Here is a 55,961-nt window from a genome sequence, read left to right on the forward strand (position 1 = left end):
TTTCGCCAGCCCAAACAGTTTCAATACTTCTTACAATAGTGGCGCCTACTAGTACCATCGCCATTGGACCAAGTTCAGTATCAAACATTGCTACTACACGTTCGTTACGAGCAAACAAGTTAGGTACGTTTTGAGCCGTTAATGGATTAACAGAGAATGCATCGCCCGGTACATAAATCATATCAGTTAACGTGCCAGCTACAGGCATATGCAAACGGTGGTAGTCGCTAGGAGCAAGGTAGATACAGGCAAAGTCTCCGTCATCAAATTTCTCTGCTAAATCTTCATATCCACCTAGTAATTCTAATGCGGTGTAGTAGTGATTTTTGGCTTGTACTAAACGACCATCGTCAATTTTACCTAATTGACTTACTGCGCCGTCTACTGGATGTGCAATTTCGTTTTCGCCATCAACAATAGTACGCACATCTTCAGCCAACTCACGGGTGAAAAACTCGTTAAAGGTTTTGTAGTGTTTTGGATCTGGATATTTAGCTTCATCCATATTGATGTCGTAAGCTTTGATAAAACTTTTAACAAAAAACGTGGTAACAAAACCTAATTTAGCTTTTGCTAAGTAACCGACAAGCTTGGAAATACCATGTTTAGGCAAGGCATATTGAAAGGCTAATTTTAAATTGTCGTATTTCACTGTATTTTCCTACTGTTTTTTGTGAGCCGGTAATTGTAACCGACCCATCTTAAATTGAGAATTATTTTGCGTCTTTTGACTGGTGACGAAGGGTGATTTCATCAACGGTTTGTAATATTCGGATATAACTTTTATAGCGTTGTTCACTCACTTTACCGTCTTTTATCGCCTGCTTTAATGCACAACCAGGGTCATTTTTATGACTGCAGTCTCTAAACTTACATTGCGTTATAAAGTCTGAAAACTCTACAAAACCAGCCAATATTTCTTCTTGGCTTAAATGCCACATGGCAAATTCACGAATTCCTGGCGAGTCAATAACAGCACCGCCATTCTCTAAACGATAAAGCCTAGAAGCGGTTGTTGTGTGCTGACCCAAACGGCTGTTCGTTGATACAATTTTTGTTTCTATATTTACGTCAGGCAATATTGCATTAGTAAGTGATGATTTGCCCACACCAGACTGGCCAACAAACACGCTAGTGTGACCTTCAATGAGTTGTCTAACTTGGTCAATGCCTTCTTCTTCAATGGCAGACAAAGTAACCACTTCGTATCCAATAGAACGATACAAGGCAACGGTATTTTCAACTACATCGCGATTACTGTCGTCTAACAAATCCATTTTATTGATTAAAATGATTGGTGTGATGCTCAATTGCTCTACGGCCACTAAGTAACGGTCAATAATGTTAGGTGTTAAATCTGGTAGCAAGGCAGAAACAATTAATATTCTATCAATATTGGCTGCCACAGGTTTTAAACCATCATAAAAGTCCGGTCGTACAAACTCACTGGTTCGTGGTTCAACGGCTTCTATTACACCTTGGAAGTCTTCATTGTTAACTGTGTATGGTCGCCAAACAACGGAATCACCGCATACTAAAGAGGCTACGTTACGACGAATGTTGCATCGGATCATACTTTCGTCTTCTAACTCTACGTCGGCGTGTTGTCCATAACGCGTAATAATTCGGCCAAAGGTTTGAGGGCCTAATAAAGCGTCATCAACAATAACTTCTGGCTCATTGTTTTCAGCGTTCTTGGCCTTAGCCAGGCGCTTACTTTGGTTAGCCTTTATGCGACGTGTCTGTGATTTGGATAATTTCTTTTGTTTTGCCACTTTTGCTCTATGATTTAGTTATTAAAACTTGTGAAAGTCATTAAAAAGAATAACAATGCCTTTATAGTATACGTAACCGACCTTGATAAAAAGGAATCAGTAGGACCTTATATGTCTTTTAGTGAAAATAATCTAGTTTGGGTAGATTTAGAAATGACTGGACTAGAACCAAGACATTGCAAAGTTTTGGAAATAGCCACCATAGTAACCGACAGTGAATTAAATATCATTGCTGAAGGCCCAGAGCTAGCTATCCATCAGTCGGACGAAGTTTTAGATAACATGGATGAGTGGTGCATTCGCCAACACGGCAAAACTGGCCTTACTGACCGCTGTAAAAAAAGCACAGTAACAGAAGCGCAAGCCTGTGAAATGACTATCGATTTTCTAAAGGATTATGTGCCAGCTGGTGTTTCTCCAATGTGCGGGAATAGCATAGGTCAAGACCGTCGTTTTATGCACATTCACATGCTTTCTTTAGAAGAGTTTTTCCACTATAGAAATATAGATGTCAGCACAATTAAAGAATTAGGCAGAAGATGGCGCCCTGAAGTTCTAGACGGCGTTCAGAAAAAAGGTGTCCATTTAGCGTTAGACGATATTCGCGAGAGTATTGCTGAGCTTAAACATTATAAAGACACCTTCTTTAAGCTTTAATTTAAAAAGAAAAGCGAAAACCAAAAACCGCAATGTTAGATGTAAATATCATGCGGTTTTTTTGTATTAGTCTTGCATTGACTCAAGTTCAATTTCAATCGCTCTGCAACTTATCCACACTTCATATAATGACATTAATAACGACAGTACTAACGTTAACAAGCTGCCGCCAAACATTAACGACCCCATTTGAGGCTGCTCTAAAAATAACGCCAACATGGCTAATACACATAACAAAAAACTCAATACACCACAGGTCTGCATGGATCTGATTAAATGCAATCGACTCTTTAAGTTAGTGATTTGCCTTTTGACGACCACTTCTAAACCTTTGTTATTTCTTTGATTTAGCTCTCTAATTAACTGAGCAAGCACTAAAAATCGATTTGTGTAGGCTAAAAGCAATAAGGAAATGGCAGGAAATAAAAGGGCGGGGGTCGTTAGGGTCATTAGATAGATCCACAAAAAATAGGGTTTAAAAAGCATACAGATTGTATCAGCGAATTTACAATAGTTTTTGGCTCAAAAAGTAGTTATTTTTAAACACAAAAGTTGCTATTCTGTTTTGAATAGAGTCTAGCCTTTCATGGAGAGCGACCATTGGCTGTAAATAAAGTGGAAGAAAAAGAACTACTTAAGGTAAAAGACGAACTGGCAAAACTGCAAAAGTCTTTAGCTGTAGTAGAAAGTGATAAACAAGAAGCGGAGGATGCGCTTCTAGAATTATCGCAGCACCTGACTGCCCAAGAAGAATCACTGGAGTTATTACACACCAACTCAAACTCCACTATGGCAAGGTCCACGTCCTCTGATAGTGAGCTAGACAGCCTTTATGCTCGACTTAAAAAATCTGAATTGGAAGCTGAAAGTTTATCTGAACAGTTATTAGCAAAAGACTTATCCATGAGTCAGTTATTTACTGAAATCGGCGACTTAAAAGATTTACTAGAACACTATCAATCAATCGAATCTAATAAAAACCAAGAGTCATCACGCCAGTCAGAAGAGTTTCAAAGCCAACTTAGCCAACTCCAAAAACAATTATTAGCCATGGAACAACAAGGCGAAGAATATCAAAAGCTGTCTAACTCTGATAAAGCTGCGATAGCCAAACTTCTTGCTGAAAAGAGCCAAACGGATGAACTCGTTGAACAGTATAAAAATGATTTAGAAAGGGCAACGGAGTCTTTATCTAAGCAACAGAAACAATTAGATGAGCATATTGAGCTTACTAATAATCAAGTGCTCACTACGGCAGAAATCAATAAGCAACTTGCCTCGCTAAAACAAGAAAATGAACATAAAACTTTTGAGTTAGACACCTTACAGGCTGAACTTGACGGTTACAAAAGTGATATTGAAAAACAAGCGGATGTAATAACCGATGCACAAATGGTGAATGCGTCTCTGACAGAGCGGGTCGAACATTTAGAAGAGAGCCTTGAAACTGAGATTCAAGCTGCTACAGGATATAAGCTGCAGTTTCAAAATGCAGAATTATTAAATACAGATTTAACGAGCAAGCTAGAAACATTCAATACACTTCAAACTGAGTTGGAATCAGCCCAACTTAAAGTATCGCAGCTAGAAAGGCGCAATGCTGAGCTAATTCAAGCTCAAGTAAAGCAAGAACAGTCGGTAGACCAATCGGTCGTTGAACTTGAAAACAAAGTTACTGCGTTAAACGACTTACTTGACGATGAAAGTAGCAAGCATAAAAGCGAAATAGCGGTATTGCGTGAGCAGTTAGATAATGAAAGTTTGGCACTGAAAGCAACACGTGAAGAGAAAGAAAAATCAGAGGACCTGTTTACAACTAGCCAAGCCGAATTAAGGTTAAGTCAAGCGAGTGCCTCCAAGCTTGATAGTAAAGTCAGTCAGCTTGAAGATACCCATCAGACAACAATAGAAGCACTGAACAAGGCTGAATCTGAATTAACACAGGTAAAAGCTGAGTCAGCAAAAGTTGAATCTGAATTAGCACAGGTAAAAGCTGAGTCAGCAAAAACTGAATCTGAATTAACACAGACAAAAGCTGAGTTAGTCACAACGTTGGAGCAATTGCACCAGGCAACATCCGGTTTGGATGTTAGCCAGTCAGAAATGGCGTCGCTAAGACACTCACACGCTGAGAATGAAAAGGTCATTGCAGATCTAAAATCTAGCATAGCTAACTCAGAAGAGAGAGCCGCAAAAGCAGAAGAAAGCGCCGAACGAAAACGAACAGAACTTGAAGCTAAGGTTACCGCTTCGGAGGGCAAGTTAAGTGAAACTGAGTCTGAACTAAGTAAGGTGGAGCGTGCACTTAATGAGCTCGAACGTGAGCTTGGTAAAGCAAAAGATAATGCCGCTGAATTAGCCGTTAAGCTTGAAGAAACTGAGAAAAAATCACTAGAATTTGACGCTAAGGTTACCGCATCGGAGGCTAAGTTAAGTGAAACTGAGTCTGAACTAAGCAAGGTGGAGCGTGCACTTAATGAGCTCGAACGTGAACTTGGTAAAGCAAAAGATAATGCCGCTGAATTAGCCCTTAAGCTTGAAGAGACTGAGAAAAAATCAGTAGAGCTGAGTAGCAAAGAAACGACGCTGAAAGAACAACTTAAGTTGGCAAGTGAGTCGGAATCAGAACAAATTTCTATGCTCAAAGGTGAAGTGGCCGAACAGCAACAAAAAGTGGATGCTGCGGAATTACGAATTAGTGAGCTAACGGCCAAGCTAGAGCAGGTAGAAAGTCACCAACAAACACATACTAGCCAACTACAGAGTGATATTGAATCCACTCGAGCGCAACTAGCTTTGGCTAATGATCTTGTGGTACAGGGACAGCAAAAAGTAAGTGGCTTAGAGTCTGAACTACATCATTATAAAAATTCAGTAGATGAAAAAGAGCAGATAATATCAACGTTGTCGCGAACTGATGAAGCAATGTTGTTATTGGAAAAAAATAACCTAACGCTAACAAATGAACTGCAAAACATTGGTGAAGCGAAGCAAGAGCTTCAACGCCAATTAGATTATGCGGAACAAAAAGCAGCATCGTTGCAAGCCCAATTGTCGACATCTCAAAGTGTTAGCACAGAGCAAAGTGACCAATTACTAGAAACGAATATTGAGTTTAATGACTTAATTGAGCGGCTAAAAGTAGAGAATGCGCAATACAGAAATGACTATGAAAAACTTAAAGTAAGGTTAGATGACTCGCTTGAACAATTAGCGCAAGTTGATGATGACTTAATTAAAGATCAGCATAGGATGTTAGAACTTGCTGACGAGTTAAGAAAAGAGAAAGAGCAACGTCATCAATTTGAACATGAGCTAAACTTAGTTAATGAGCTTGAGCAACAGCATAGAGAAGAGCTTGAGTCTTATAAGCAAGGTCATATTGAAGAAAGTGAATTAGTGGCAGAAGCTGAAGTGAACCATGCAAGAACGGTTATTCAGCAGTTGCGAGCTGAAAACAATCGTTTAAAATTAGACTTAGATGAAAAAATTTCAGATTTAGAAAGCCAGGTTACCGAGTATCGGTTAAAATTCAATTTTGCTCAGCAACAATTAGTTGAGCAACAACAGTTATCAGACTAGCATACGTAAAGTAATTGCTTATGATTTAACAAATTGAGACATTATTTATGAGCCAAAACAAGGCGAACAACTTTGCACAAATCCGTGCACTTCCGCGTAAGCAGCAAGGTATTCTTTCTCTTATATTGCTACAACGCATGTTACCAAATTATCAGTTATTTACGGCCGTTACCGAATTCCCTCAGCCTCATCAAATAGAAAATGTAATGAACAGCTTATGGGAGCGTTTGTTAGTTCATGGCAGTAAGCTTAACTTCGTTGCCCTAGAAGAAAAAGTAGAGATACTGACACCAGACGAAGCTGACTTCGAAATGTATGGCGTTTACCCAGCTATTTATTTTTGCACAGGGCTATTAAATTATATAGCCGGTCAGCAAACAGAAGACGATTATGACGCAGTAGCCATTGCGAAGATATCGCAAGGTTGTATTGTCCACCTAATTGAATACCAATCTGGTGATGTAGAGTTAGATAATAGTGCTATCAGAGAGCACGAGTTAATGGTTAATGAAGTTGAGTTATTAACTGAGTTAATTAGTTGGCTAGAAAGCTTTGACATGAAAAAGCTGTCAGCAAACGACATTAAAAAGCAGTGTATTGCTAAGGCTTATGCAGACGGCGTGACGAACATTGGCATCGCGGTTGAAGAGTAGGTTTTAGATTTAGAAGCAGTGTCACTACGGCACTGCTTTTTTCGTTTTGGTTGTCTGTTAATTTTCCTTGACCAAGACCAAATTCACTAGTTTATGCACTAACGGCGAAACAATAAAAATAGTGGGAAAGGCCACTGAGAATGCAAACCCCCAGGCTTTTAGCCACATCAAAACAATCCCCGGAATTAATCCAACATTAAAAATACTGATCACCAAAGACATAATGCAAGACATAATCAGTGCCATAAAAAACGAAAATACAAAACGATGATACTTTTGACTAATCACAGGAGCCCCAAATAGGATAATTTGTTAGATTACAGATTACAGATTACAGATTACAGATTACAGATTACAGATTACAGATTACAGATTACAGATTACAGATTACAGATTACTTGTGCTTTCGCCAGCGATTGTATTTTGCGTGCACGCCCTTTGTTAGGCTGGTGGAATAACCTTCCACAGCATCTATACCAGACAATATACCAACAACCAGTATTGATAGTTTTACAGCAACAAGAGAGTCAACAACGGCAACACAGACACCTAACGCGGCTAATGCCCAAATAGTGGCGGCGGACGTTACACCCGTTACAACACCTTCACGTGTCATCATGACCCCAGCACCCAAAAAGCCAACACCGGTGACCACTTGACCAATAATACGAGATGGGTCGGAAGCGTCATTGATAACAAAAGTAGCAATAGCCACAAACATATAAGTGCCTAGCACTACTAATGATGACGTTCTAATGCCAACGGGTTTTCCGCGGAGTTGCCTTTCAAGTCCAATAATTGTGCCGCAAAGCAAAGCCGCGCCAATTGATTTCCAGCTAAAAGGGTGAATGGATAGTATTTCTGTTAATGTCATAATAGTGCTCTGAAAAAAGGCGTTATACACGTTAAACTAATTTTAGCCCAATACTTTCTAGTAAGTTTACAGCTTCAAATCTTGAGAAGGTTGCGCCTTCAATGTCATTTTCAAATAAGTTAATTGAATAATCTACGGCTTCGGTAAAGTTAGCGTTGGTTAAAATGGTTTTATTAAATTGGCTATTGGTAAAGTCAGTAAAACTAAAGTCTGCGTTTTTAAAAACACCTTCACGAAAGTCAACATCGTAGGCTTTGCATTCTTCTAATACCAAACTAGGTAACTCTAAGCCAAAAAATGAACTGTCATTGAGCACGCACTTTTCAAATTTTATTTGTGCTGACAAGGTAATATTTGGCCAATAAGCTCGCGTCCAATCTATACCTAGCATTTTACAATCGGCAAATAAAACATCTGAAAACTGGCAACCACCTACTTTTGATAAGCTTAGGTTGCATCGGACAAAATGACACTCAATAAATTTACAGTCTTCTAAGTTTACGTCACTAAAATTACAGTCGGTGAATGTACAACCTTCAAATTCACCTTCCACTATAGGGCTGTCAGACATGTCTAAGTGGGTAAAATACTCATCTAAATAATGGGCGTTGCTGTCTATGTATTTGGTCAAAATATACCTTTGTAATTAAAGCGGTTTATTTAATAAATATTGAATTAAGGCAAAGTACTCTTTTTTTGATTTGAAACCAGTACTCAGTGTTTGGTAACGGCCGTTAATTATTAACGTAGGCACACTATTGATACCCTGTTGACGAATGAATTGAGTTTTTTTACTACGGCTCGCATATTCACCTTTAATAACAAAACTATTGATGAGCTTTGATACTTTTTTTGTTTCAACACCTAAACGATTAAAAATGGAGTTTACTTGGCGAATAGAGCTGAGCTTTTGCTTTTTTACGTGAATAAGGTTAAAGACTGAATCAGTAAAGCGAGCTTTTAATTTTAAACGTTCAGCCACAATTAGCGCTTTGCTTAGGTATTTTTCTACTTCAACATTCTGGCCAGGCATATTCTCGACATGGTTATTTATAAACGCAGTACCTGGCGGCAATGTAGATTTAATTTCTCTCATGAAGCTCTCTTGCTTAAAACAGTGAGGGCAGTAAAATGAAAAGAACTCACGAACTTCAGGTTTTTTAACGTCATAAGGTTTTAACTCTTGATAATGCACGCCTTCTTCAAATTCTGCTGCGTTTGATTGGAATGCAAAAATCGTAATTAAAAGTACAAATAAACTTGTGAGTAGTTGAATGTTTTTTGACATGTATTTGACTTTATAACGGTCCATGTAGATTCCTTTGTATCGAGTTATCAATAATATAAAATGATTGTTGCAGTAACGCGATGATTATTCAATCAGTAGCTTTCATAATATTAAAATAGGACGCCGCAGGTGAGACTTAGCAATCGTTTAAGCACAATTCAATCAATTGCAGAGCATGCCCATAAACAATATAACTACGACTATATTTGGGATACCTGTTGTGACCATGGGCAGCTAGGGGCAGGTCTGTTAAAAAACGGCATAAGCAGCAAACTCTTTTTTGTTGATATTGTTCCTGAGTTAATGGCTAGTTTAGAGCAAAATCTTAATCAGTTTTTCCCCAATCAGAAGCATCAATGGCGAGTATTGTGTGAAGACGTTTCCTGCTTGCCCTTAAACGGCGTAGAAAACCCAAGTGGCAAACATTTAATCATTATAGCGGGCGTTGGTGGTGACTTAATGCTTGAGTTTATTACCCAACTAAACCAACAATTTCCAGACTTGTCGTTAGACTTCCTATTGTGCCCTGTGCACCACCAATTTTCATTACGCAGTCAACTAAGGAAAATGGAATTTAGCTTGCGCCATGAAGAGGTGCTGGAAGATAACCAGCGTTTTTATGAAGTACTTTTAGTGACATCAGATAGTACAAATCAGTTACCGCTGATTAGCGTTGCAGGTGAGACTTTTTGGCAATATAAAACGGTGAGTGAGCAAAAGGTGCTTGAACGCTATTTATCAAAAACAATAGAGCATTATAAACGAATGCAAAAGGGAAACAGTAAGCTTGCCGACAGCGCGCTTGTTGCTTATGAAAGTGTAAAAATAGAAAAGGCGTCACTTCAATTTACTTCAAAATAGACGCCTTTGTTTAGGACTAATGTTTAGGGCTAAGGTTAGAAACGGTAGCTGACGTTACCGTAAACAAAACGGCCATCTAAGCTGTAAGGTGTAAATGGACTGTAGGTAAATATCTGATTAAAGTTACTAAAACCGATGTTGTTTACCGTGTCTTGAGGGTATTGATCAAATAGGTTATTTGCACCTACAGATACCGTCCAGTTCTCATTAGCTTGATACGAAACTTCAACGTCAGTAATCCACTTCGCCGCTAACACTTCATCATTCTCTGGGTTACTTGAAACATCAACTACTTCGCCATATCGCGTTGCTCTAAGCGTGGTTGACCAATCGTTATAATCCCAAGTTGCCGATAAATTAACTTTGTTTTTTGGTGTGCCTTGTTCAAATCGAGCCACTTCTCTGCGCGCAAAGTATTGGTAACTATCACCAAGTGCCGCTAATTCAGCTGGATTGTCCTTAATGTGTGTTACTTCTGTATCGTTTATATTTGCTGCCGCATTTAACGTTAAAGAACCAAAGCCTGCTTCACCCAAACCGTTTAAATCAAAGCGGTAAGTAGCAACAATATCAACACCTTTAGTTGTAGAGTCGATTGCATTGGTAAAATAGCGAACGCTTTGTGCGTTGGTTTCACCTGCTTGTTGCAGAATATCCACAACTGCAGCACCGCTTAAGTTTTCAGATAGCACTATGCGGTCATCAATTTTTATCTGATACGCATCAACGGTGAAGGTAAAATCGTCATAAGTATAAATAAAGCCTGCCGTTGCGTTTACTGACTCTTCAGCTTCTAACTCTTGTGCTCCTAGCGCTACTGCTGCGTCGTCAGTCACTGGGAACAAACCCACCTCTTTAGGAATACCGTCTTCAAAAACAGTACTAATAGACTTGTATGAGGTTTGCGCTAGTGACGGCGCTCTAAATCCAGTGCTAATTGCACCACGAATCGAAAAGTCATCGGTTACGCTATAACGTGTGGCTAATTTAGACGTGAAGGTGCTACCAAAATCGCTGTAGTTTTCAAAACGGCCCGCTAGGACCACATTTAAACTGTCTGTTAAATACGTATCTAGCTCTGCAAAAACAGCAACATTGTGACGGCTTTCGTCGGTTGCGCTATCAGGAGAAAAACCCGATAGAACTTGCGCGCCACCAGAGGCAATTGGATCTCCGTTTGCGTCAGTAGCTGTAATGTAAGATGCTTCTTCGCCCACTTCAATTTGGTAATTTTCGTGTCGGTACTCTGCGCCAACCGTTAAATACACAACGTCAGGCAAACCTAAATCTACCGAGGTATTAGCATCGGCATTTAATACAATCTGTTGATATTTTAGAGCGCCATTGTCAAATGATGTTGGGCTATTTTCACCAAGGGATGTATTTAAACTATTTGTGACACCTAACCCAAAGTCATTAAGTCCGTAATTCGCACTTACGTCCCAAGTCCAATCGTTTGTATCGCCATTTACCCCAATGGCAAATGCGTAATCTTTAACATCAGAGACTATCTGTGGCAAAAAACCATCGGCATAGATTGACTCAACATTTCTAGAGTCTTTAGCACGGCGATAGAAACCGCCTGAGTTGCCTTCACGATCTGAATAGCTACCAAATGAATATAAATCAACAGAGTCAGATAAGGCGTAACCTAAGTTGTAAAATAAAGCCATATCTTCAATGTCGGCTTTACCAAAGCGATGGTTATAACGATCAATTGTTAATTCACGAGGGTCTAAACTACCATCCGCTAAACGATCGTATTGCTCTCTTTCGTCTATGCCAGAGCGATTAGTCGGTTCGTTGTTACGTAGCTCTAAAGACACATTCACAAAACCTTTTTCGCCTAGTGCAAAGCCACTATTTGCGCTAAAGGTGCGAGTTGCACCGTCATTGATTTTTTTGTCAGAGCCTTTAGTAAAATCAAGGTTACCATTTGCATCAATACCCGTTTCAAGTAACTGAGGAGAACCAGCCATTTGTGAGTCGTATTCACCATAGGTTAAGCTTACGCTGCCACCCTCTGAAGCATCTTTCAAAACAATATTGATAACGCCGGCAATGGCATCAGAACCATATTGTGCAGCCGCGCCGTCGCGTAAAACTTCTACACGTTTAATTGCTGAGGTTGGGATCATGTTTAAGTCAACCGCTGAACTACCACGACCAACCGTGCCACCTAAGTTAAGTAACGCACCTGAATGACGGCGCTTACCATTAATAAGAACTAGAGTATGATCGGGAGCTAGGCCACGAAGGACAGCTGGTCGAGCGTGATCTGTGCCATCAGCAAGAGTTGCACTAGGATAGTTAAAGCTTGGGATTTGACCGCTTAAAACTTGGCTCATCTCTAACAAGCCTGAACGCTGTAAGTCTTCACCAGTAATAATGTCTACCGGTACCGTGCTTTCGGCTACGCTGCGAAGACTGCGACGAGTACCTGTTACCGAGATAACTTCAACATTTTCTAACAGCGCGTCTTGCGTTTCATTTTCGTTAGCTAAAGCAAATGGTGATGTTCCTAAAGCGCTTGCAACAGCAAGACTCAGAGCCATCATTTTAGTGGAGGAATTCGTCGAGCTCATATTTTGGTCCTTGGATATTCTGCGTATTCAAAAATAAGGACGGCATAATATCCAAGGCGATAATCGCTGACAAAGACCATTCAGCGATAACATATTACTAACTGGTTTTAAGCTAAAACCTTGATTTTCGAGTAACAGGCACTAATCGGCATAACCGCTACCAATAGCTCGAAAGGGCATGTCTAGCTCCAGTTCAGGCACTTGTATGCCTATCCACGCTGGAAATGTATTGCTATTTGGACCTGGAAATAAAGTGTATTCATTTTTCCAAGGATATTGCATTACCGCTGCTTCTATTTCTGGAATCAGCTTTGATGCTTTAGCACCGCTAATGGTTAAAAATGCCTCTGGTTTGGCGCCATACCAGTAACGATCTGGCGTTTTAGTAGTATAGGTTCTAATAGCTGGGCGGCCTTCTTTTACGCCCCAACCAACCACTTCGTATACAGTATATTCATCAGCGCCTTGTTTTTTTAACGCAAACCAAGAGTGAACCGCAAACCAGCCACGCCAGCTAAAAGCGTCAGCTGCATAAAATTGAATAACTGCATCTTGAGTCAGTTCCGGGTTTGGCGCTAAACCTGCTGGCTCACGACTTGTTTCTCGCCAGTTTTTAGAACTACAGGCGCTTAAAAGCACCACAGTAAGAATAAAAACAATGAGCTTTACGTTCATTTTTATAACCTTTATTTATTAAATATCTAATTGGTTTACGGCAATATCAGACTTTCGATCGCTAGGACTCCACAAGTCCTTTATTAATAACTTATTCTGCTTAGAGGCTAAGGTAGTGAACAGTGTAACCGACGCTTTTTCATCATTGGTGCTCAACAGTTCTTTTTCTAGCAACCGACGTTGTAATTGAGCTGCAACAGGGGCTGCGGTATTTATTATACTTGCCTTGCCCGCGACGGCTTTTTTTATAAGCGGAGCTAAAAAAACATAATGAGTGCAGCCTAAAGCTATTTGATCAACGCCTTGGTTAATTAATGGTGTTACATATTCATTAACTATTTGCTGAGCATATTCGCTAGTAAGATCATTATTTTCAACTAAATCTACAAGCTTAGGGCTGGCTTGAACTCGCACATCTACATGGTCGACAAAGCGGTTTACAAGAGCTTTAAATGTGTCGCTATTAATGGTTTGTTCTGTTGCTAGTACACCAACAATGCCCGATTTACTGTTTAATGCAGCGGGCTTAATGCCAGGCTCAACACCTACAATTGGAATATCGAAGTTGGCCCTTAATAACTCAATGGCGTTAACCGTCGCTGTATTGCATGCAACAACAATCGCCTTACACTGTTGTGCAAGAAAAAACTGAGCTATAGCTAAACAACGTTCTTCAATGTTTTCTTTACTCTTATTACCGTAAGGTGAATAGGCTTGATCGGCCACATAAATCAAATGTTCATGTGGCAAAAGCTCGCTAATGTCTTTGGCAATGGAGAGGCCCCCAACGCCAGAGTCAAATATGCCAATGGGAGCGGCTTTTTTTTTAGACATAAAACGTGATTAATCCACCAAAATAGAGTTGATTTTGCTTTGATCAGTGAAATGGCTATAACTTGTAATGGCCGTCATCACTTTGTCGTTGCTCATTAATTCTTGCATTGCCACTTGACCTACAAGTTCAAAACCCTGCTCAATAGCTTGTGGATTAGTTTTATATGCGGCCTTCATTTCTGCAGAGCAGTTTTCTGTAAGCAAGCGTGTTATTAATGAGCCAATTGCTTTGTCGCTATTGGTATAGTTGTTTGCCGTAATATTTGAAAAAGACTCAATTTCAGGGTGCGCAGCCATGGCAAAGAAAACCCATTTTGCTAACTTCTTTCGCTCTTTGCCATTTAAGTTGTCTACTAAACAAGAGGCAAATTGTTGTGTGGAATTATCGGCTAGGGATGCAGGAGCAACGCTTAAAAGGCCAACAAAGAGTAGTGATTTTAAAATTGTATTCATTATTTTCTCGTTATTATTTTTTTAGTGAACAAACAACCGCTTTTGTTATAGAGATTAAGTCTAAAGCAGATAGCTCAATTTCTAAACCTCGTTTTCCACCACTGACGTATATTTTTTCAAACTCGAGCGTGTAAGCTAAAACTGAATGTTTAACTTTTGTTGTAATAAGCTGTTTAATAGCCGGTGTCATTTTAACGATTAATTAGGATTCATTGACTAGCTTTATAATGCGTTTGTTTCTTTCCGACAGAGGCATTGCCTTAAAAGGGCTCACATTTGCACCACCTGTATTACCAGATGGAACAAGACCCACAAAGGTTTTGGTTGCTGCGCCAACAATTCTGAAAATTTGCCCTAGCGCTTCTTTCAGGTCATTTTGAGATATGGCCCACTGAAGCATTTTTAGATGGGACTTAACATGCAATACTGTTGAGTGTTGACCCAATACGTGAGCATTCTCAAGTGCATTAAATGCCTGGCGGCTATCACCTTCAGCGGCAAATTTTTTTGCCGAGATAAACTCTTGCTGTACAAAAGGCTTCATTTTTTGGTACATGTTATTTCTCACAATTAATACCGCATTTATTCAACTTATTAGATTATGGCGAGGGTGGATTTCTGTCAATGTTCTATTTATTTCTAATTTGACCATTTGAAAAGTAAGGTTTTTAAGTCCGTCGAATAAACATTAATATACGCTGAACACCTTTAATTTAGCTATCATCTGATCTAAAAGTTAAGTAACATCATTAGTCATGAAATATTTCCTTACAAAATTTGTAACGTATTAAAAGTAATAGCAATTTACCAACCGGTTGCGCTATCCCAATGGAATTTCAAAAATATTATGCTCAATTGGCTAACAACGCTTTTCTCAATTCCCCCAGATAACATGTTGATGTTTGGTACCTACAGCAATTGGATGGTAGTGCTGTCGATCTTTATCGCGATTTTTGCTTCATTTATGGGCTTACAAGTATCAGCTGAAGCGGCTAGAGCTGTTTCTTTTAAACGCAAACAAATAATGTTGTTGATAGGAAGTATTGCCTTAGGTGGTGGTATTTGGAGCATGCACTTTATTGGCATGTTAGCGTTTAACCTTTGCACAGACGTAGAGTATGGCTGGCAACTAACCTTGTTGTCTTTACTGCCGGGAATAGGTGCTTCTTGGGTGGCCTTAAATCATATTTATAGTAATAAAAATGGGCCTGTATCTTTACTTATTGGTGGCGTGCTTGTTGGTGCCGGTATTGGCACAATGCACTATACCGGTATGGCCGCTATGGAAATGGCTTCGCAACTTAGGTACGACCTATCTACATTCGCGTTGTCTATTGTTGTTGCAGTTTCGTTAGCCGTTTTATCACTTTGGATTCGTTTCGGCTTAAGTAAAATTTGGCATAAAAAAGGCGGCGAATGGCAGGCTAATTTAGCGGCGAGTGCTGTAATGGGGCTGGCGATATCTGGCATGCATTATACCGGAATGGCAGCCGCGCGTTTTGTGAAGCCCCCAGGTTTTGAAGAAAGCTCTCAGCCCCCTGAAACGTCAATTTACTTAGCGCTTGCGGTATCAGGTATCACTATTCTAATTATCTGTTTAGTTATGGGTATTAACATCGTTTACAAGTATCGCGATATTTCACAGCGTGCGCTAGAAAATGAGCGACGTTTAAAAGCCACTATGGATACTGCCGTTGACGGTATTATTACAATAGATAAGCGCGGTACGGTTACTAGTATTAATAAGGCCACTGAACATTTGCTAGGGTGGTCTGAAGCTGAGCTTGTTGGTAATAACGTCAAAATGTTAGTACCGGAGCCTTTCAGAAGCGGTCATGATGGCTACATACAGCGTTATTTAGAAACCGGTGAGGCTCGAATTATTGGCCAGGGACGAGAAGTTCAAGCCCGCCACAAAGATGGCGAAACGGTTGATATCCGATTAGGTATAGGCCATGTGAAACTAGCAAATAATGATTTTTTTGTTGCGTTTATATCTGACATACGTCAACGCTTAAAAATGGAGAATGCACTTCGTGAAAATGAAGAAAAGTTTCGCTCTCTTATTTCTAATATTCCAGGTATTGCTTATCGATGCTTAGATGACGAAAACTGGAGTATGGTATTCATTAGTGATGCCGTACAAGCAATTACTGGTTATGCTGCCAACGACTTTACCTTGCCAAATCCAACCGTTAACTACTCAGACCTAATTCATCCAGACGATTTAGCAGGTGTTAATGAAATTGGTATTAATAAAGGCTCTTTTAGCATTGAATACCGAATCATCCGAAAGGATGGCACCGTTAGGTGGGTAATGGAGCACGGCGCTTATATAACTGAAAAGCAAACAGGCGAAGTGTGGCTGGACGGCTTTATAATGGATATTACTGAACGTTATCAAATGGTTCAGGAATTACGTCAGGCGAAAGATAAAGCAGAACAAGCTGCTTCAGCCAGGGCAACCTTCTTAGCCAATATGAGCCATGAAATTAGAACTCCAATGAACGCGATTATAGGTTTTAGCGACATTCTCCTTGATAGCGAAATGGAGAATGAGCAACAGCGCCACTTAAAAACCATTAACAACTCTGCTAAGTCATTATTATTCTTACTGAATGAGGTTTTAGATAGCGCCAAGCTTGATAAAGGAAAACTAGATTTAGAGATCAGAACGTTTTCACTGGTTGAAGAAGTTGACGCTGTAATTTCAACTCTCTGGCTACAAGCTCGTAACAAAGAATTATCTTTAATTACCGAAGTGTCGCCCGAGCTGGAAAGCTTATACTCAGGATCTCCTGAGCGTATTAGGCAAGTCCTTACCAATATTGTTAATAACGCGATTAAATTTACACAGGCGGGTGAAGTTAAGCTAACCGTTGCGCCAATTAACGGCAATCACATCGAGTTTGTTGTAAAAGATACAGGTATTGGCATGAGTCCAGAGCAACTTAGCACTGTGTTTGAACCATTTACTCAAGCAGATGCTTCTATGAGTCGTCGTTTTGGTGGCACAGGCTTAGGCACCACTATTAGTAAACAGCTAGTGGAATTGATGGGCGGAAAAATTTCAGCAAATAGTGAGCTGAATAAAGGAAGTGAGTTCCGATTTGTTATTCCGCTGTCGGCTTCACAGGAAGTAAAAGAAGAAGAGAAACAGCATATTACACTGCCACCTCAAACCATTTTGGTGGTTGATGATATACAGCAAAATATAGATTTATTGTCGGTTCTGCTTACTCGAAATGGTCACAAGGTGCTTACCGCACGTGATGGTCAACAGGCATTAATAAGAATGGAATCAGAAGCTAATATTGACTTGGTATTAATGGATGTTCAAATGCCGGTAATGGATGGTTTAACCGCTTCTATTGAGCGTCGTAAAATAGAACAACAACACAATATTAAACCTATTCCAATTGTTGCGCTTACTGCGAGCGTTTTAGAAGATGATAGGTTAGCTGCAGAAGCGGCTGGCATGGAAGGTTTCGCAAATAAACCTATTGACTTCTTATTGCTAAATCAAGAAATGGCAAGAGTCTTAAAAATTGATGTTTCTAACACTCAAACTAAAAGCTCAAGTACTCAAAGTTGTGCACTTATTGATGAGAAAAAAGGGTTTTCGTTGTGGGGAAGCAAAACTGAGTATTACCAACAGCTCATGTATTTTGTTAAAGAGCAACGTGTTGAGTTTAATGAACTACAAAAAAGCGTTGATTCCAGCGACTGGGCTACTTTGAGTGCGTCGGCACATAAACTAAAAGGTATTTGCGGTAATTTGTCTTTGATTAGTTTAATGCGGAACTTTGAAAAACTAGAAGTCGTTTTAACAAAAACTCCAGAAGAGTGTCGAAGTACAGTAGATTCGATAATTAGCCTATTTCATCAAGTAGAAATTAAAGTGGCAGAGACGATAGAAGAAAAAAAGGCTGAGGCAACCAAAGATATTGATGTCCTTTCTTTAACTAAGCTGCTTGATCAAATAGAGGCCTCCGTGGCTGAAAATGAAATAGATGAAAGCCTTTTGGAGACACTATCTGAATTTAAGAGCAGCCAGTACCGTGAAAATGTAAGTGCAATTACTGATGCCATTAATGACTTTGAATTTGAGCAAGCTCAGCTGCATATTCAAACACTCTTAAGCAAACTACACAGTCAACAAAAGGAATTGTAAATGTCTAAAAATGAACAGCCTAGTTTGCTTGTCGTTGACGATGAGCCTGCAAACCTCAGAGTTATGAAACAAATTCTACAAGAGGACTACCGTTTAGTTTTCGCTAAAAATGGTGCTGAGGCATTGCGTTTGGCCGAGCAAAAAAAGCCAGACTTAATTTTGCTCGATATTATGATGCCAGACATGACTGGATTTGAGGTTTGCGAAACCTTAAAGAAAAACTCTAGTACTAAACAGATCCCTATAATTTTTGTTACTGCGCTCGATGACGAAACTGATGAAACGCTTGGGTTTGAGTTGGGAGCAGTTGACTACATTAGTAAACCAGTTTCACCACCAAGAGTTAAAGCAAGAGTAAAAAATCACTTGTCACTTGTTCAAGCGGATGTGCTGCGCGAAACAAGGTTACAGGTTATTCAACGCCTAGGTCGTGCTTCCGAGTATAAAGACAACGAAACTGGCATGCATGTAATGCGTATGAGTCATTATACACAGGTGTTAGCGCTTGCTTATGGTTTGGGCGAGTCTATGGCAGAAAACTTGTTGAATGCGGCACCTATGCACGACATTGGCAAGATAGGTATCCCAGACAGTATTATGCTCAAGCCTGGGAAGTTAACTGATGAAGAGTTTGCCATCATGAAAACTCACCCTCAAATTGGAGCGGAAATTTTAGGTGGTGATGACTCAGAGTTAATCATGTTAGCTAAATCGGTTGCGTTAACTCACCATGAAAAATGGGATGGCACTGGGTATCCTAATGGCTTAAAAGGTGAGGAGATACCAATTGAAGGGCGCATTACCGCGTTAGCAGACGTATTTGATGCGTTAACTAGCAAACGCCCCTACAAAGATGCGTGGAGCGTTGAAAAAACCATGGACTATATGCGCGAACAAAGTGGACGCCAATTTGAGCCAAAGCTCATAGAGCTTCTAGAACAATCACTAGGTGACATTCTAGAAATAAAAGCACAATTTTTAGATTAATTGAGTTCGCTTATGGCTTTGATAATGACCGCTGGATTTTGAAAGATCACCATGTGATCGCTATTTTCCAGTGGAATATACTGTCCGCCAGTTTTCTCACTTATAGCTTTGCTCCAATTTATACCTTCTTGTTGCCATAAGGTTAAACGGTCTACATATTCCTCTTCAGCTTCCGCAATATCAATGGACTCAAAATCGCTATCTATAACGGTGATTGGCACGGTTAAGTTGATATCATAAGAGTAAGCGATGGCTAAATCATCGTGATAGTTAATCACTTCAATAGCCCTACTCAGCTGATTCGGAATGTTGGCTCGGCGCTGACTTATTAAATTAAAGTAAGGCCAGTCCATATCTTCTGAATATTCAGGAGCAATTAATGCTTCCATTTCTATTTTTTCATTTTCTAATTTAACGAGTGTTCTTTCAGTCCAATTACCTTGTTCAATGTGAGGCATTAAACTTTCTTGAACGTCTCGATACCAGGAAACAGGGTAGTCTTGATATAAGCTAATGGAATGCGGCTGCAATACATCGGGATCAATCCATACTAAGCCAGTTAACTTATCTACCATGGTTGAGTCTGAACTGTTTTGCCAGGTGTGAGCAAGCAAGTTACCACTAGCAAAACTGACCATTATAAAAGCCTCTTCGTTCAATGCGGCTAAAGTTTGGTCGAGTGCAGGAGCAAAAGAAGCATAAGCCGGTTCAGCCACCATACTGCTAAATCCATTGCCAAATCGTTCAATAGCATGAACTCGATGAGTTTTAGCAATAAGAGGTTGTAACAGCGAAAACCAAGCGCTATCGCTGTGATAATTTTTATTGAAACCTGACAACAGAATTACTGCTGGTCCGTCGTGTTCCAGGCCCATACTGCGCACGTGAACGTCTAATGGGGTGGTTTTGTTTATTCTGTATAGGCTAGAAAATTGGTCCAAAGGGAGCGCACTAACGGAATTAAAAAAGTGCAGAATTTCGTTGGTAGAATTAAAGTTAGTAAAGTGCCAAGAGTGTTGTCCTCGCTCCAAAGCAACAAGCTTATTAATATTTGAGTCGTTCTCAAATATAAGCGTCGACATATCTTCACCAATATCTACTTTTACTTCTGTCTCAATGTCGTTTTCTTTGGCAATAATGTTAATGGCCTGTTCACTGGAAATTAAGCCAAAGTTGGAGTGTTCTAAACCCATAAACGGTAAAACGGAGTCATTTTTGCCATGCACCATCAGATAGTTTGTATTGTTTTCAATTCGACATTGCTGTGATAGCTGTTTTGACATTGGTGAAGCAACTGACGCGAGTGCAGTAAACTTGAGTTTGCTATTACACATTAAGTTTTGAACAAACAATCCACCTTGAGAGAATCCAGCCCCATAAAGTTCGTTTTCGATGATGTTATATTTGCTTTTAACATCAGCAACTAACGCTTCAACAAATCCTAAATCATCAATACCTAAGCGGTGGGGTTTATTGCAATCACAGCCTTCATTCCACTCTTCTACTTGTGATTGTGGGTAGACAACGATGTAATCTTTTGAAGTGTTCTCAAAGTTAGATATATCTCGCATATATGTTGCGTCTTGCCTAGAGCCGTGGAATACCAACAGCAACTTATAGGCTTTATTTGCATCAAAACCAGTTGAAGGCTTTGCTAAATAATAGATGCGATCATTAAGCTCAACCTTAGAAAGCGAATTGGAAGTTTTGTTTGAGTTCTCTATATTGAGACTCTTTTTCGGCGAATTGCCTGTGCCATTGCAACCCACTAAAAATAATGTGATGGCGAATAGTTTTAAAAATAAGTATATATATTTACGCATATTGTTTTACTCTTTATCCAAACGGATGCTTACCAAAACATAGGAAGGTAAATCGGCACATATTTTCAGCTTATGTTTATGTTATGTTAATGTTATGTTTTTATTTTCTATATATTTCAATTGGATGGAATCGTTTAAGTGCTATTGATTGCTGATGTTACTTTTGACCAAGGTCAACGAAAGTTAATAAAAGGTGAGCTGTCTCGTTCGCTTGAACCTAAAGTTTTTAGTCTTTTGGTTTTGTTGATTTCAAAAAAGGGTCAAATTGTAACTCGAGATGAACTCATAGCTGAGGTCTGGAAAAATCGCATTGTAGGTGAGGGGGCAATTAATCGTACTGTATCTTTGTTGCGAGCTCACTTTTTAGCGTTGACCAAAATTGATATTATCGAAACAGTTCCTACTCAAGGTTATCGCCTTGTTGCCAATCTAGATGAGTACACAGTAAGCCAATCATCTGACGTTAATAAAACAGCACAATCAAAAAAACGTTTTAGATATTCGTTCCCATTTGTTTTTTTAACTTTGCTGGTTGTTGCATTTTTAACAACCGTTATCTTTCTACAAAAAAGCGAATCTGTCGATAAAGCGCCCACGGCTAGTTTAGAATTATTGGATGGACCGCTCGTTGGTTTGTCAGGTTGGGAGTATGGCTTATCAAGTACAATTGATGGCAGTACATTACTCTTCCATCACGTTGGCAGTGAGTCTATGGACGGCACTGACAGTGTTCAGCGAGTGTATTTGTATAGCACTGAACATCATACAAAAAAGTCTATTTTAGAAAACTCAATTTCCGCTATTAGCCCGTCAGGGGAGCATGTAATTTACGTTAATTATGAAGCGCAACAATGTACCTTTTCTTTATATACCGTTGCGAGCAAACGTAGCGAGTCGTTGATACCTTGTGACGAACCTCCATCTCACCTTATTTGGGGCAGCAACAATACCTTCTATTTTAATAAACGACTCAGTAAGTCACACCCGTATCAGGTATTTAGTTTTAACTTAGATACGTCTCAGATAACCCAAATAACAAATCCCAACAGCGCTAATAATACCCGAGGCGATTTTAACTTTTCGTTTAGTAATGTAAGCAAGATGTTATCAGTGGTTCGTTATCTTGATGAGCAGGCTTCTCAAATTATTCTGTTTAAAGACAATAGCCAAGTCGCTGAATTTGACGTCAGTTTAGGCATAAAGAGTTCAGCCTGGCACCCAACAAAAAAACAGTTACTTATGGCAGACACATCCAATATATATTTGTTGGATTCTAATACTGGGATTTATACAAAGGTAAAGCAACTCAATATGGATGTGAAGTCACTGGCAACGGCCTACAGTAATGGAAAACCTTTGTTATTAGTTGGAAATGCGCATGTAAAGAGTAGCGTCATAAAACAACATTTGGCCGATGGTTATCGCGAGGTTTGGCAAAAAAGTGGTCAGACGGAAATGCTTCCCAGAGTAAAAGGCAACACTCACTTAGTATTATCTACCCGCTATAAAAACCATCAGTGGTGGCAGGTATATAAAGGAGATGCGTCAATTATAAAAGCTGAATTGCCCTTTGATTTAAAATTTGTAAGGTATGAGATTTCAAGTGATGAGAATTATATCCTTTTTACTAAAAATGGAGTGGTGTATGAGCTGGATATTGAAACGGGTCAGTTAACTACATTATTTGATGATCATGAACACAGCTACGTAGTAAATTATGACACTAATAATCAACAGAGCCTTATTTACAGTGGAAATCAGAGCGGGCAGTGGCAACTTTGGCAATATGACCGAGATACTAATACACATACAAAACTAACAAAAAATGGCGGATATAGCGGCCATGTTGTTGGTGAGTATTTATATTATTCTAAATACACAACAGATGGGCTTTGGCGAAAAAAGCGTTCCTTAAACAACGAACAGGAAGCAGCTGAAGAACTGCTCATAAAAGACTTTAGTAGGGTTAATTGGCTGAACTGGCAGGTAATCGACACCAATATCTATTTTTATAGAAAGGCATCAGGTGTTTGGCGCTATAGTTTGGACGCAAAAACCGAGGAGCTTATATTTCAGGCTCCTGCAAATTTTGTTCATCAATACACAATTTCACCAGATCAGAAGTCAATTTATTGGGTCAAATTAGAGCCGGTTGAAGGTGATATATTTCAATACGCTATTGACTAATGAACAGGCTTATTTGCTTTGGTTATTAATAAACCCTTCCTGCTCCATGTCTTTTAGTACTTGAGAAATTGCCGGGACTAATTTTATGTGTTTTTTGTGAATGTAATGATAAAGCTCAACTTTTGCTAAAGGGGGATTAAGCATGTAAATATTATTAGGTGGACTACTTTCAAAACTCTTATTAGCAAGAACTTTACTAACTACAACAACATCCAACCGATCTTTTTCTAACATTTTAAGTAGTTGCTCTACTCTAGATACGGAAACAACAGTCATACCTGCAGTGGCGCTTTCAAGTACTTTAATCCCTCGGCGTATACCAACTCGATAGGGACGTAGATCGCCCCAGTTTGTTATTTTAATATTTCTATTTTTTACAAAGGCCGCAATTTCAATGGTATTTATTGGGACAGGAAGCCTAATAAGGTTGGTATAAACATCATCTATGCCCTTTTTCCGAAATACCTCTCCGTCGACTATTCCTTTATTGGCAAGTCTTAATGAACGTTCAGCTGGAGTAAAAACGATAGAAATAGGGATGTTAAGTCGAGCGTAGGCTTCTGTTAGCACCAGTTCGCTAGCGGTAAAATTTCCTCCAGAGCTGCTCGAAAATATTAACGCAGTTTGAGCCAATGAAGAATTTGTAAATAATAAGATAGTGAGCAAAATAAACTTAAGCATAATTTGCATTCACATACTCGACAATAAGAATAGGTTTTAAAAGCTTAGACTAAAAATCAAACTCAGCATGAATTTAATTGGCTAGGATGTCGCTTTTAAGTAGCCCCCAAAGTTGATCGCTTTTCCATTCACCACCTAGAATAAAGTTGTCTCTTAAGGTGCCTTCATGAACAAAACCACACTTTCTTAGTAGATTAGTACTGGGTAAATTTCCCTCTGTGACGGTCGCTTTTATCTTGTGAAAGTTAAACTGGTTAAAGCACAACTCAATCATGTATTTTGTCGACTCAAAGCCATACCCTTTTCGTTGAGAATTAGGGCTCAATAGAAATCCAAGTTCAGTTTGTTTATATGGACTCCACTCAGCCAGCATGCCCGTTAAGCCCACTGGAAGACCTGACTCTTTTTCTTTAATAACAAGGGTTAGCCAATGTGAAGATGTTGGCTCCCAAGAATGTAAACGAGACTCAAAGCGAGCCCTAATCTCCTCTTCGCACTGAGCGTCACAAACATACTGAATAACATCAGGTGTTTCATGTAATAACTTAAAGAAAGGCCAATCAGACTCAGTCAGCTGATGATATGTCAGGTTTTGGGATTCAAGCTTCATGTTTTTCTTTAGCAAATTGGAGCATTTTTTCAGAAATGTCTAACCCAGTAGGGCTGTAGTTTTGCTCTAACAAAAGTTGGATAAAACGGCCTGTGCGGCCACAACCAATATCTAACGCTTCGCCTTGGTTTTTTGAGAAACTCAGAGCCTTTTTATGCTCATCAATGCCATTGCTCATATTAAAAACCTTAGCATCCCAAAGGTGGGTGATTTTATCGTAAGCTCTGCCTATGTCTTCAGGTTTCATGATGGGCCTTTTTTTGAATTAAGTTCGGCTATTAACTCTACTAAGCGAATAATTTTTATGTTGGATAACTGCCGGTAATCAAAATAAGGACACACGATAATTTGATGCTCATGATTAATAGCAAACTCATTGTCTAACCACGTTAAGCCGTGAGGCAAGTTTAGTGAATTAGCGTAAGTTCGGCCCATAATGATGTGCACAGCTGGTGGTGCGGGGGCCGCAGGTACAGCAAAACTAGGCGGTGTAAACATCAGACTTGTGCCACTCTTTAGCTGTAATAGCTTTTGATTGCGGTAGTCTTGCCAACAATGATACTCCTTTGTGCCTAGACGTTCAGAGGCGCACGCAAAAACAAGTTTTGCGTAAACATTAAAGACTTTTCGCCAACCATTACCGCACGCTTGCCCACAGGCATAAATTTCACCTTTTGACATGGGGTGAACATTGTCATCGCTGACTCTAAAGTCAAAGTCTGGTCGGTTGCCAATATACACGTTAAATTGTGCGTCATTATCGCCAAGCCCAATAAGTGTGGTTGTTGCTTTAGTCACGTTTGCTCACATAGCCTCTAATGTGGTTGTTCTCATCACGCATATTTAATGCTTTTACACCGAGTCCTGCGTATGATGGTCGCGCTTTGTTTAAACACAAGCTAATTTGTTCTGTCACTTCTGGAGTTTACCTAATATGGCCTTAAAGCCAACCATCTATAAATTTAAAATTGCATTGTCAGACTTTAACAATGATCACTACGACAGCATTCAGTTAACGGTAGCGCAACACCCTTCAGAAACAATTGAAAGAATGATGGCCAGAGTAGTTGCGTTCTGCATTCAAAGTGCTAACGACAAAGAACAGCTAATGACATTCACAAAAGGATTGAGCTCAGTAGATGAGCCAGACATTTGGTTGAAGGGCCTGGACGATCAATTACACCTTTGGTTAGATGTTGGAGAGCCAAGTTTTGAACGAATGAAAAAAGCATCGCGATTAGCAAAACAAACTGTGGTTTATACGTTTAATTCAAAATCAGAGGTTTGGTGGAAACAATCACAACCTCAATTATCTACCATTGCTGTCGAGGTTTATCAGTTTAATTGGGAAGAGATTAAAGCGTTAGCGTCACACGCGAGTCGCACAATGGATATTTCATTAACCATCAGCGGCCAATCTATTTATGCTGCCATTGGCGATGAGCAAGTAGAGTTAAACTGGGTTCAACTTCAATAGAGGAACCCAGAATCGATGTTTATTTACCTAGCATTCGACTGATAGTACCGTCTTTATCCATAAACTGGTGTTTAAGCGCACCAGCAATGACTAATTCGACGCCAAATAAAGTCAATTAAGAATCCTCTAAACACCATACCGCAAACTCATTGCCACTCGGCTCTATGAAATGGAAACGACGGCCACCAGGAAACGAAAATATTTGGGTCGATATTGTTCCACCAAACTTTTCTACGGTACTCTGAGTCGCTTCTAGGTTGTCAGTTATAAGAACTAGTAGAGCGGCTCCGGCTGCTGCGCTTGATGTTAAGTCAGATTTGTAAAAGCCGCCGTCTAAGCCTTGATCATTAAATGCGGTGTAGTCTGGTCCGTAATCAATAAATGTCCAACTAAAAGCATCTTCAAAAAATCGTTTAGTGGCAGGCAAATCTCGAGAGGGAAATTCCACATAGTTAAGCTTGAGGTTGTGACTCATATTTTCCTTTCCTTGTTTGTATTTATTTGTTGTTTAGATTAAGGCTGATAGTTAATATTTTTCTAACCTGACAGCTATTCGCTATTATCTTTTTTTTCATGAAACTGTATAAGCAGTTTGCCCATTTATCAAAAGAATATAACACCATAAGATAAGTTCATACCAACTCAACGGAGAACGCGACATGACACGTTTATTAAATATCCCGACTTTCTTATTGGTGAGTGCTATTTTCTCGCCATCAGTGCTAGCAGAAACTGTAACCTCAAAAGTAGTGGCAGCTAGCGATATTAAATGGGGCTATCTAAATCCGCTTAGAGGCGATAAAAGCCCTGGTGCAGCTGACTTGTGGGGTAACCGAACGAGTGATACTGCAACGGGAATGCTAGTTCGCTTTAAAAAAGGTTTTGAGTCGCCGCCACACATTCATAACATAACCTATCGCGGCATTGTGATTGAGGGCTTGATGCACAATGACGACCCAAGCGCGGCAAAGATGTGGATGCCGGCTGGTTCGTTTTGGACTCAGCCAGCGGGTGAAGACCATACAACTGCGGCCAATACCGAGACTAATTTAATTTATTTGGAAATCGATTCGGGGCCATATTTAGTAAAACCGTCTAAAGAAAAATTTGATAACGGCGAGCGCCCGTTAAACCTGCACAGAGACAATATGGTTTGGCTAAATAACAGCGCGCTTGTTGATATAAATGCGAATGGCGTTAAGTTAACAATGTTGTGGGAAAGCACAGCAGACATGAATGGCTCAATGATAAAGCTGCCTGCTGGTTTTGAGGGTAAAATTATTACTAACGCGAGTGAATTTAGAGCCGTAGTGATTGCTGGCTCAGTTGACTATAAATCTAAAGATAATAAAACGGTGCAACATTTAAGCCCAGGCAGCTATGTAGAGTCTTCGGGTAAAATGAGTCACGAAATTACAAACTCTAGCAATACAGAATCAACTATTTACATTCGTACCAATAGTAAGTATCAAGTTAAATAGCCGCTTGAAATACAACTAAAAAGGTTTTCCCGAAGCGGGTGATTACTTGTCTACGTAGCACACCTTTGTGCTTGCAATATAGTCATGTAAACACCGCTTTTCACGACCAAAGATGAATAGCGGGTTAACAATTCTATTTATTCATTCATTTACCACTGGCTTTAGCTTAATCGTGATTTTTGTAATTAAAAAAGCAACCGCAGTCCAAAAGGTGATGATTACGCCATAGGCCAGAGCGGATTGAGGCGACGCTCCAAACTCTCCAATTATGAAATGGCTTTCACCCAAAAGCTGCGCAATACCAGTCCAAAGAACAGGAATATTGATCCAAAGTAAGGCTGGTAACATTGAACCTTGGACGTCAATTAGTGCTAACAGCAAAGGGATCTGAAGAAGTAAAACAGTAACAATAAAGCGTTTAAGAAATACATTGTTGGATAACATCATGACTCCATGTCAAAAAAGGGTGAATGAATAATCGTCTCTGCAGATAGCTACAAGTACAAAATACAATTTAACTATTTGAAATTAATTACGATTAAAACCTGTCTATTAATGATTAAAACACAAAAAGAATAGAAAATGCACACTAAAAATCTAAAGACTTTACGTCTATCCCAACATTGTCTATCTCAATAGCTATCTCAACGTTTATCTCAAAACCTAACTCAGGGTTTTAATTTCTTTCGGGGTTAGATAGCGCCATTGTCTTTCCTCAACATCAAGTTTTACATTACCAATTGACTCTCGGTGAAGGGAAATCACTTTATTGCCAATAGCAGAAAACATACGTTTTACTTGATGAAACTTGCCTTCGGTAATGGTCAGTAACACTTCCCGTGAAGTTAGGACTTCTAAGACTGCAGGGCGCGTTAGATTTTGCTCGCCTTGTAATTTAATACCAGCTTTAAACTTTTCAGTCGCATCCATGGCAATGTCTTTGGACAACTTAACTCGATAAACCTTACTGCACTCTTTATTTGGCGATGTAATATTAAATGACCAACGTCCATCATCAGTAATTAAAACCATACCGGTAGTATCAGCATCGAGTCGGCCAGCAATATGTAATTCAGAAGGGTTTTCAACACTGAGATGGTTGAATAAAGAGGGGTATTCTTCATCTATGTTGGAGCAAATAGTACCAGCGGGTTTATGCATAATAATATAACGAAAGTCTCTGGCTTTAAGTATGTCGCCATTTAGACGTAGGTCATTATTTTCATGAACTTGAGTCGCCTCATTCACTTCAATAGCGCCGTTAACGGTGACTTGGCCTGCCTTAATTAATTCAACTGCCTTTGTTTTTGTTAGCGCAGTACTTTTACAAACAAATTTATCAAGGCGCATTGCTGGTACTCTTAAAGATCTTTTGGTTTATCGTTGCCTGAATGCTTCGCCACTTTTGCGATATCAATTAACCAAGTAAACATATTCTCAAATGCATAAATACATATTACAAATATAAGAAACACCCAAATAGAAAAGCTATCAAAAGAGATTATGCTTGTTTTAGAGATATCAATAAGTGCCAATTCAAACAGCAAAACTGCAGATGTAATGGCTAATACAATGATACTCGCACTTTCTAATATGCTTCTTTTTTTCATAAGCTATCCTTTTCTTTTATCGTGTTTGTAACCAATGATAGTGGTTAGTGGTTTTTAACAGGTCGCAAGCTGTACTGCTTTTGATGCATGGATCAGAGTTGTATCATAAAGTGGCACGTTTGTATGCTGTTGCTGTACGAGTAGCGATATTTCCGTGCATCCTAGAATGACGGCTTCGGCACCTTGGTTATGGAGTTTTTCTATGACTTGAATGTATCGTTCACGAGACGTTTCTTGGATGTTGCCTAGACAAAGCTCAGAATAAATAATGTCATGCACAGCACTTTGGTCTTCACTATTTGGCACAATCACTTCAATCCCGTACTTATCGCTAATACGATTTTTATAGAATCCTTGCTCCATAGTGAACTGTGTACCTAATAAACCCACTCGTTTAATACCATCCGCTACTAATTGTTCTGCGGTCGCATCGGCAATATGAACAAGAGGTATAGAAAGTGACTGTTCTATTTTTTCTGCTACTTTATGCATGGTATTGGTACAAATTAGAATGAAATCTGCACCTCCAGCCTCAATGTTTTTTGCCGCGTTCGACAATATGACAGCGGTGTCGTCCCAACGGCCTTGGTGCTGTAACTTCTCAATTTCAGCAAAATCGACACTATAAAGACACATTTTTGCTGAGTGTAAACCGCCCAATTGAGCTTTTACGCCTTCATTAATATTTTTGTAGTAGTTCGCCGTAGATTCCCAACTCATGCCACCTAACAAACCAATTGTTTTCATAAAGAACTACTCGTGATATTTACGAATGACCGCGACTTTATCACCTTCTAACTCAAGCACTTCCATCATAGTTTGAGAGTACTCAATAGGCTGATTATTTTGTGGATGAACGCCTTTTGCGTAATTTTTGTAACGAATAGCAATTGCGGAGTTATTGAATACAAATACGTCTAACAATGTTGCTTCGTATTTGTCATGAGCACCTAAATAAAATGTCATCCCTTTTCTCATCGACGCTTTCCCGTCCGGCAACCTAGAATCGTCAACTACATATGGTAAATGTGAGTGACCAATATCGTCCGTTAATAAAGAAAGATAGCTTTCTAGCTCTTTGCTTGTTGCGTTTGGCTTTTGGGTTTCCGTCATGAGTTTAAAGTAGTGATGAGCAAACCTTTCTAAGTTTAACTCTTTGGCAAGTAATGAAAACGAGCTACAAAATAATAGGGTGAATAGAATTAGGTGTTTCATTAAAACTCCATTTTAATTTATGTTTTGTTTAACATTTAGGCTTAGTTGCTAGTTAGCGCTTTAATGCTTTTTACAACTAGGTATCGGTCTACAATATGTAGATGATGCTTTTCTGACTTAGAATATACAATCCGGCTATTAGTGGACAAGCTTTTGAAATATGCCTCGGCGTCAGCCTCTAATGAATTCATGCTTTTAGCTATTTCGTCTGGCACAAATGGCGGATCATAACGCTTGTTTGTTTGTTTTGATCTTACGGTTATAATCGGTTTATCACCAAAGTTAGCGGCATTAGACAATATTTTATAGCTTTCCATATGGTCAACGTTTTCAGGCACTCTTTTAAACATTGCGTCGTGTACACTTTGTTCAAAGCTATAGTAGTTTTGCAGTTTTTTGTTTTCTGATTTGAAGTTCTCAGGCCAGCGAGTCCCCATAGTATAAAAGTAGCCAAATACAGGAGGATCAATTAAAACAGCGCCAAGTACTTCTTGAGGGTAAAGGTTGTTGTAAGCGCTAATGACGTAAGATGCATATGAGCCTCCGGCAAAGTAAAATGGCGCTTTAACATCGGCAGCGGCCAGTAATTTATTTAACCTAATGGCCATATCATTTACCGTGAAAGGAACGGGACCTTTTTCGCTTTTACCTAATCCTGCGCGATCATATAAACAAATACTATAATCACTTTTTAATCGGTCTATATTTTCTAGCCAAACCCCATCAGAGCCAGCGCGACCAAATCCTTGTTCTAGGATTAATTGTGGTTTGTCGTTTTCATAACATTCGAGGTAAAGCTTGAATCCGCCAACATCATATAATCCTGCTTTGGTCGGCTTAAGGTTAAGCTCTGTCGCTAACGTTGCAAAAGAATACAAACATAAAATCACACTCGTCATTAACTTCATACAAACTCCATTTAATTAAACTTACTCACCAATCCCAACAAAACCTACCATGCGGCAGATCAAATCGCCGTCTTGCTCTACAAAATACTGACCAAGTTGGGTTTGTTCAGTACCTTCAGGGCCGAGTCCACTGAATGCAACAGTGACGCGAGTTACGCCAGCAATCGAGTCGGCTTTTATAACCTTTGCAGACCATCCTGGTGCATGTGCACTGAACATGCCTACATAATTATTTAGTGATTCGATTCCATTGATTGTTTCAGGCGTTCGAGGATCATCATATTTAATAGCCTCTACAACAGAGCTATTTATTGTAGAAAATCGAAGTTTTTCATCCTCAATTTGCCAGGCTTTAAAAAATGTTTTAATACAATCAGACATTACGGGTTCCTTTTTTAAATTTTAATTTAGCAAATATATGACTGTCATAAAATTTACCATTTTTATAAATTGCTTGTTGAAGAATAGCTTCTGGTAAATAATTACATTTTTCCAGAACTCTCATTGAGCCGGTATTACCTGAGAAAACGGCTGCGTACAGTCTGTTTATCTCTGTGGTTCGAAATACCTCTTCTGTAACAATATTAACAGCCTGTGTAGCAAAACCTTGGCCCCAATATTCTGAGCAAAGCCAATAGCCAATTTCTCCATTTCGCGAGTATTCGAATTCATCTGTCGACACACCGATGCAACCAACAAGTTCATCTGCAATAGTAATGGCACGAATTAAACTTAATTTACTGCCTTCTTTTATCCACCAATCGGCATCAGCCTCGGTATAAGGGTTCGGAATTTTGGATGATAGATATTCAGATACTCGTGGATCATTGAGAATTTCAATTAACCTAATCTTATCCGAATCTTTAAATTGTCTTAATGAAATCATTTTACAAACACAAACTTTGATTAAATATCAATGACATCACGGCTCGTTAATAAGTCGAGGTGTCCAACGCTTTTGATTACATGTAACTCTTTGTTTTTATTTTGTTGTGCTATATGAATTCCAATGGATGTATAGTTATCAGGTTGCTCTATCTCAACGATATCTACATTTACATCAGAATTTAGCTTTCGAATATTATTAAGAGTTTCAGCATAGTTGCTAGAAGCGATGGGGGTTTGGTTTGCTAAAAGGGATTTTTTACTTGGCGCTAAGGTCATACAGCCGTTTAAAAGCAATAAACCGATTAAAATAATAGGTAGTTTAAAGTGCACAAGATCATTCCTTAAGTTTTGTACTTTAAAACCACTTTACATTAAGCCAATTCTATAAGCCAATCAATAAGTTAAAATAAAGCCCTGACATACCAACAGTTATAAACGCTAAAAAGCTGAGAACGGCGGTTCTTTCAGGAACCGCGTGGATTACCAGTGAAGGCATTTCCTTGTTGGCTTATATACTCTCTCCTAAATATAAAGCTACTTTATCTTAGAAGTAAGTGTATACCAAGCCGATTAGGTACAACTGTGCAAACAAGCCAATCATATAGAAGTAACTACGTGGACTTGGGTTTTTATTGGTGGCGATAGCATAAAACAACACCATATGAACCAAACGCGCGATAAAAAAGACAATAGTCACATTAAGTAAGTGCTGTGGCGTTACGCCCACCATAATTGCAATAATTACGCTGAGTATGAAAACAGGCACGTTTTCCAGTGAATTTAAAAATGTACGATTACTTCTAAAAACAAAAGAGAAATGATCTAACTCGGCGCTTACAACACCCGGAATGTATTCACTTTGTTTTCTATGGGCAACAGTCGCGATTAACTGTTGTATTAGTACCATGGCGATTAGCGATAAAACGACAAACAGTACGTGGGTGTATTGTTCAAACATGTAGGCTTCCTTAATGAATTTAATTTGCATGCAAAGTATGCTAAATTAATTACCTGACCAACGCAACTAATTTGTACGCAAACTAAATATGAAGCAATTAAATCTCTCCAATCAATTATGTCATCGCTACTACGTTGCCTCGAATGCAATCACTCGCGCTTATCGTCCTTTTTTGGACAAATTAGACATTACCTATCCTCAATATGTGGTTTTAATGGCCTTGTGGGAAAAGGATAATGTTGACGTAAAGTTTATTAAAGAGAAAACCCATATAGATGGCGGAGCTTTATCGTTAATACTTAAAAAGCTCGAGGCTAAAATGTTATTGCAGTTTTGCGCTTCAGATAAAGACAAACGTATTAAATTTGTTAAATTAACGGATGCTGGCTGGCAAATGCAAAAAGAGGCCAGCACCATTCCTGAGCAATTAATGTGTCAGGTGACCGATATAACGAGTGAAGAAGTGAAGCTTCTTAAAACATTGACTGACAAAATTATTGCCAGTTTAATCTAGCCAATATTTGAAGCTGTACAAGGGCTTTCATTTTACATTTTTCCTTAGCTCATAATGTTTAATCATCAGCAGTAACTTGCTTACTACCTGAGCATTATTCGATGCTTGATATTTTTTCTTTTGAGATTTTGGCTTTTAAAGAGTGAAATAAAGAGGCAAAGACAAACGTTGTGAACAACAAAAGTGAACAAAGTAACTTTATGCCAATACTTTCACTGTCTATAAATGTATTTAAAATTGCAGAAAATAGAACAAATCCAACTAAATAATAGCTATGTACTTTACTCATGATAACTCCTTTTTGCATATAACCTTGCACAGACTACACAAGGTGAGTGGTAATTTTTAAGTGCCTAATCATCAAATATATACATTAAGAAAAATGCGATCAATGTAAATAAATAGCCTAAAAATATAAAAAAAGATTTAGGGTAACTGTCTCAACGAACACAGTGAGTGAGCTTAGTTGTTTTGTTAAGTGACATTAACACTCCGGACTTTCTTGTAGCGCATAGCAAGAATTGTAAGAATGCCACATAAAATACCGGTGCTTATTGCGCCATGTAAACCCAAAGAAACTACTAGTGGGCGCAAGACAAGTAAATGAATAATGAACGCTGGTATGAGTGCAATAGCGAATACTTTCAGTTTAACTGTTGCTTCAAAAGGTGAGTTGCAGTGTGGACAGGCTTTTTTCTTTCCCCACTTATTGGCAGCTTTAGAGAAAAAACCTATTTTCTCTTCACAGGTTGGACACTTAAAGAATTGTTCGTTTGGTTCAAAATTATCTTCGAGTGTCTCTGGGCTACTTTTCTCTAATGGTTGTCGCGAATCTAATTCCCCTTTTATTTGCTCTACTCGAGCTGGATAGTTTTCTCTATCTATATTTGCTAGAGCATCTTCTAGCTCTGCAATTGAATACTCTGAATAATTTGGTTCCATATGACTACTACTCCTTTGTACGCTTAGCGCCTTTTTTGATTTCTATGATGACTCTGAACTTTCTATTTGAATAAGCGGGAGCTTTTGCCCTTTTAAACCAACCCTAAAAATAGAGTGATTTTCAATTAATAATGCCTCACTTTCACCTTCGGCATGGTTAACATCAACCCGAATAACTTTTTCATTAAAGTCAAAACCAATGTGTTTTGTCAAAGTATGTCCAATGGCTATTTTTTTCGCATCATATACTTTCAATAATCGTTCGACATGGCTTTCAGTTGCCTTTTTACCTAGCCCATAGTGACTCATATCTTTAGCTAAGCCCCGATAAAACAGTAATCCTTTTGAGCTATGTAAAATATCCCCTTCAATATTTTTTATAATGGTTCCTGTTGTTACAAAGGAGTCTTTTGCTAAATTGTCGATGAATTCTAACGTTGGCTTTTTACTCAGGACTTCAGGGGATATACCACCATGAACATATAGAATATCGTTTATCTTCAATACAACGGGTTTACTCCGTAACCAGCGGCCAAGCACTGTTTCGTCAGACCACAATTGACGTTGCGTCATGCTAGTTGCGCGATATGTACCAAAATACTTTTTGGCTACCGATTTTGTTCTGCCATCCAACAAGTAACGTTCATGATTCCCGAGAACATAGTGGAGCCTGCCCCCGGCTTTCTTCGCCTCAGCTTCAAGTTTGTATAGCAACCAGAGTGTTGGCACAACATTCGTGCCTCGGTCTACCATGTCGCCAATTAAAACCAGGTGCCCTTTACCAAAACTCCAATCTAACGAGTCGTTTATTACGCCATTGGCGACGAGTAAATTGACAGTAGCGTCGAAGTTTCCTTCGAGATCGGAAATAGCCAATACATTTTCAGTTGTGGAGTAATTCAACTTGGAGCGAGGATATGAGTGTCGTAAAGGCACTTTAAATTGAGTTTGAGATTTATTGTCTACAGTGACTAAAAGCTCACCATGAACAGGTAATTTAGTAACGCTGTTAATTGACTGCTCGGTACTTGCAACTCTTAGAGCTAATGGTTTATTCGAGTCTACAAAAACATAGGGTCCATCATGCTTAACGAGTTTGTTTTGATATTCGATAAATAGCCACTCATCGGTGCTTTTGGAGTAGCCCAAGTAACGTCCGTCTGTAACCCTAATGCCAGTTCCGCTATACCAGCTAAATCCCGCAAGCGATATAACCAAAGTAAGAACTACTGTAGTCACAATATATAAAAACTTTTTCAAACTAAAACTTCCTTGTACTAAAACCAACTGTTATTTGTCATGGTTAATTTGCTTGTTATAGTGCCAAATACTACATTTTTATAGATTTAACGCCTTCTTTTAGTAAAAGCACATCTGCTTTAAATACTTCAAGTGTTCCAGGTGTAGATTGAGAGTTTCCGATAACATTTACGAAGCAACGATAAATATACTGACCATTTTTAAATTGATAGTAGTGGTTCCCGCCACTACCTTCAAAAACGACTTTTCCTTTCGTTAATACAAGATCTGGTTTTTCAGTCGTCTTTTTATCAATTGGCCAAGATGCATAACGATAATTGTTTTTTCCAAGATTATCGATTCGTATGAGGTAATTATCTGTTTGCCACTCTAATATCGGTTTTTTAAACTGACTAAGACTTGTATGCAGTCTTCTTTTTTGTTCATTGATGATCGCGGCTTTTTTTGCCTTCTCTATTTTTGACTCATAAGTTACCGCCCAAATAGTGCCGTCAATATCTAGCCATATCGCACCGCTCTTAAACATTATCCCACGCCAACCCATTTCTCTCCATTCTGTCTCCGGGTTTGATGACACAATATTTTCAATGAGATTTGAGTCAAAAACTTCATCATAACGCTCAATGAATTCGTTTTGATTTGTAATAGGCGGTAAAGGTTTTTTTCTAGCAAGCGGATATCTAACAGTTTGAGCGATGGCCTCTCTGTCATTTGATTGAAATAGTTCAATTAGTGAAGAAACAAGCTCATCTTTACTTTTGCCTTCAGCATTACTGACCCCAGAAGTTATGAAAAGAGAAATACAAAGTAGAGTTAACGAAATATATTTGTTCAAGAGGCACTGTTCCTTCATGGCACTATAACGCCTGATTAATAGGCGAGTTTTAGCTTGCTAAACTGTTTGCCGAAGGCTCGTGCCAGCTTTTACGAGACCCTCTTGAACCACTTGTTAGTTTTCGATTACCTGTGAACTCCTAATAATTTTTGAGTTAAGTCTTCCGCTTGCTCTATTTGCAAAGCTGACATTTTATTCAAAAGGCTATTCTTTATGAAACTAACTTTCAGGTAAAACTCATTGTTATTAGTAGTTTGCATTGCGTATTCAGCAAAAGCAACAGCCTTTACAATGTTTGGTTGCAATGTCGCGGGGTCAAAGTGTTGAAACCCCTTGATTAAACGAAGTTGTGATTTTTCACCACCATTCATTGCAAGTTTTTGAGCGAATGCATATTTCATATTAATGAATTTTAGTCGATGTTCAAATACTGCTTGTTTAGAGCTAGTGTCTACTCCAGTACTTTCAAAGTACTCAATGTCAGAAACAGCCCAAAGTTCATCTAAAGCGTCATCGGAGCCTTTTTCTATTGCTAGTAATAAGAGTTTAATAAAATTGTGCTCCTCATTTTTTAGCTCTGAACAAAGGGTGAACCTAGATGAAACATCTTCGATGAACTCATAAGGCTCACCTATACTAGTTGCGTTATCAATCCAAACAGTAAGTTCATCTCTCGTCTTAGGTACACCTTTGCAGCGCCTAATGCTCTTTGCAGATTCTAAAAGTTGGTGAGAGCTTAAACTTGGAGTGTTTAAAACCTTTTTATTCTTATTTCTAGTCGGTGAGGTTTTAAAGTTAGAAGGTTGAAAAGCCTGAGGTTGAGCCTTTTCGATTTGTGCGTTGCGTGAAACGTCGCTTTCAAAAGGGGCGTTAATTAAAAGCAAAATAATACTAACAGTAATCGTAGAAAAAATAATAATCCGTTTCACTAAACTTTCCTAGGTAAACTAACACCTCGCTAAGAGGCTAAAAATTAATTGGTTATACTTTAGCTGTGTTTGCGTTGTAAACCAATTGATTTTAGTCCTACTTAATTGACTTGTTATAACTCATTGCCACCATTGTAGCAAAGTGCTACATTTGTATTAATAAAGTAAGAGGAGATTTGTAATGGCAACATCAAGTATAAGATTAGATGAAGATTTAGTAGAGAAAGCCGCAATTATGGCGAAAGCATTAAATAGAACTACACCTAAACAAATTGAACATTGGGCAAAAATAGGTGAAATGATGGAAGACAATCCAGATTTACCTTATGAGTTTGTGAAGCAGGTAATAATTGCAAAGGCGGAAAAAGAAGCTGGCAAATTAGAGGCTTATGACTTTGGCTGAAATTAAACAAGTTTTACAAACCCCAAGTTTCAAAAAGGCAGTAAAAAAGCTCTACCAAAACCAGAAGCAAGAGCTTGATAAGGCTATCAAGTTAATAATGAAAGAGCCAAAGATAGGGGAGCAGAAAAAAGGCGACCTATCCTTTATGAGAGTATATAAATTTAAAATGGTTAAGCAGCTTACTTTACTAGGGTATAGCTATGAAGATGGCTCTATTGTTTTAGAATTGATAGCTTTGGGCTCACATGAAAATTTTTACCGAAATGTCAAAAACCTATTCTGAGTTATAACGCCTGGTTAAGAGGCGAGTTTTAGCTTGCTAAAATGTTTGCCGAAGGCTCGAGCAAGCTTTTACGAGACCCTCGTGAACCACTTGTTAACTATCACTAGCCAACGTTTAATATTCAGAAAACTACTTTACCTAAATACCTTTCTAAATCAAACGTCTATTTACTCCGAAAACCGAAGGCCTACTACTCGAATAGTTGAGAAGCCAAGCCATGAGCGCGGCGATGGTAAGTACTAAAAGAAAAAAGCTCCAAAACCGTTAGCAATATCAAACATTATTTGTTGAAACTAATTCAAGCCTTACTGAACGTACTTATTTGTTTGAACTTTCAATAGCCAAGCGGCTAGGCTTGGCGTTTCGTGATTCCGGCAAATAACTTTTTAAAGCAGACTCAAAAATTCAGAATAAAGAGAAAAGGAGACTTTAATCTAATGACACCAATATATTGCGACAGATTAATTATATTGCAGAATTTTACGTGAAGTTAACGCCCTGTTAACGGGCAAAATATTGTTGGCTAGAATAAGCGACGAAGGAGCAAAAGCCAACTGTATTTTGTCCTTGTTAAACAGCTTGTTAGGCTACGATTTCTGTAACAATATCTGTTTTCACTGAATTAGCAATGAAGCATTGTTCATGTGATTGATGGTGCATTTTTTCAAGTTGCTCCATCGATGGTTTTTTATCACCCGAAAACTGAACATGTGGTCTGAGTGTAACTTTAGTCATTGAAATTTTACCGTCGCTATCTTTCTCCATAATACCTACAGCGTCGTCTACATATGAATCTACAACATATCTTCTTTTTGCTGCTATTGATAAAAAGAACAACATGTGGCAACTAGAAAGAGAAGCAACAAATGCTTCTTCTGGGTCTACATTTTCTTCAACGGAATAAGGTAAAGGAACTACGTGAGGTGAAGAAGAAGCTTGAACGGTTATACCTCCATCAAAAATCCATTCATGTCCTCGGCTATATTTATTATCAATATAACTTTCATTACTATCTCTAACCCAATTGATTTTGGCAAAATACTCTGACATTTGAACTCCGTTTATGAAAGTAGCCTAACGCCTGGTTAAGAGGCGAGTTTTAGCTTGCTAGACTGTTTGCCGAAGGCTCGTGCAAGCTTTGACGAGACCCTCTTGAACCACTTGTTAACTATCACTAGCCAACGTTGAAATTAATAGAAAACCACTTTACCTAAATTCCTTTCTAAATCAACTCGCTAATTACTCAGAAAAACTAAGGCCTACTACTCAAATAGTTGAGAAGCCAAGCCATGAGCGCGGCGATAGTGAGTACTAAAAGAAAAAACCTCCAAAATCCTTAGCAACCTTAAGCGACCGATGTTGAAACTAATTCAAGCCTTGCTGAACGTTCTTATTGATTTGAACTTTCAATAGCCAAGCGGCTAGGCTTGGCGTTTCGTGATACTGGCCAATAGTTTTTGAAAGCAGACTCAAAAATTCAGAATAAAGAGAAAAGGGGACTTTACATTAATGACACTAATATATTGCGACAGATTAATTATATTGCGACAGATTAATTATATTGCAGAATTTTATGTGAAGTTAACGCCTCGTTAAGAGGCAAAAAATTGTTGGCTAAAATAAGCGACGAAGGAGTAAAAGCCAACTGTTTTTTGTCCTTTTAAACGACTTGTTATACGTTTTTACTACTTTGTTTTTATTGGCGTTGGATCTTTTTTCTCTTGTCTTTCTTCAATAGGTGGACGTTCTTCGTTTTCTTTATTTACTAACATTTCATCATCTCCGTTATAACTTTTAAAATTGCAAAAACACTAATTAACCATGCGGCAATAACCAGTTCTTCATATGCTAACTTAAGAGGCTTTAATTTATCACTATTAAAGTCTGACTGCTTAACAACCGCATTAGAATAACAATCATATATATATGATTGTGCAGGTTCACTTTCTTGGTTTTTTAACCACTCAGATGTTTGAGTACCTCTTGGAACTACTATACTTGAATTTATTTTAAGGCTAAGTAATAAGTGCCCAAAAGCACAAGCTAGTGAGAAAATAGCTAATAAGCCTGCAGACAATGTAATGTATTCAATAGGATTTTTTGGATTAAAAAGTTGAGAGTTTTGATAACCAAGGATTGCCCCAAAGCTAGCAATAATTATGGTGATAATAGTTAAAAAGCGAGTGCACTTATTTTCTATAGACTCAAACCTTAAAATTTCTTCGTTATACCTCTCTTTTATATATGAGAGAGCCCCATTATCAGATACCAAACTCATACTCCTGAAACGTATAACAGCGTATTATGCAGAACTCCGCATTTGCACTGACACAAGGCACGAGTTGCTAACGCTTTTTAATTTAATATAAACAAAACTTTATATGATTATTTATCACATTACTAGGCTCATAAGTTCTGGATATAGAGAAGTATATTGAATTTATGGGGTTCAGGTTTTTCTCGGTTTGTTTTATCGGAGTGTTGGTAACTTATTGTTTTATAAAACAGCGTGTCAGATACGGAGGGTTAAGGTGTAGTACAGTTTTCTCGGAATGGGTTTTATAAAGTGGATATTATATTTATTTTCGTCTAAAACTACTGTTTAGAAAACCAGTGGAGGGCGTATGGCACGTTCACAGTTTATTGAAACTATTCGAAAGCAGCTTCGTGCTCGTCACTACAGCATTCAAACGGAAAAAGTTTATTTAGCTTGGATTCGAGATTACATTCGATTTTGTAATTATCGTCATCCAGATGAAACGGGTAATACGGAAATAGAAGAGTTTTTGAGTCACTTAGCCAATAGCCGAAAAGTGAGTGCTGCAACCCAAAATCAAGCCTTGTGCGCGTTGATTTTTATGTTTCGACATATTCTAGATAAGGAGATTGAAGGCCTCAGTTATAGCTTCACTAAACGAGAAGTAAGAATGCCCACTGTGCTTGACGCTGTTGAAGCATCAACCATTATTTCTAATATGACAGGCAAATATCAATTAATCGCTTCTTTGTTATATGGATCAGGTTTACGAATAAACGAGGCTTTAAAGTTAAGAGTTCAGGACTTGAACTTTGATAACAAAACGATTTTGGTGTTTAGAGGCAAGGGTAAAAAAGATCGTTACACAATTTTACCTGAATCGTTAATTCCTAGCTTAAGAAACCAAATTGAAGCAGCAAGATGTGTGCACTTTAAGGACTTAGAGGACGGTGAAGGTTTTAGTTCAGTTGGTCCGGGGCTTAAGAAAAAATACGGGAGTGCATTAAAAGACTTTCATTGGCAGTTTTTGTTTCCATCTTCAGTTCGGTGTGTCCACCCTTACGATGGTTATGTTTGCCGACATCATATTCATGAAACTGCATTTAGAAAGCAGTTGCGAAAAGCTGTGTTAGCAAGCCAAATCACCAAGCGAGTTACTGCCCATACATTTAGACATTCATTTGCGACTCAACTTTTACATATGGGAACAGATATTAGGACCGTACAAGACTTACTAGGTCACAGCGATTTGAAAACCACAGAGATTTATACGCATGTACTAGGCAGTCGCTTTGGTTTCACGCGCAGCCCAGTTGATCTCGCTAACTTAAATAAGCCTTAACCTAGGTATCGAAAAAGTTGTGCTGTGACTTGTCCTGCAACTTTGTGTTTAACAAGTTCAAACCGTGATGAAAACTCACTGTTTTCAAGAGAAAAGGTAGCGTCATTTTCCTTTTCTATGTAAAGGATGGTATCAACCTTGAGCTTTTCGCTTTCTATAAGAGCGTTAATCGTTGGTTCAATAAGGTTTTTGTGAAATGGAGGGTCGATAAAAATGAGGTCAAATTTCTCATTTATATTCAGTATTTTCTGGAAAAAGTCACCTTGTATAACAGTGACCTGTGTATTTGCGTTTAAAGCTTGGCAGTTTTCTTTGAGTTGCAATGCAGCTTGTTTGTCTTTTTCAATAGCAATTACTTGCGACGCACCGCGAGAGGCGGCTTCAAATCCAAGTGAACCTGCACCTGAGAAGCAATCTAATACTTGTGCGTTTCGTACATCTGTCATGAGCCAGTTAAATAAAGTCTCTTTAAGTCGGTCGGTTGTTGGACGCAAACCTTCTTTGTCGTGAACTTTTAATCGTCTTCCTCGCCATTGACCGCCAATTAGACGAATTTCGCCTTTAGTTGTACTTTTTGATGGTTTCTTTTTGTTGCGGCTTGGGAAATTTGAAGATGGTTTCAAAGTTGCACCTTTATTCGTCAATTGAATAGTTAAAATCTGTCTGGATTTACGATAACATACTGCGCATATTATCCCGCTCATGCGTTCACATTTAAAGGTTTTTTTAATGGCAAAGAAGTCAGGTTTCTTTTCTTGGTTTAGTAAAGATAAAAAAGAGGCTCCTAAAGTAGAGGAGTTACCAGTAGAAGCAGCAGAAGAAGCGGTAGACATTCCCGGTTCAGATGCCGTTTCGGATTCCGCGAATACGGATGTCGCCGACACTAATTTAATAGAAGAAACAGTTGATGTAACTGTTGACTCAGCACAGGCAGTTGCTCCAACTTCTACAGACACAGACACAGACACAGACACAGACACAGACACAGACACAGACACAGACACAGACACAGACACAGAACAGCTGGTGAATGAAGAGTTAGTTGTTGAAGAAACTATCGTTTTAGCGACTAATGACTTAGAAACTGAAACTGAAACTGAAACTGAAACTGAAACTGAAACTGAAACTGAAACTGAAACTGAAACTGAAACTGAAACTGAAACTGAAACTACGCTACAGCCTCAGCCGCAGGAAAAGTTAGGTCTGTTTGAAAGATTAAAGCGCGGGTTAGCTAAAACACGTCAGCAAATTGGTGGTGGTTTCTTATCTCTGTTTGCAGGCAAGCAAATTGACGACGAGCTATACGAAGAGCTTGAAACACAGTTGTTAATGGCTGATGTGGGTATGGAAACCACAATGAAGTTAATTGACAGCCTGACGGATCATGCAGATAGAAAGCAGTTGAAAGACGCCGACGCACTGTATGGCCTATTAAAAAGCGACATGACTGAAATACTTGCTAAAGCGGATCAACCGCTAGTCATTCATAATGAAGACGGCCCATTTGTTATTTTAATGGTAGGCGTAAATGGTGTTGGTAAAACTACGACTATTGGTAAATTAGCGAAGCAATTCCAGCAGCAAGGCAAGTCAGTGATGCTAGCCGCGGGTGATACGTTTAGAGCGGCAGCCGTTGAGCAACTTCAAGTTTGGGGCGAGCGTAACAATGTTCCAGTAGTTGCACAGCACACGGGTGCTGATAGTGCGTCGGTTATTTTTGATGCTTACCAGGCAGCAACAGCTCGAAATGTTGATGTTTTAATTGCGGATACTGCAGGTCGTTTGCAAAACAAAGACAACCTAATGCAAGAGCTTGAAAAAATAGTTCGTGTTATGAAAAAGATTAACGCCAAAGTACCTCATGAAATCATGCTAACCATTGATGCGACAACAGGTCAAAACGCCATGAGTCAAACTAAGCTGTTTAATGAAGCGGTTGGGTTAACAGGTATTACGTTAACAAAACTGGACGGCTCGGCTAAAGGCGGAGTGATTTTCTCAGTGGCAGCGCAACACAATATCCCAATTCGTTATATAGGAGTTGGTGAAGGTGTTGATGATTTAAGAACCTTTGAGCACAAAGCCTTCATTGATGCGTTATTTGATTAGACATTTTAAGCAACAAGGCTTAGGTTAATCGTTACAAAAATATAATTACAAGAATCATAGAGCGGCAATGTCGCTCTGACGTTTAGGGAAGCGAAATGATCCGATTTGAGCAAGTCAGTAAAACCTATCCTGGAGGCTTTAGAGCACTTGAAAAAGTGTCCTTTGAAGTTGAGAAAGGAGAAATGGCATTTTTGACCGGTCATTCTGGAGCAGGTAAAAGTACCTTATTAAAGCTGATCAGCATGATAGAGCGACCATCTATAGGTAACGTTTTTATCAATGATAAGAACTTAAACTTAATTACACCTAGTAAGGTTCCATACGCTCGCCGAGATATCGGCATGATTTTCCAAAACCACCGTTTGTTACAAGAACACACCGTATTCGACAATGTTGCATTGCCTTTAGTTATTGAAGGTTACACGCAAGGTGAAATTGCCAAACGAGTGCACGCTGCGCTAGATAAAGTAGGTTTATTAGATAAAGCGAAATACTTACCAAAGATACTTTCAGGTGGTGAACAGCAACGAGTTGGTATTGCCAGAGCCGTTGTTAATAAGCCTCCGTTATTATTAGCCGACGAGCCAACAGGTAATTTAGACCCTGAGTTGTCTAAAGAAATCATAAACGTCTTCCAACAGTTTAATGACGTAGGTGTTTCGGTGCTAATCGCAACGCATGACCTTGGTTTGATTGCCAGAATGAGAAACCGAACGCTGACACTTAAAGGCGGGCAAATGATCAGCGATGGTTTGTCTAACACATCAACGGATATGGGCTTTTAAGGGTTGTCGTTATGAGCATATTATTTAATTCTGAACAATCAGGTGCGTCAAAACAAAAAATAAGTCCATTCCAGCGGTTTCTATTTTTTTGGATTAACAATGCGCGACAAATAGTAACCAGTTTAGGTGAGATTTGGCGCACGCCAATTGCGTCGGTCATGACTATTTTGGTAATGGGTTTGTCATTAACTCTACCTGCAACACTTCATATTATTGTTAAAAATGTACAATCTATAAATGTTCAATGGGATAGCGCTTCTGAAATAAGCTTGTTTTTAAATGAAGACCTTTCCGAGCAACAAATATCAAGCGCCATTCGACGAATTAGCGCCTATGACGAAATTGAATCGTTACGCTATATAAGTAAAGACGATGCGTTAGTGGAGTTTAAAAAGCTGTCTGGTTTTGGACAGGCGTTAGATTACCTACAAAACAATCCATTACCGGCTTCCCTCATTGTGACGCCACAACCCCAATATCGCCAAGCGGAACCAGCAAAACTACTGCTATATAAGTTACAAAAAGAGCGAGAAGTAGACTTCGGTAAATTAGACATAGATTGGTTAGCACGATTAAACGCCATTGTTTCTATGCTCGAAGAGTCTGTTATCACCGTCGCTATATTGCTCCTGGTATCTGTTGTTTTGATTATTGGTAATACTATTAGGTTGTCTATTATTTCTAGGCGTGAAGAAATAGAAGTGATGAAATTGGTTGGCGCCACAGAGTCCTTTATCCAAAGACCATTTGTATATACTGGGATTTGGTATGGTCTTATGGGCGGGTTAGTGGCATTTATCGTTCTAGCTTTTGTGGTCTGGTGGATGCAATCTGCGCTGGTGGATATATCTGGTTTATATATGTCAGACTTTGAGATCCAAGGCTTAACCTTTTCAGAGTTTGTTACTTTAATGCTATTAGCCTCTGGTTTAGGCTTCTCTGGAGCTTACTGGTCAGTGCATCGCCACATACGAGAAATTGAACCTTCATTAGACTAATCTAAAAGTTAAAATCATACGTATTTAGTAAATAGAGCGTATTCAAGAAGGCGGATTTATCCGTCTTTTTTTATACATTTTTATTAAATATTGATGACAATCCTACATTCCCCCGATCATTTTGTAGATCTATCGCATTGTTTTATATCTATATTTCTTTTTTATAAATGTCGTTCATACCTATAGATCTTTTTGTTCTATAAATAGTGAAAATAAAATTAGCACTCTATAATTGAGAGTGCTAATATCAATCTCAGTTAACCAATTCAGGTTTCTAAAGGAGCTTCATAATGAGTCAAGTTGATAAATCAATGGCATTAGCCCCAACGCCTCAAACTGGTAGTATCGAGTCGTACGTGTCTTATGTTTCTGGCATTGATATGTTATCTGCAGATGAAGAACGTGAGCTAGCGTACAAGTTGTATGAAGGCGGTGATTTAGAATCAGCACGCCAATTAATCTTTTCGCATCTTCGATTTGTTGTTCATATTGCCCGTAGCTACTCAGGCTATGGTTTACCTCAAGCTGATTTAATTCAGGAAGGTAACATTGGTCTAATGAAGGCAGTAAAACGTTTTAATCCTGAAGTTGGTGTTCGTTTGGTTTCTTTTGCAGTGCATTGGATAAAAGCGGAAATTCATGAATTTGTATTAAAAAACTGGCGCATCGTTAAAGTTGCGACAACCAAAGCTCAGCGTAAATTATTCTTTAATCTACGTAAGTCTAAAAAACGTTTAGGCTGGTTTAACAATGATGAAGTAGCTACGGTTGCTGAAACATTGGGTGTTTCTAAAAAAGAAGTGCTTGAGATGGAATCTCGCATGAGCAACTACGACATGGCGTTTGACATGGGCGTAGATGATGATGATTCTGATACTGCGGCGTATTCACCTTCATTATACTTAGAAGCGAATAACTCTGATATGGCTGAAAACATTGCGAACGAGCAGTGGGAAAAACGTTCAAACCAACGTTTACTATCAGCAATTAAAACTTTAGATGAGCGTAGCCAAGACATTTTGCATAGCCGTTGGTTGGACGACAACAACAAAACAACATTGCAAGAGCTTGCTGACAAGTATTCTGTTTCAGCAGAACGCGTTCGTCAGTTAGAAAAAAATGCGATGAAAAAGATTCAAGGTTTATTGGCTGCATAAATCCTATAAAAAGGACTTATCCTCGCTAAAAACTAACGTATAATTAAACCAGCTTCGGCTGGTTTTTTTGTTTGTGTATTTGGTGAATTAAAGAGGTTTGGAATGATTGGAAATATAAAAAAAATGCGTTCAACGTTATCGGATAATAAGGTGACGTATTCCTTACCTGTTGGTAGTGATGAAATTGATTTGTCGGCTCGTATTGGTACTCAATTAACGCTGACACACACAGGCAATATCAATTGTTCTAATTGCGGTAAAAAAACCAAAAAGAGTTTTTCTCAAGGATTTTGTTTTCCATGCATGAGAAAACTGGCCGCTTGTGACATGTGCATTATGAAACCAGAAACTTGTCATCATGCAGAAGGTACGTGCAGAGAGCCTCAATGGGGCGAAGACAATTGTATGATCCCGCATTATGTTTACCTTTCAAATACATCTGGCCTAAAAGTGGGTATTACTCGACATACTCAAATCCCAACACGATGGATAGACCAAGGTGCAACGCAGGCTTTACCTATTTTTAAAGTAAAAACACGTTTAATTTCAGGCTTGGTGGAAGTCGCCTTGGCGGATTTTATTGCCGACAAAACAAATTGGCGAGCAATGCTGAAAGGCGATAACGTGGAAATGGATTTAAAACAAAGAGCGGCAGAGTTGATTCCACAAATAGACGCTCGACTTGATGACATTAGGCTTAAATATGGTGCTGATGCAGTTGAGCTTTTGGATGAAAATATCGTTGATATTGCATTCCCTGTTACGCAATACCCAGAAAAAATTAAGTCTCACAACTTTGATAAAGAGCCAGTAGTAACGGGCATTTTAGAAGGCATAAAAGGCCAGTATCTAATTTTTGATACAGGCGTGATCAACGTCAGGAAGTTTACTTCTTATGAAGTTGAAGTGGTGTAGCTCATTTGGGGTTGAGCCTTAGGCTTGTAACTTAGAACCAACTATTCGCTGATGGTTGGTTCTTGTGTTTGATAGTCTGGTCTTTGGCCAGCAAACTGAATAACTGGTGAGGTAGGAAGCAAACTTGAAAGCGGCACAAGTTCAATACCCGCAGCTTCTAACTCACCTATTTGTTCCTGCAATACTTCATACGTTTCACCGTAAGGGTGACCAATACCAATCGCCATTCCATAGTTCTTCGCGATATTAATAAGTCGTTTAAACTGCTTTCTTATTTGTTTCTTATCGCGGTGATGATCTAGAAATATGTTTCTATGCAAAGCATTAACGCCCCACTCAGATGCCACTGATTCTATTTTGCTGTGTTTGGTTGTTTTGCTATCAAGAAAAAACATATTGTGCTGACGCAGTAATTCCATGGTCCAGGCCATTGGTTGTTCCATTTGCGTTAACAAGCTGCCCATATGATTATTTACACCAACGGCATAGGGAATGTCTTCCAGAGCGGATATAAGTGTTTGTTGGTATTGTTGTTTTGTCATGTCTGTAAGCAACGCGCCAGGACCTAACAGTCGATTGTGTTGGCGGGCTTGCATAGGTAAGTGGATAATTACGTCGCGTTTATTTTGCGCCGCTAGTTTAGCGTATTCTGCGCCAAGCGGGGTGTGCGGAAGCACTGCGAAGGTTAAAGCCGCATTTAAGTTTAATAATTGTCGGTCTGATTTTTTGTACCCAATGTCGTCAATGACGATTGCCACTTTTCCGGCAAAAACATTAGGCACAAAGAAACTCAGAGCCAAGGCTATAAAGCCAATCCATTTTATTTTTAAGCGCACGTTAATAATCTATTTTTATATTAATTTTTATATTTGATTACATTAAGCCTCTTCAGTTATATCTGAATGATAGCTTGATTGAATTTTAAACAATTCTTGTAGTTATGTTGTGATTATAACGAACTGATCAGTAATGTCACCTTTATCAGCAGTTACAACTTATTTGCACCAGCGAGCAGGATCAACGGTTTTACCTTTGTAGCGTATTTCAAAGTAAAGACCCGGAGATGATTTACCACCACTTTGTCCTAACAGTGCAACAGGTTCGCCTTTTTCTACAAAGTCACCGGCTTGTTTTAGCAGGGCTTGGTTATGTCCGTACAAGCTCATGTAACCTTTACCGTGATCAATTACCGTGACCCAGCCAAAGCCTTTTAACCAGTCGGTATATAAAACAATGCCGTCGGCAATGGCGTTAACGGGTTTACCTAAGTTGCCATCAATCATTACGCCTTTCCAGCGCATAGAGCCTTGGCGTCGTTGACCAAACCGTTTCGAAATACGACCTTTTGCAGGCCAAGACAACTTCTTCTTTAATTTAAACAAGCCAGCTAAGTCTTCTGGGCGAGGAACTGCATTTTGTTGTGCTTTTTCTATAGCCAGCGCTAACCGCTGTTGGTCTGCTTGTAGTTGCTCTAACTTATTTGCGTCGGTTGCAATGCGCTTATTTAGTTTAGCTAACGCATTTTTACGGTCATTTTGTCGACTCACCAACTGAGAACGTTCTTGTTTTTGCTGTTCTTTTAACTCAAATAGTTGCTGCTTTTTCTCCGCTAAGTCGACGGCTATTTCGTTGAGTCTTGATAAGGTATATTCAATCTCGTCGAGTTGCTCAATTCGAGCGCCATTTAGTTTTCGATAATAGGTGATCAGGCGTTCAAGTTGGGCAGGATCATTTTGATTGAGTAAAAGTTTGGTGTAATCATGCTTTCCGTTTAAGTAAGCGATACGAACCATTTCACTAAGAATTTTTTGTTGCTGTTTTTGCTGCTCTTTTAATTTGTTTTGTTCTTGTGTGAGCTTTTTAACTTTTTTGTTGAGTCCATCGAGCTTATTTTGAGTCTGCTTTAAGGCAATAACTAACTCTGATACCTTAAGCTCCGCTCTTTTAAAGGTATTCTCAAGGGAGGACTTTTCATCCATCTTTTCTTCTAGAGCAAGTGCCTGTTGGCGAATTTGCTCTTTAATCGCAGCTAGCTGCTTGTTCGACTTCTCAAGTTGAGTAGCTTGAACCGGTGCAGCATTGAAACAAAAAAGTCCAATAGCCGCACCCAATAAAATACGCACAAGTCCTTGTGTCATCATTTTAGTCTACCAACATTAACGGTTTGCCCGTCATTTCTGCAGGTTGTTCCATTCCAATCAAATTTAAAATAGTTGGAGCAACATCACTCAGTTTACCGTTTGCTACTGTTGTAGCTGGTCTTCCTACATAAATAAATGGAACTGGCTCACTTGTATGTGCTGTATGTGCTTGGCCTGTTTTTGCATCACTCATTTGTTCTGCATTACCATGGTCCGCAGTGATAAGACATTCTCCGCCCACTTCACGCAATGCTTCAACCACACGGCCTACACCATGATCTACCGCTTCACACGCTTTTACTGCGGCGTCAAAAACGCCAGTATGGCCAACCATGTCGCCATTTGGATAGTTTACAACAATGAAATCGTAATCTTGTGATTTAATAGCTTCAACAAGTTTGTCTGTCAGTAGTTCAGAGTTCATTTCAGGCTGCAAATCGTAGGTAGCTACCTGCGGTGAAGGAATCAACTCGCGTTTTTCACCATCAAACAAGTCTTCACGACCACCAGAAAAGAAAAACGTAACGTGTGCATATTTTTCGGTTTCAGAAATTCGCAGTTGAGTTTTGTTATGTTTTTCTAACCATTCACCTAATACATTATCTAGCGTAGCTGGCGGAAATGCAGAGACGGTTTTAATATCCGCTGCATATTCTGTAAGCATCACAAACTCAGATAATTTTGGCGTGGACTTTCGTTCAAAGCCATCAAAGTCAGCGTCAACAAAACTGCGAGAAATTTCGCGTGCTCGGTCTGCTCTGAAGTTCATAAAAATTAATGTATCGTTGTCTTCAACTTTTGCTGGTGTGCCAATGACAGTCGCTTTAACAAACTCATCATTTTCATCACGAGCATAGGCATTTTCTAAGCCTTCAACGCCAGACGTTGCAGTAAATTCCGCAGTACCTAATGTCAGCATGTTATAAGCGGCTTCAACTCGGTCCCAACGGTTATCCCTGTCCATTGCATAATAACGACCAATTAACGACGCTACTTTTCCAGACTGAGTTTTTTCAAAATGAGATTCAAGTGTTTTAATGGAGGCTTTTGCACTGCGAGGTGGCGTATCACGTCCATCAAGGAAAGCGTGAACATATACTTTTTTTGCACCGCGTTGTTCGGCCAATTTTACCATCGCTAAAATATGATCTTCATGGCTATGAACACCACCAGGTGATAACAATCCCATGATATGAACAGCACCATCTTTTGCTAGTGCATCATCTACTGACTTCACAAGGGTTGGGTTTTTGAAAAACTCACCATCGTCAATGGCTTTGCTAATACGAGTAAAGTCTTGATAAACAATACGGCCTGCACCTAAATTAACATGGCCAACTTCAGAGTTACCCATTTGTCCGTCTGGTAAACCTACGTCCATGCCACTACCTGAAATAAGTGTGCTCGGACACTCGTTCCAAAGTTGGTCTAAAACAGGCGTTTTAGCGTGTGCAATGGCGTTATTTGAAGTTTCTTCTCTATGGCCCCAGCCATCTAAAATGCAGAGTACAAATGGTTTTTTATCAGACATAACTTACTCATCAGATTGGATAAATTTTAGATTGATTATTCTAACGTCAAATGCGCATGAAAGTCACAAAAATTTAGCTTTTGGACTCTTTCTTATATGTAGGTATAATCGCGCGACTTTAGTTGTAAAAATGGATTAAAAATAAATGGCGCAATTTATCGAGTTTTTAGGAAACCACGTATACATGACGGCTGCGTGGGCTATCTTATTTGTTTTATTAGTATCGAGCTATGTTTCTGGCGCGATGTCTAAAGTAAAAACGGTTAATTCACACGAAATGACGATGTTGGTTAACCGCCAAAATGCGGTAGTTTTAGATATTCGTAAGACGGCAGAATTTAACAAAGGTCATATTACTGACGCAGTTAACTTGCCGATGGAAAAAATCACCAAAGAGCAGTTTGGTTCACTTGAAAAAAATAAGTCGAACCCAATAGTAGTAGTATGTAATGCAGGTATTTCAGCTAAAACGGCAGCAAATGCTTTAGTGAAGTCTGGGTTTGAGCAAGTGACTGTTTTACAGGGCGGCATGCAAACGTGGACAAGTGCAAACTTACCAGTAATTAAAAGCAAATAAGTCGATTAAGGTTTACGATGAAACAAGTTGATATTTACACCAAGGCTTATTGCCCATTTTGCGTTAGAGCAAAGTCACTTTTAGATTCTAAGAACGTGACTTACAACGAAATTAAAATTGACCAACAACCAGAGCTTAGAGCGCCAATGATTGAGCGTGCTTCTGGCAGACATACGGTGCCACAAATTTTTATTGGTGACGTACATGTTGGCGGTTGTGACGAGCTTTTTGCATTAGAATCACAAAACAAATTAGCAGCGTTACTTTAGTTCAAACTTTTTCAAAGTAGCGTTAATCGTATTTAAAACAATAATTATAATTTTCAGGAATATTTATGACAGACCAAACTACAGCTGCTCAAGAAGAGCAAGGCGCACCACAATTCTCAATTCAACGTATCTTCTTAAAAGATCTTTCTTTTGAAGCGCCAAACGCACCAACTATTTTCACTAAAGAGTGGAAGCCCGAAGTTAAGCTTGATCTTGATAACAAGAGCACGCAAATTGAACCTGGCGTATTTGAAGTTGTATTATCAGTAACAGTAACGGCAACCGTTGAAGATCAAACAGCATTTTTATGTGAAGTTCAACAAGCGGGTATTTTTGTTTTAGGTAACATGCCTGAGCAACAAATGGCTCATATTCTTGGTGCATTCTGTCCAAATACATTATTCCCATATGCACGTGAAGCGGTTTCTAACTTAGTAAACCGTGGTACGTTCCCAGCACTAAACCTTGCACCTGTTAATTTTGATATGTTGTTCGCTCAATACATGGAGCAAGCAAAGAAACAGGCTGCTGAAGGCCAAGCTCTAGATTCTTAATCTATGACTATTGCTAAAAAGTTTAAAATTGCAGTATTAGGTGCAGGCTCTTACGGGACTGCACTGGCGTTTTGTTTTGCCCGCAATGGCCATGAAGTCATTATGTGGGGACGCGATAAAAAACAAGTCGCCGATATGCAATCTTCACGAGAGAACGCTAAATATCTGCCTGGTGCTTTATTTCCAGAGAGTTTGCATGTTACTGACGAGCTTGAGTTTGCGGTAACACAAGCTGAAATTCATTTGGTTGTAGTGCCAAGTCACGTTTTTTCGGATTTGTTAGTACAAATAAAACCAATGCTGCGATCTAATGCGAAGCTGTGTTGGGCGACAAAAGGATTAGATCCTGAGTCGGGTCGTTTACTGCAAGATGTAGCAAAAGATGTACTTGGTACTGAACCGTCATACGCGGTATTGTCAGGTCCTACTTTTGCAAAAGAAATGGTGAAAGGCTTACCAACCGCCATTTCTTGTTCTTCAGAAGATGATGATTTTGCTCAGTTGTTATGTGATTTATTGCACTGCGAAAGAAAGTTTCGAGTTTATAAAAACAAAGACTTTACCGCTGTTCAATTAGGTGGTGCGGTTAAAAACGTAATTGCTATTGGTGCTGGTATGGCCGATGGCATTGGTTACGGTGCAAACGCAAGAACGGCATTAATAACCCGTGGTTTAGCGGAAATGATGCGATTGGCTTCTGCACTTGGCGCGGATCCTCAATCTTTGATGGGCATGGCGGGTCTTGGTGATTTAGTATTAACATGTACAGATAACCAGTCTCGTAACCGTCGCTTTGGTTTAGCGTTGGGGCAAGGTAAGTCTGTTGATGAAGCAATGACTGAAATTGGTCAAGTGGTAGAAGGTTACCGCAATACTAAAGAAGTTCACATGCTGTCACAAAGAGCGGGTGTTGAAATGCCAATTACTGAGCAAATCTACCAAGTTCTTTATCAAGATAAACCTGCGGAATACGCAGCAATGGCGCTATTAGCTCGCGATCCTAAAAGCGAATAAAGTTAGTCTGCGTTATAAATCAAACTGAATACCTAAAGGCTGGCAATGCAAATTTATACATGCATTTGTCGGCCTTCTTTTGCAAAAAAGAAACTAAAGGGTAAACGGTCTGCAAATAATCTTGTATTCAAAAAGTCCAATAACTCATCGCTGCTCGATGGGTCTAAACAAGACATACATAACATTTTTACTTCTGCTGCATTTGCCAACTCTATGGCATCACCTAAACAACTATGTCCATTGCCCACATGATTAGCCATATCGGCGTTCATATATCTTGCATCGTGTATTAACAGGTCAGCGTATTGGCAAAACAAACACCATTCTTCAAAGCTGTGGTAGTTGTGCTGTGGTGGTGCGAACAGTTCATTGTTATTGCAAATAACCACGGTTTTGTCATCACAACTTATTTTGTAAGCGGAGCCGCCGCCAGGGTGATTTACCTTCATAGCTTGCACTGAAAAATCACCAATTTGCACAGGCTCAGGTAAATTGAACTTGGTTTTTTTTATGGTAATTGTGGAAGGCAATAGGTGGAATTTATCAACGGTATAGGTCTTATTTATTTGATCCAATATGGCGATGTCATGATCTTCATTAGTATTGGCGGGATAAATCATTATTTGTTGCTGTGGCTTTTTAATAGAATCAAAAAACGGAAAACCTTGAATATGATCCCAATGGTGTTGGCTCAATAATAAATGGATAGGATCGCGGTAATCCTCAAATTCATGACTGGCGAACCTTAAACCTGAACCTGCATTGACTAGTAACTTTTGACCGTCATTACTGGTTAACAAAATACAATGTGTATTCCCTCCAAACCTTTGAGTTTCGGGTCCTGGCGTGGGTATTTGAGCACGGGCACCATAAAAGGTGATTTTCATTTATTTTCCTATTTGCCGTCAGTATTAGCTTAAAAAACAGACTAATTAAACATTAACACACAAATGTTAAAAGGAAAGTTGGAAGCTGGAGGATTGAGGGTAATAAAAAGGCACTGCTTTAAACAGTGCCTTAGCTATAATTCTTACTTCATGACCGAAGTCTATTTGATAACAGCAAGCTACAGAATAAACTTACTTAAGTCTTCGTCTTCGATTACTTCGTCTAAGTTGTCTTTAACAAAACTAGCGTCAATAACAAAAGATTCGCCGGTACGGTCTGAAGCATTGTAAGAAATCTCTTCAATCAAATGCTCTAGAACAGTATGAAGTCTTCGTGCACCAATGTTTTCGTTTTTCTCATTGACTCTGAAGGCCGCTTGAGCGATTTGTTTAATACCGTCTTCACTGAATGTTACAGTCACGCCTTCTGTTGCAAGTAGCGCTCTGTATTGTTCAGTTAAAGAAGCATTTGGCTCAGTTAAGATTCGTTCAAAGTCTTCAGGTGTTAATGCATTTAGCTCAACACGAATTGGTAGTCGACCTTGCAGCTCAGGAATTAGATCTGAAGGTTTGCTCATTTGGAAAGCACCAGACGCAATAAACAACATGTGGTCTGTTTTAACCATGCCGTATTTTGTAGTGACTGTGCTGCCTTCTACTAATGGTAGTAGGTCGCGCTGAACACCTTCACGTGAAACATCCGCGCTGTTAGCACCTTCACGCTTACAAATTTTGTCGATTTCATCAATAAATACAATGCCGTTTTGTTCAACAGCTTCAATGGCCATTTCTTTTAAATCGTCATTGTTAATTAACTTTGCCGCTTCTTCATCAAGCAACATTTTAAAAGCTGCTGCTACTTTAAGTTTACGTGGCTTAGTTTTATCACCAGACAGATTTTGGAACATGCCCTGCAACTGAGATGTCATTTCTTCCATGCCAGGAGGCGCCATTATCTCTACGCCAATCTCTTTTTGAGCAACGTCGATTTCAATTTCTTTATCGTCTAGTTCACCTTGACGA

64 protein-coding genes (2 of these 64 running past the window's edge) are annotated in these 55,961 nt (G+C 39.0%); 22 read left to right on the top strand and 42 right to left on the bottom strand.

The window, feature by feature from the left end:
- Positions 1-652, bottom strand: the 5' portion of a protein-coding gene (asd, locus tag ABD009_RS10080) for an archaetidylserine decarboxylase (protein ID WP_330997811.1). It extends 218 nt beyond the left edge of the window; 652 of the gene's 870 nt are visible here — the first part of the coding sequence; the start codon lies at positions 650-652; the stop codon falls past the left edge of the window.
- Between the two features lie 61 nt (positions 653-713).
- The gene (gene rsgA / locus ABD009_RS10085) at positions 714-1,775 is read right to left on the bottom strand and encodes a small ribosomal subunit biogenesis GTPase RsgA (RefSeq protein WP_343825068.1); all 1,062 of its coding nucleotides are present in this window, start codon (positions 1,773-1,775) and stop codon (positions 714-716) included.
- Positions 1,776-1,886: 111 nt separating this feature from the next.
- Here rsgA and orn point away from each other — a divergent pair, with 111 nt between their 5' ends.
- Positions 1,887-2,432, top strand: a complete 546-nt coding sequence (gene orn, locus ABD009_RS10090) for an oligoribonuclease (RefSeq protein ID WP_343825070.1) — start codon at positions 1,887-1,889, stop codon at positions 2,430-2,432.
- A 66-nt stretch (positions 2,433-2,498) separates the two neighbouring features.
- Here orn and ABD009_RS10095 read toward each other — a convergent pair whose 3' ends face one another.
- Positions 2,499-2,882, bottom strand: a complete 384-nt coding sequence (locus ABD009_RS10095) for a DUF2721 domain-containing protein (RefSeq protein ID WP_155696446.1) — start codon at positions 2,880-2,882, stop codon at positions 2,499-2,501.
- Between the two features lie 150 nt (positions 2,883-3,032).
- Between ABD009_RS10095 and ABD009_RS10100 the strand changes: the two genes are divergently transcribed.
- The gene (locus tag ABD009_RS10100; protein ID WP_343825073.1) at positions 3,033-6,014 is read left to right on the top strand and encodes a coiled-coil domain-containing protein; all 2,982 of its coding nucleotides are present in this window, start codon (positions 3,033-3,035) and stop codon (positions 6,012-6,014) included.
- Positions 6,015-6,061: 47 nt separating this feature from the next.
- Positions 6,062-6,667 (top strand): DUF416 family protein, encoded by a 606-nt coding sequence (locus ABD009_RS10105; protein WP_343825075.1) that lies wholly within the window; start codon positions 6,062-6,064, stop codon positions 6,665-6,667.
- A gap of 57 nt (positions 6,668-6,724) precedes the next feature.
- Here the strand turns inward: ABD009_RS10105 and ABD009_RS10110 are convergent, their stop codons facing one another.
- The 4 genes from ABD009_RS10110 to ABD009_RS10125 form a co-directional block, all read right to left on the bottom strand.
- Positions 6,725-6,955, bottom strand: coding sequence for a DUF2798 domain-containing protein (locus ABD009_RS10110; protein WP_475492500.1), 231 nt, complete (start codon positions 6,953-6,955; stop codon positions 6,725-6,727).
- Positions 6,956-7,061: 106 nt separating this feature from the next.
- Positions 7,062-7,541: an MgtC/SapB family protein gene (locus ABD009_RS10115; protein ID WP_155696443.1), complete on the bottom strand. Its 480-nt coding sequence runs from the start codon at positions 7,539-7,541 to the stop codon at positions 7,062-7,064.
- 31 nt (positions 7,542-7,572) lie between these two features.
- Entirely contained in the window at positions 7,573-8,172 is a 600-nt protein-coding gene (locus tag ABD009_RS10120; RefSeq protein WP_343825078.1) for a pentapeptide repeat-containing protein, read from the bottom strand.
- 15 nt (positions 8,173-8,187) lie between these two features.
- Complete coding sequence (locus ABD009_RS10125; protein ID WP_155696441.1) at positions 8,188-8,853, bottom strand: thiol:disulfide interchange protein DsbA/DsbL; 666 nt, start codon at positions 8,851-8,853, stop codon at positions 8,188-8,190.
- A 105-nt stretch (positions 8,854-8,958) separates the two neighbouring features.
- On the opposite strand from ABD009_RS10125, the gene ABD009_RS10130 reads away from it, so the two are divergent.
- The gene (locus tag ABD009_RS10130) at positions 8,959-9,690 is read left to right on the top strand and encodes a tRNA (adenine(22)-N(1))-methyltransferase (protein ID WP_343825080.1); all 732 of its coding nucleotides are present in this window, start codon (positions 8,959-8,961) and stop codon (positions 9,688-9,690) included.
- Positions 9,691-9,725: 35 nt separating this feature from the next.
- Here the strand turns inward: ABD009_RS10130 and ABD009_RS10135 are convergent, their stop codons facing one another.
- From ABD009_RS10135 to ABD009_RS10155, 5 genes are all read right to left on the bottom strand, one after another.
- A complete protein-coding gene (locus ABD009_RS10135; protein ID WP_343825082.1) occupies positions 9,726-12,275 on the bottom strand; it encodes a TonB-dependent receptor plug domain-containing protein in 2,550 nt (849 codons plus the stop codon).
- Between the two features lie 141 nt (positions 12,276-12,416).
- Positions 12,417-12,950 (bottom strand): DUF3750 domain-containing protein, encoded by a 534-nt coding sequence (locus tag ABD009_RS10140; protein ID WP_343825084.1) that lies wholly within the window; start codon positions 12,948-12,950, stop codon positions 12,417-12,419.
- 18 nt (positions 12,951-12,968) lie between these two features.
- Positions 12,969-13,784 (bottom strand): glutamate racemase, encoded by an 816-nt coding sequence (murI, locus tag ABD009_RS10145; RefSeq protein ID WP_343825086.1) that lies wholly within the window; start codon positions 13,782-13,784, stop codon positions 12,969-12,971.
- A gap of 9 nt (positions 13,785-13,793) precedes the next feature.
- Positions 13,794-14,237: a hypothetical protein gene (locus ABD009_RS10150; RefSeq protein WP_343825088.1), complete on the bottom strand. Its 444-nt coding sequence runs from the start codon at positions 14,235-14,237 to the stop codon at positions 13,794-13,796.
- Between the two features lie 202 nt (positions 14,238-14,439).
- Positions 14,440-14,793, bottom strand: a complete 354-nt coding sequence (locus ABD009_RS10155) for a DUF3703 domain-containing protein (RefSeq protein ID WP_343825090.1) — start codon at positions 14,791-14,793, stop codon at positions 14,440-14,442.
- Between the two features lie 291 nt (positions 14,794-15,084).
- Here ABD009_RS10155 and ABD009_RS10160 point away from each other — a divergent pair, with 291 nt between their 5' ends.
- Both ABD009_RS10160 and ABD009_RS10165 read left to right on the top strand, forming a co-directional pair.
- On the top strand, positions 15,085-18,411 hold the full coding sequence (locus ABD009_RS10160; protein ID WP_343825092.1) for an MHYT domain-containing protein: 3,327 nt from the start codon (positions 15,085-15,087) through the stop codon (positions 18,409-18,411).
- Positions 18,412-19,398, top strand: a complete 987-nt coding sequence (locus ABD009_RS10165) for a response regulator (protein ID WP_155696433.1) — start codon at positions 18,412-18,414, stop codon at positions 19,396-19,398. It abuts the gene before it with no gap.
- Here the strand turns inward: ABD009_RS10165 and ABD009_RS10170 are convergent.
- The gene (locus ABD009_RS10170; RefSeq protein WP_343825094.1) at positions 19,395-21,221 is read right to left on the bottom strand and encodes an alpha/beta hydrolase; all 1,827 of its coding nucleotides are present in this window, start codon (positions 21,219-21,221) and stop codon (positions 19,395-19,397) included. The two genes, ABD009_RS10165 and ABD009_RS10170, sit on opposite strands and share 4 nt — an antisense overlap.
- Before the next feature lie 138 nt (positions 21,222-21,359).
- Between ABD009_RS10170 and ABD009_RS10175 the strand changes: the two genes are divergently transcribed.
- Positions 21,360-23,408, top strand: a complete 2,049-nt coding sequence (locus ABD009_RS10175) for a winged helix-turn-helix domain-containing protein (protein WP_343825096.1) — start codon at positions 21,360-21,362, stop codon at positions 23,406-23,408.
- A gap of 9 nt (positions 23,409-23,417) precedes the next feature.
- On the opposite strand, the gene ABD009_RS10180 is transcribed toward ABD009_RS10175, so the two are convergent.
- The 5 genes from ABD009_RS10180 to ABD009_RS10200 form a co-directional block, all read right to left on the bottom strand.
- Positions 23,418-24,098, bottom strand: a complete 681-nt coding sequence (locus tag ABD009_RS10180; protein WP_155696430.1) for a transporter substrate-binding domain-containing protein — start codon at positions 24,096-24,098, stop codon at positions 23,418-23,420.
- A 64-nt stretch (positions 24,099-24,162) separates the two neighbouring features.
- Positions 24,163-24,699, bottom strand: a complete 537-nt coding sequence (locus ABD009_RS10185) for a GNAT family N-acetyltransferase (protein WP_343825099.1) — start codon at positions 24,697-24,699, stop codon at positions 24,163-24,165.
- Positions 24,689-24,946, bottom strand: a complete 258-nt coding sequence (locus ABD009_RS10190) for a methyltransferase domain-containing protein (RefSeq protein ID WP_343825101.1) — start codon at positions 24,944-24,946, stop codon at positions 24,689-24,691. Before ABD009_RS10190 ends, ABD009_RS10185 begins: the two co-directional genes overlap by 11 nt.
- Positions 24,943-25,497, bottom strand: a complete 555-nt coding sequence (locus tag ABD009_RS10195) for a DUF6942 family protein (protein ID WP_343825103.1) — start codon at positions 25,495-25,497, stop codon at positions 24,943-24,945. The genes ABD009_RS10190 and ABD009_RS10195 overlap by 4 nt, the downstream gene beginning before the upstream one ends.
- Entirely contained in the window at positions 25,490-25,615 is a 126-nt protein-coding gene (locus ABD009_RS10200; RefSeq protein WP_343825105.1) for a hypothetical protein, read from the bottom strand. The genes ABD009_RS10195 and ABD009_RS10200 overlap by 8 nt, the downstream gene beginning before the upstream one ends.
- Positions 25,616-25,633: 18 nt before the next feature.
- Here ABD009_RS10200 and ABD009_RS10205 point away from each other — a divergent pair, with 18 nt between their 5' ends.
- Positions 25,634-26,176, top strand: coding sequence for a YaeQ family protein (locus ABD009_RS10205; protein WP_343825107.1), 543 nt, complete (start codon positions 25,634-25,636; stop codon positions 26,174-26,176).
- A gap of 115 nt (positions 26,177-26,291) precedes the next feature.
- Here ABD009_RS10205 and ABD009_RS10210 read toward each other — a convergent pair whose 3' ends face one another.
- Positions 26,292-26,651: a VOC family protein gene (locus ABD009_RS10210; RefSeq protein ID WP_343825109.1), complete on the bottom strand. Its 360-nt coding sequence runs from the start codon at positions 26,649-26,651 to the stop codon at positions 26,292-26,294.
- A 184-nt stretch (positions 26,652-26,835) separates the two neighbouring features.
- On the opposite strand from ABD009_RS10210, the gene ABD009_RS10215 reads away from it, so the two are divergent.
- Complete coding sequence (locus ABD009_RS10215; RefSeq protein ID WP_343825111.1) at positions 26,836-27,657, top strand: DUF4437 domain-containing protein; 822 nt, start codon at positions 26,836-26,838, stop codon at positions 27,655-27,657.
- 141 nt (positions 27,658-27,798) lie between these two features.
- Here ABD009_RS10215 and ABD009_RS10220 read toward each other — a convergent pair whose 3' ends face one another.
- The 10 genes from ABD009_RS10220 to ABD009_RS10265 form a co-directional block, all read right to left on the bottom strand.
- Positions 27,799-28,104, bottom strand: a complete 306-nt coding sequence (locus ABD009_RS10220) for a hypothetical protein (RefSeq protein ID WP_343825113.1) — start codon at positions 28,102-28,104, stop codon at positions 27,799-27,801.
- Between the two features lie 216 nt (positions 28,105-28,320).
- Positions 28,321-29,007: a pseudouridine synthase gene (locus ABD009_RS10225; protein WP_343825114.1), complete on the bottom strand. Its 687-nt coding sequence runs from the start codon at positions 29,005-29,007 to the stop codon at positions 28,321-28,323.
- Positions 29,008-29,018: 11 nt separating this feature from the next.
- Positions 29,019-29,267 carry a hypothetical protein gene (locus ABD009_RS10230; RefSeq protein ID WP_343825116.1) on the bottom strand — a complete coding sequence of 83 codons (249 nt, stop codon included), beginning with the start codon at positions 29,265-29,267 and terminating at the stop codon, positions 29,019-29,021.
- Positions 29,268-29,321: 54 nt separating this feature from the next.
- Positions 29,322-30,014 (bottom strand): aspartate/glutamate racemase family protein, encoded by a 693-nt coding sequence (locus ABD009_RS10235; protein ID WP_343825118.1) that lies wholly within the window; start codon positions 30,012-30,014, stop codon positions 29,322-29,324.
- Between the two features lie 6 nt (positions 30,015-30,020).
- Positions 30,021-30,482 carry a nuclear transport factor 2 family protein gene (locus ABD009_RS10240; RefSeq protein ID WP_343825120.1) on the bottom strand — a complete coding sequence of 154 codons (462 nt, stop codon included), beginning with the start codon at positions 30,480-30,482 and terminating at the stop codon, positions 30,021-30,023.
- Positions 30,483-30,523: 41 nt separating this feature from the next.
- Positions 30,524-31,390, bottom strand: coding sequence for an alpha/beta fold hydrolase (locus tag ABD009_RS10245; protein ID WP_343825122.1), 867 nt, complete (start codon positions 31,388-31,390; stop codon positions 30,524-30,526).
- A 21-nt stretch (positions 31,391-31,411) separates the two neighbouring features.
- Complete coding sequence (locus tag ABD009_RS10250) at positions 31,412-31,771, bottom strand: hypothetical protein (protein WP_343825124.1); 360 nt, start codon at positions 31,769-31,771, stop codon at positions 31,412-31,414.
- Positions 31,764-32,276, bottom strand: a complete 513-nt coding sequence (locus ABD009_RS10255; protein WP_343825126.1) for a GNAT family N-acetyltransferase — start codon at positions 32,274-32,276, stop codon at positions 31,764-31,766. Before ABD009_RS10255 ends, ABD009_RS10250 begins: the two co-directional genes overlap by 8 nt.
- Before the next feature lie 20 nt (positions 32,277-32,296).
- Positions 32,297-32,608, bottom strand: a complete 312-nt coding sequence (locus tag ABD009_RS10260; protein ID WP_343825128.1) for a hypothetical protein — start codon at positions 32,606-32,608, stop codon at positions 32,297-32,299.
- A 214-nt stretch (positions 32,609-32,822) separates the two neighbouring features.
- Positions 32,823-33,236 carry an MAPEG family protein gene (locus ABD009_RS10265; protein WP_343825130.1) on the bottom strand — a complete coding sequence of 138 codons (414 nt, stop codon included), beginning with the start codon at positions 33,234-33,236 and terminating at the stop codon, positions 32,823-32,825.
- A gap of 88 nt (positions 33,237-33,324) precedes the next feature.
- Between ABD009_RS10265 and ABD009_RS10270 the strand changes: the two genes are divergently transcribed.
- Positions 33,325-33,750, top strand: a complete 426-nt coding sequence (locus tag ABD009_RS10270; RefSeq protein WP_343825132.1) for a MarR family winged helix-turn-helix transcriptional regulator — start codon at positions 33,325-33,327, stop codon at positions 33,748-33,750.
- Between the two features lie 94 nt (positions 33,751-33,844).
- Here ABD009_RS10270 and ABD009_RS10275 read toward each other — a convergent pair whose 3' ends face one another.
- From ABD009_RS10275 to ABD009_RS10295, 5 genes are all read right to left on the bottom strand, one after another.
- Entirely contained in the window at positions 33,845-34,039 is a 195-nt protein-coding gene (locus tag ABD009_RS10275) for a hypothetical protein (protein ID WP_343825134.1), read from the bottom strand.
- A 185-nt stretch (positions 34,040-34,224) separates the two neighbouring features.
- Positions 34,225-34,692 carry a hypothetical protein gene (locus ABD009_RS10280; protein WP_343825135.1) on the bottom strand — a complete coding sequence of 156 codons (468 nt, stop codon included), beginning with the start codon at positions 34,690-34,692 and terminating at the stop codon, positions 34,225-34,227.
- Between the two features lie 42 nt (positions 34,693-34,734).
- Positions 34,735-35,952, bottom strand: coding sequence for a metallophosphoesterase (locus ABD009_RS10285; protein ID WP_343825136.1), 1,218 nt, complete (start codon positions 35,950-35,952; stop codon positions 34,735-34,737).
- 70 nt (positions 35,953-36,022) lie between these two features.
- On the bottom strand, positions 36,023-36,787 hold the full coding sequence (locus ABD009_RS10290) for a hypothetical protein (protein ID WP_343825138.1): 765 nt from the start codon (positions 36,785-36,787) through the stop codon (positions 36,023-36,025).
- A 125-nt stretch (positions 36,788-36,912) separates the two neighbouring features.
- Entirely contained in the window at positions 36,913-37,716 is an 804-nt protein-coding gene (locus tag ABD009_RS10295) for a hypothetical protein (RefSeq protein ID WP_343825140.1), read from the bottom strand.
- Between the two features lie 181 nt (positions 37,717-37,897).
- Here ABD009_RS10295 and ABD009_RS10300 point away from each other — a divergent pair, with 181 nt between their 5' ends.
- Together ABD009_RS10300 and ABD009_RS10305 are read left to right on the top strand one after the other, a co-directional pair.
- Positions 37,898-38,119, top strand: a complete 222-nt coding sequence (locus tag ABD009_RS10300; RefSeq protein ID WP_343825142.1) for a TA system antitoxin ParD family protein — start codon at positions 37,898-37,900, stop codon at positions 38,117-38,119.
- Entirely contained in the window at positions 38,106-38,402 is a 297-nt protein-coding gene (locus ABD009_RS10305) for a type II toxin-antitoxin system RelE/ParE family toxin (protein ID WP_425543072.1), read from the top strand. The genes ABD009_RS10300 and ABD009_RS10305 overlap by 14 nt, the downstream gene beginning before the upstream one ends.
- Positions 38,403-38,984: 582 nt before the next feature.
- Here ABD009_RS10305 and ABD009_RS10310 read toward each other — a convergent pair.
- Complete coding sequence (locus ABD009_RS10310) at positions 38,985-39,452, bottom strand: OsmC family protein (protein WP_343825144.1); 468 nt, start codon at positions 39,450-39,452, stop codon at positions 38,985-38,987.
- Positions 39,453-40,167: 715 nt separating this feature from the next.
- Positions 40,168-40,674, bottom strand: coding sequence for a hypothetical protein (locus ABD009_RS10315; RefSeq protein WP_343825146.1), 507 nt, complete (start codon positions 40,672-40,674; stop codon positions 40,168-40,170).
- Positions 40,675-41,026: 352 nt separating this feature from the next.
- Here ABD009_RS10315 and ABD009_RS10320 point away from each other — a divergent pair, with 352 nt between their 5' ends.
- Positions 41,027-42,001, top strand: a complete 975-nt coding sequence (locus ABD009_RS10320) for an integron integrase (RefSeq protein WP_155696391.1) — start codon at positions 41,027-41,029, stop codon at positions 41,999-42,001.
- On the opposite strand, the gene rsmD is transcribed toward ABD009_RS10320, so the two are convergent.
- Positions 41,998-42,624, bottom strand: coding sequence for a 16S rRNA (guanine(966)-N(2))-methyltransferase RsmD (gene rsmD / locus ABD009_RS10325; RefSeq protein WP_343825149.1), 627 nt, complete (start codon positions 42,622-42,624; stop codon positions 41,998-42,000). The two genes, ABD009_RS10320 and rsmD, sit on opposite strands and share 4 nt — an antisense overlap.
- 106 nt (positions 42,625-42,730) lie before the next feature.
- Between rsmD and ftsY the strand changes: the two genes are divergently transcribed.
- The 5 genes from ftsY to ABD009_RS10350 all read left to right on the top strand — a co-directional run bounded on the left by ftsY (position 42,731) and on the right by ABD009_RS10350 (position 47,965).
- Positions 42,731-44,110, top strand: a complete 1,380-nt coding sequence (gene ftsY, locus ABD009_RS10330; RefSeq protein WP_343825151.1) for a signal recognition particle-docking protein FtsY — start codon at positions 42,731-42,733, stop codon at positions 44,108-44,110.
- A 95-nt stretch (positions 44,111-44,205) separates the two neighbouring features.
- The gene (gene ftsE / locus ABD009_RS10335) at positions 44,206-44,895 is read left to right on the top strand and encodes a cell division ATP-binding protein FtsE (RefSeq protein WP_155696389.1); all 690 of its coding nucleotides are present in this window, start codon (positions 44,206-44,208) and stop codon (positions 44,893-44,895) included.
- Positions 44,896-44,906: 11 nt separating this feature from the next.
- Positions 44,907-45,893 carry a permease-like cell division protein FtsX gene (ftsX, locus tag ABD009_RS10340; protein ID WP_343825154.1) on the top strand — a complete coding sequence of 329 codons (987 nt, stop codon included), beginning with the start codon at positions 44,907-44,909 and terminating at the stop codon, positions 45,891-45,893.
- A 290-nt stretch (positions 45,894-46,183) separates the two neighbouring features.
- Positions 46,184-47,050, top strand: a complete 867-nt coding sequence (gene rpoH / locus ABD009_RS10345) for an RNA polymerase sigma factor RpoH (RefSeq protein ID WP_155696388.1) — start codon at positions 46,184-46,186, stop codon at positions 47,048-47,050.
- Between the two features lie 102 nt (positions 47,051-47,152).
- Positions 47,153-47,965 (top strand): DUF2797 domain-containing protein, encoded by an 813-nt coding sequence (locus ABD009_RS10350; RefSeq protein ID WP_155696387.1) that lies wholly within the window; start codon positions 47,153-47,155, stop codon positions 47,963-47,965.
- A gap of 41 nt (positions 47,966-48,006) precedes the next feature.
- Here ABD009_RS10350 and ABD009_RS10355 read toward each other — a convergent pair whose 3' ends face one another.
- The 3 genes from ABD009_RS10355 to gpmM form a co-directional block, all read right to left on the bottom strand.
- Positions 48,007-48,801 (bottom strand): divergent polysaccharide deacetylase family protein, encoded by a 795-nt coding sequence (locus tag ABD009_RS10355; RefSeq protein WP_330997806.1) that lies wholly within the window; start codon positions 48,799-48,801, stop codon positions 48,007-48,009.
- A gap of 159 nt (positions 48,802-48,960) precedes the next feature.
- Positions 48,961-50,106 carry a murein hydrolase activator EnvC family protein gene (locus tag ABD009_RS10360; protein ID WP_155696386.1) on the bottom strand — a complete coding sequence of 382 codons (1,146 nt, stop codon included), beginning with the start codon at positions 50,104-50,106 and terminating at the stop codon, positions 48,961-48,963.
- A 1-nt stretch (position 50,107) separates the two neighbouring features.
- Positions 50,108-51,637 (bottom strand): 2,3-bisphosphoglycerate-independent phosphoglycerate mutase, encoded by a 1,530-nt coding sequence (gene gpmM / locus ABD009_RS10365; protein WP_343825159.1) that lies wholly within the window; start codon positions 51,635-51,637, stop codon positions 50,108-50,110.
- 145 nt (positions 51,638-51,782) lie between these two features.
- Between gpmM and ABD009_RS10370 the strand changes: the two genes are divergently transcribed.
- From ABD009_RS10370 to gpsA, 4 genes are all read left to right on the top strand, one after another.
- Positions 51,783-52,214 carry a rhodanese-like domain-containing protein gene (locus ABD009_RS10370; RefSeq protein WP_155696384.1) on the top strand — a complete coding sequence of 144 codons (432 nt, stop codon included), beginning with the start codon at positions 51,783-51,785 and terminating at the stop codon, positions 52,212-52,214.
- A 17-nt stretch (positions 52,215-52,231) separates the two neighbouring features.
- Complete coding sequence (gene grxC, locus ABD009_RS10375) at positions 52,232-52,483, top strand: glutaredoxin 3 (protein ID WP_155696383.1); 252 nt, start codon at positions 52,232-52,234, stop codon at positions 52,481-52,483.
- 65 nt (positions 52,484-52,548) lie between these two features.
- Positions 52,549-53,037 carry a protein-export chaperone SecB gene (gene secB / locus ABD009_RS10380; RefSeq protein WP_343825162.1) on the top strand — a complete coding sequence of 163 codons (489 nt, stop codon included), beginning with the start codon at positions 52,549-52,551 and terminating at the stop codon, positions 53,035-53,037.
- A gap of 3 nt (positions 53,038-53,040) precedes the next feature.
- Positions 53,041-54,051, top strand: coding sequence for an NAD(P)H-dependent glycerol-3-phosphate dehydrogenase (gene gpsA / locus ABD009_RS10385; protein WP_343825163.1), 1,011 nt, complete (start codon positions 53,041-53,043; stop codon positions 54,049-54,051).
- A gap of 53 nt (positions 54,052-54,104) precedes the next feature.
- Here gpsA and ABD009_RS10390 read toward each other — a convergent pair whose 3' ends face one another.
- The gene (locus ABD009_RS10390) at positions 54,105-54,938 is read right to left on the bottom strand and encodes an MBL fold metallo-hydrolase (protein WP_343825165.1); all 834 of its coding nucleotides are present in this window, start codon (positions 54,936-54,938) and stop codon (positions 54,105-54,107) included.
- Positions 54,939-55,117: 179 nt separating this feature from the next.
- A protein-coding gene (gene hslU / locus ABD009_RS10395; RefSeq protein ID WP_343825167.1) for an ATP-dependent protease ATPase subunit HslU crosses the window boundary here: on the bottom strand, positions 55,118-55,961 show its 3' portion. 491 nt of this gene lie beyond the right edge of the window; only the last 844 of its 1,335 coding nucleotides appear in the window; the start codon falls outside the window, past its right edge; the stop codon is at positions 55,118-55,120.

The sequence above is a fragment of the Psychrosphaera haliotis genome, assembly GCF_039523615.1.
GTDB lineage: Bacteria > Pseudomonadota > Gammaproteobacteria > Enterobacterales > Alteromonadaceae > Psychrosphaera > Psychrosphaera haliotis.

What these genes read in the sequence shown, in the direction of transcription:
- orn (WP_343825070.1), top strand. Translation starts at nt 1,887, where the DNA reads ATGTCTTTTAGTGAAAATAATCTAGTTTGGGTAGATTTAGAAATGACT.
- ABD009_RS10095 (WP_155696446.1), bottom strand. Translation starts at nt 2,882, where the DNA reads ATGACCCTAACGACCCCCGCCCTTTTATTTCCTGCCATTTCCTTATTG.
- ABD009_RS10105 (WP_343825075.1), top strand. Translation starts at nt 6,062, where the DNA reads ATGAGCCAAAACAAGGCGAACAACTTTGCACAAATCCGTGCACTTCCG.
- ABD009_RS10115 (WP_155696443.1), bottom strand. Translation starts at nt 7,541, where the DNA reads ATGACATTAACAGAAATACTATCCATTCACCCTTTTAGCTGGAAATCA.
- ABD009_RS10125 (WP_155696441.1), bottom strand. Translation starts at nt 8,853, where the DNA reads ATGGACCGTTATAAAGTCAAATACATGTCAAAAAACATTCAACTACTC.
- ABD009_RS10135 (WP_343825082.1), bottom strand. Translation starts at nt 12,275, where the DNA reads ATGAGCTCGACGAATTCCTCCACTAAAATGATGGCTCTGAGTCTTGCT.
- ABD009_RS10140 (WP_343825084.1), bottom strand. Translation starts at nt 12,950, where the DNA reads ATGAACGTAAAGCTCATTGTTTTTATTCTTACTGTGGTGCTTTTAAGC.
- murI (WP_343825086.1), bottom strand. Translation starts at nt 13,784, where the DNA reads ATGTCTAAAAAAAAAGCCGCTCCCATTGGCATATTTGACTCTGGCGTT.
- ABD009_RS10150 (WP_343825088.1), bottom strand. Translation starts at nt 14,237, where the DNA reads ATGAATACAATTTTAAAATCACTACTCTTTGTTGGCCTTTTAAGCGTT.
- ABD009_RS10155 (WP_343825090.1), bottom strand. Translation starts at nt 14,793, where the DNA reads ATGTACCAAAAAATGAAGCCTTTTGTACAGCAAGAGTTTATCTCGGCA.
- ABD009_RS10160 (WP_343825092.1), top strand. Translation starts at nt 15,085, where the DNA reads ATGCTCAATTGGCTAACAACGCTTTTCTCAATTCCCCCAGATAACATG.
- ABD009_RS10165 (WP_155696433.1), top strand. Translation starts at nt 18,412, where the DNA reads ATGTCTAAAAATGAACAGCCTAGTTTGCTTGTCGTTGACGATGAGCCT.
- ABD009_RS10170 (WP_343825094.1), bottom strand. Translation starts at nt 21,221, where the DNA reads ATGCGTAAATATATATACTTATTTTTAAAACTATTCGCCATCACATTA.
- ABD009_RS10180 (WP_155696430.1), bottom strand. Translation starts at nt 24,098, where the DNA reads ATGCAAATTATGCTTAAGTTTATTTTGCTCACTATCTTATTATTTACA.
- ABD009_RS10185 (WP_343825099.1), bottom strand. Translation starts at nt 24,699, where the DNA reads ATGAAGCTTGAATCCCAAAACCTGACATATCATCAGCTGACTGAGTCT.
- ABD009_RS10190 (WP_343825101.1), bottom strand. Translation starts at nt 24,946, where the DNA reads ATGAAACCTGAAGACATAGGCAGAGCTTACGATAAAATCACCCACCTT.
- ABD009_RS10205 (WP_343825107.1), top strand. Translation starts at nt 25,634, where the DNA reads ATGGCCTTAAAGCCAACCATCTATAAATTTAAAATTGCATTGTCAGAC.
- ABD009_RS10210 (WP_343825109.1), bottom strand. Translation starts at nt 26,651, where the DNA reads ATGAGTCACAACCTCAAGCTTAACTATGTGGAATTTCCCTCTCGAGAT.
- ABD009_RS10215 (WP_343825111.1), top strand. Translation starts at nt 26,836, where the DNA reads ATGACACGTTTATTAAATATCCCGACTTTCTTATTGGTGAGTGCTATT.
- ABD009_RS10220 (WP_343825113.1), bottom strand. Translation starts at nt 28,104, where the DNA reads ATGATGTTATCCAACAATGTATTTCTTAAACGCTTTATTGTTACTGTT.
- ABD009_RS10225 (WP_343825114.1), bottom strand. Translation starts at nt 29,007, where the DNA reads ATGCGCCTTGATAAATTTGTTTGTAAAAGTACTGCGCTAACAAAAACA.
- ABD009_RS10230 (WP_343825116.1), bottom strand. Translation starts at nt 29,267, where the DNA reads ATGAAAAAAAGAAGCATATTAGAAAGTGCGAGTATCATTGTATTAGCC.
- ABD009_RS10235 (WP_343825118.1), bottom strand. Translation starts at nt 30,014, where the DNA reads ATGAAAACAATTGGTTTGTTAGGTGGCATGAGTTGGGAATCTACGGCG.
- ABD009_RS10240 (WP_343825120.1), bottom strand. Translation starts at nt 30,482, where the DNA reads ATGAAACACCTAATTCTATTCACCCTATTATTTTGTAGCTCGTTTTCA.
- ABD009_RS10245 (WP_343825122.1), bottom strand. Translation starts at nt 31,390, where the DNA reads ATGAAGTTAATGACGAGTGTGATTTTATGTTTGTATTCTTTTGCAACG.
- ABD009_RS10250 (WP_343825124.1), bottom strand. Translation starts at nt 31,771, where the DNA reads ATGTCTGATTGTATTAAAACATTTTTTAAAGCCTGGCAAATTGAGGAT.
- ABD009_RS10255 (WP_343825126.1), bottom strand. Translation starts at nt 32,276, where the DNA reads ATGATTTCATTAAGACAATTTAAAGATTCGGATAAGATTAGGTTAATT.
- ABD009_RS10265 (WP_343825130.1), bottom strand. Translation starts at nt 33,236, where the DNA reads ATGTTTGAACAATACACCCACGTACTGTTTGTCGTTTTATCGCTAATC.
- ABD009_RS10270 (WP_343825132.1), top strand. Translation starts at nt 33,325, where the DNA reads ATGAAGCAATTAAATCTCTCCAATCAATTATGTCATCGCTACTACGTT.
- ABD009_RS10275 (WP_343825134.1), bottom strand. Translation starts at nt 34,039, where the DNA reads ATGAGTAAAGTACATAGCTATTATTTAGTTGGATTTGTTCTATTTTCT.
- ABD009_RS10280 (WP_343825135.1), bottom strand. Translation starts at nt 34,692, where the DNA reads ATGGAACCAAATTATTCAGAGTATTCAATTGCAGAGCTAGAAGATGCT.
- ABD009_RS10300 (WP_343825142.1), top strand. Translation starts at nt 37,898, where the DNA reads ATGGCAACATCAAGTATAAGATTAGATGAAGATTTAGTAGAGAAAGCC.
- ABD009_RS10305 (WP_425543072.1), top strand. Translation starts at nt 38,106, where the DNA reads ATGACTTTGGCTGAAATTAAACAAGTTTTACAAACCCCAAGTTTCAAA.
- ABD009_RS10310 (WP_343825144.1), bottom strand. Translation starts at nt 39,452, where the DNA reads ATGTCAGAGTATTTTGCCAAAATCAATTGGGTTAGAGATAGTAATGAA.
- ABD009_RS10320 (WP_155696391.1), top strand. Translation starts at nt 41,027, where the DNA reads ATGGCACGTTCACAGTTTATTGAAACTATTCGAAAGCAGCTTCGTGCT.
- ftsY (WP_343825151.1), top strand. Translation starts at nt 42,731, where the DNA reads ATGGCAAAGAAGTCAGGTTTCTTTTCTTGGTTTAGTAAAGATAAAAAA.
- ftsE (WP_155696389.1), top strand. Translation starts at nt 44,206, where the DNA reads ATGATCCGATTTGAGCAAGTCAGTAAAACCTATCCTGGAGGCTTTAGA.
- ftsX (WP_343825154.1), top strand. Translation starts at nt 44,907, where the DNA reads ATGAGCATATTATTTAATTCTGAACAATCAGGTGCGTCAAAACAAAAA.
- rpoH (WP_155696388.1), top strand. Translation starts at nt 46,184, where the DNA reads ATGAGTCAAGTTGATAAATCAATGGCATTAGCCCCAACGCCTCAAACT.
- ABD009_RS10350 (WP_155696387.1), top strand. Translation starts at nt 47,153, where the DNA reads ATGATTGGAAATATAAAAAAAATGCGTTCAACGTTATCGGATAATAAG.
- ABD009_RS10360 (WP_155696386.1), bottom strand. Translation starts at nt 50,106, where the DNA reads ATGATGACACAAGGACTTGTGCGTATTTTATTGGGTGCGGCTATTGGA.
- gpmM (WP_343825159.1), bottom strand. Translation starts at nt 51,637, where the DNA reads ATGTCTGATAAAAAACCATTTGTACTCTGCATTTTAGATGGCTGGGGC.
- ABD009_RS10370 (WP_155696384.1), top strand. Translation starts at nt 51,783, where the DNA reads ATGGCGCAATTTATCGAGTTTTTAGGAAACCACGTATACATGACGGCT.
- grxC (WP_155696383.1), top strand. Translation starts at nt 52,232, where the DNA reads ATGAAACAAGTTGATATTTACACCAAGGCTTATTGCCCATTTTGCGTT.
- secB (WP_343825162.1), top strand. Translation starts at nt 52,549, where the DNA reads ATGACAGACCAAACTACAGCTGCTCAAGAAGAGCAAGGCGCACCACAA.
- gpsA (WP_343825163.1), top strand. Translation starts at nt 53,041, where the DNA reads ATGACTATTGCTAAAAAGTTTAAAATTGCAGTATTAGGTGCAGGCTCT.
- ABD009_RS10390 (WP_343825165.1), bottom strand. Translation starts at nt 54,938, where the DNA reads ATGAAAATCACCTTTTATGGTGCCCGTGCTCAAATACCCACGCCAGGA.